At 46.2% G+C, this 57,671-nt stretch carries 43 protein-coding genes and 1 pseudogene (1 of these 44 only partly in view); 17 read left to right on the forward strand and 27 right to left on the reverse strand.

The genetic code is table 11. The features are described 5' to 3' along the window. A protein-coding gene (locus EC604_RS03060) for a discoidin domain-containing protein (protein ID WP_123062676.1) crosses the window boundary here: on the forward strand, positions 1 to 2,099 show its end. 2,881 nt of this gene lie to the left of the window's left edge; the window shows 2,099 of its 4,980 coding nt (coding positions 2,882–4,980); the start codon falls outside the window, past its left edge; its stop codon occupies positions 2,097 to 2,099. A gap of 153 nt (positions 2,100 to 2,252) precedes the next feature. On the opposite strand, the gene EC604_RS03065 is transcribed toward EC604_RS03060, so the two are convergent. From EC604_RS03065 to EC604_RS03075, 3 genes are all read right to left on the reverse strand, one after another. Further along, positions 2,253 to 3,197: a DUF5050 domain-containing protein gene (locus tag EC604_RS03065; protein WP_123062677.1), complete on the reverse strand. Its 945-nt coding sequence runs from the start codon at positions 3,195 to 3,197 to the stop codon at positions 2,253 to 2,255. Between the two features lie 163 nt (positions 3,198 to 3,360). Then, positions 3,361 to 4,494 (reverse strand): exosporium glycoprotein BclB-related protein, encoded by a 1,134-nt coding sequence (locus EC604_RS03070; RefSeq protein WP_123062678.1) that lies wholly within the window; start codon positions 4,492 to 4,494, stop codon positions 3,361 to 3,363. Positions 4,495 to 4,530: 36 nt separating this feature from the next. Next, positions 4,531 to 4,890, reverse strand: coding sequence for a hypothetical protein (locus tag EC604_RS03075; RefSeq protein ID WP_123062679.1), 360 nt, complete (start codon positions 4,888 to 4,890; stop codon positions 4,531 to 4,533). Between the two features lie 878 nt (positions 4,891 to 5,768). On the opposite strand from EC604_RS03075, the gene EC604_RS03080 reads away from it, so the two are divergent. Both EC604_RS03080 and EC604_RS03085 read left to right on the forward strand, forming a co-directional pair. Continuing rightward, the gene (locus EC604_RS03080; RefSeq protein ID WP_275670017.1) at positions 5,769 to 7,706 is read left to right on the forward strand and encodes a carbohydrate-binding protein; all 1,938 of its coding nucleotides are present in this window, start codon (positions 5,769 to 5,771) and stop codon (positions 7,704 to 7,706) included. Positions 7,707 to 7,738: 32 nt separating this feature from the next. Further along, entirely contained in the window at positions 7,739 to 9,304 is a 1,566-nt protein-coding gene (locus EC604_RS03085) for a glycoside hydrolase family 43 protein (RefSeq protein ID WP_123062680.1), read from the forward strand. Between the two features lie 127 nt (positions 9,305 to 9,431). On the opposite strand, the gene EC604_RS03090 is transcribed toward EC604_RS03085, so the two are convergent. Continuing rightward, positions 9,432 to 9,962 (reverse strand): NAD(P)H-dependent oxidoreductase, encoded by a 531-nt coding sequence (locus EC604_RS03090; RefSeq protein WP_123062681.1) that lies wholly within the window; start codon positions 9,960 to 9,962, stop codon positions 9,432 to 9,434. A gap of 198 nt (positions 9,963 to 10,160) precedes the next feature. On the opposite strand from EC604_RS03090, the gene EC604_RS03095 reads away from it, so the two are divergent. Next, a complete protein-coding gene (locus tag EC604_RS03095; protein WP_123062682.1) occupies positions 10,161 to 10,532 on the forward strand; it encodes a winged helix-turn-helix transcriptional regulator in 372 nt (123 codons plus the stop codon). A 232-nt stretch (positions 10,533 to 10,764) separates the two neighbouring features. After that, positions 10,765 to 11,462: pseudogene (locus tag EC604_RS03100) on the forward strand (SDR family NAD(P)-dependent oxidoreductase). Between the two features lie 49 nt (positions 11,463 to 11,511). On the opposite strand, the gene EC604_RS03105 reads toward EC604_RS03100, so the two are convergent. After that, positions 11,512 to 12,540, reverse strand: coding sequence for a hypothetical protein (locus tag EC604_RS03105; protein ID WP_123062683.1), 1,029 nt, complete (start codon positions 12,538 to 12,540; stop codon positions 11,512 to 11,514). A 208-nt stretch (positions 12,541 to 12,748) separates the two neighbouring features. Between EC604_RS03105 and EC604_RS03110 the strand changes: the two genes are divergently transcribed. Beyond that, positions 12,749 to 14,821, forward strand: a complete 2,073-nt coding sequence (locus EC604_RS03110) for a methyl-accepting chemotaxis protein (protein WP_123062684.1) — start codon at positions 12,749 to 12,751, stop codon at positions 14,819 to 14,821. 94 nt (positions 14,822 to 14,915) lie between these two features. Then, positions 14,916 to 16,091 carry an aminotransferase class I/II-fold pyridoxal phosphate-dependent enzyme gene (locus tag EC604_RS03115; protein ID WP_123062685.1) on the forward strand — a complete coding sequence of 392 codons (1,176 nt, stop codon included), beginning with the start codon at positions 14,916 to 14,918 and terminating at the stop codon, positions 16,089 to 16,091. Positions 16,092 to 16,206: 115 nt separating this feature from the next. Here the strand turns inward: EC604_RS03115 and EC604_RS03120 are convergent, their stop codons facing one another. From EC604_RS03120 to EC604_RS03140, 5 genes are all read right to left on the reverse strand, one after another. Next, on the reverse strand, positions 16,207 to 18,255 hold the full coding sequence (locus tag EC604_RS03120) for an iron ABC transporter permease (protein ID WP_429349978.1): 2,049 nt from the start codon (positions 18,253 to 18,255) through the stop codon (positions 16,207 to 16,209). Between the two features lie 2 nt (positions 18,256 to 18,257). Beyond that, positions 18,258 to 19,259 (reverse strand): ABC transporter substrate-binding protein, encoded by a 1,002-nt coding sequence (locus EC604_RS03125; protein WP_123062687.1) that lies wholly within the window; start codon positions 19,257 to 19,259, stop codon positions 18,258 to 18,260. A gap of 239 nt (positions 19,260 to 19,498) precedes the next feature. Next, on the reverse strand, positions 19,499 to 20,041 hold the full coding sequence (locus EC604_RS03130; protein WP_123062688.1) for a CueP family metal-binding protein: 543 nt from the start codon (positions 20,039 to 20,041) through the stop codon (positions 19,499 to 19,501). A 358-nt stretch (positions 20,042 to 20,399) separates the two neighbouring features. Then, positions 20,400 to 20,903, reverse strand: coding sequence for a hypothetical protein (locus tag EC604_RS03135; RefSeq protein ID WP_123062689.1), 504 nt, complete (start codon positions 20,901 to 20,903; stop codon positions 20,400 to 20,402). Between the two features lie 7 nt (positions 20,904 to 20,910). Further along, on the reverse strand, positions 20,911 to 21,462 hold the full coding sequence (locus EC604_RS03140; protein ID WP_123062690.1) for a hypothetical protein: 552 nt from the start codon (positions 21,460 to 21,462) through the stop codon (positions 20,911 to 20,913). Positions 21,463 to 21,639: 177 nt separating this feature from the next. Here EC604_RS03140 and EC604_RS03145 point away from each other — a divergent pair, with 177 nt between their 5' ends. Both EC604_RS03145 and EC604_RS03150 read left to right on the forward strand, forming a co-directional pair. Continuing rightward, positions 21,640 to 23,838 carry a sensor histidine kinase gene (locus EC604_RS03145; protein ID WP_240036622.1) on the forward strand — a complete coding sequence of 733 codons (2,199 nt, stop codon included), beginning with the start codon at positions 21,640 to 21,642 and terminating at the stop codon, positions 23,836 to 23,838. Beyond that, the gene (locus tag EC604_RS03150; RefSeq protein WP_123062691.1) at positions 23,825 to 24,550 is read left to right on the forward strand and encodes a response regulator transcription factor; all 726 of its coding nucleotides are present in this window, start codon (positions 23,825 to 23,827) and stop codon (positions 24,548 to 24,550) included. The genes EC604_RS03145 and EC604_RS03150 overlap by 14 nt, the downstream gene beginning before the upstream one ends. A gap of 103 nt (positions 24,551 to 24,653) precedes the next feature. On the opposite strand, the gene hcp is transcribed toward EC604_RS03150, so the two are convergent. Beyond that, positions 24,654 to 25,946 (reverse strand): hydroxylamine reductase, encoded by a 1,293-nt coding sequence (gene hcp / locus EC604_RS03155; protein ID WP_123062692.1) that lies wholly within the window; start codon positions 25,944 to 25,946, stop codon positions 24,654 to 24,656. A 539-nt stretch (positions 25,947 to 26,485) separates the two neighbouring features. On the opposite strand from hcp, the gene EC604_RS03160 reads away from it, so the two are divergent. After that, positions 26,486 to 29,137 (forward strand): cation-translocating P-type ATPase, encoded by a 2,652-nt coding sequence (locus EC604_RS03160; protein ID WP_123062693.1) that lies wholly within the window; start codon positions 26,486 to 26,488, stop codon positions 29,135 to 29,137. Between the two features lie 177 nt (positions 29,138 to 29,314). Here EC604_RS03160 and EC604_RS03165 read toward each other — a convergent pair whose 3' ends face one another. Beyond that, positions 29,315 to 29,695 (reverse strand): VOC family protein, encoded by a 381-nt coding sequence (locus tag EC604_RS03165; protein ID WP_123062694.1) that lies wholly within the window; start codon positions 29,693 to 29,695, stop codon positions 29,315 to 29,317. A 218-nt stretch (positions 29,696 to 29,913) separates the two neighbouring features. Here EC604_RS03165 and EC604_RS03170 point away from each other — a divergent pair, with 218 nt between their 5' ends. Next, positions 29,914 to 31,245 carry an MFS transporter gene (locus tag EC604_RS03170; RefSeq protein ID WP_275670022.1) on the forward strand — a complete coding sequence of 444 codons (1,332 nt, stop codon included), beginning with the start codon at positions 29,914 to 29,916 and terminating at the stop codon, positions 31,243 to 31,245. 119 nt (positions 31,246 to 31,364) lie between these two features. Here the strand turns inward: EC604_RS03170 and EC604_RS03175 are convergent, their stop codons facing one another. The 4 genes from EC604_RS03175 to EC604_RS03190 all read right to left on the reverse strand — a co-directional run bounded on the left by EC604_RS03175 (position 31,365) and on the right by EC604_RS03190 (position 34,699). Next, positions 31,365 to 31,835, reverse strand: coding sequence for an SMI1/KNR4 family protein (locus EC604_RS03175; protein WP_123062696.1), 471 nt, complete (start codon positions 31,833 to 31,835; stop codon positions 31,365 to 31,367). An 82-nt stretch (positions 31,836 to 31,917) separates the two neighbouring features. After that, positions 31,918 to 32,574, reverse strand: coding sequence for a DUF2625 family protein (locus EC604_RS03180; protein ID WP_123062880.1), 657 nt, complete (start codon positions 32,572 to 32,574; stop codon positions 31,918 to 31,920). A 310-nt stretch (positions 32,575 to 32,884) separates the two neighbouring features. Then, positions 32,885 to 33,868 carry a sensor domain-containing diguanylate cyclase gene (locus EC604_RS03185; protein ID WP_123062697.1) on the reverse strand — a complete coding sequence of 328 codons (984 nt, stop codon included), beginning with the start codon at positions 33,866 to 33,868 and terminating at the stop codon, positions 32,885 to 32,887. Positions 33,869 to 33,892: 24 nt separating this feature from the next. Beyond that, entirely contained in the window at positions 33,893 to 34,699 is an 807-nt protein-coding gene (locus EC604_RS03190) for an alpha/beta fold hydrolase (RefSeq protein ID WP_123062698.1), read from the reverse strand. Positions 34,700 to 34,910: 211 nt separating this feature from the next. On the opposite strand from EC604_RS03190, the gene EC604_RS03195 reads away from it, so the two are divergent. The 4 genes from EC604_RS03195 to EC604_RS03210 all read left to right on the forward strand — a co-directional run bounded on the left by EC604_RS03195 (position 34,911) and on the right by EC604_RS03210 (position 38,071). Next, positions 34,911 to 36,125 carry an MFS transporter gene (locus tag EC604_RS03195; protein WP_123062699.1) on the forward strand — a complete coding sequence of 405 codons (1,215 nt, stop codon included), beginning with the start codon at positions 34,911 to 34,913 and terminating at the stop codon, positions 36,123 to 36,125. After that, positions 36,118 to 36,684: a TetR/AcrR family transcriptional regulator gene (locus tag EC604_RS03200; RefSeq protein ID WP_123062700.1), complete on the forward strand. Its 567-nt coding sequence runs from the start codon at positions 36,118 to 36,120 to the stop codon at positions 36,682 to 36,684. The genes EC604_RS03195 and EC604_RS03200 overlap by 8 nt, the downstream gene beginning before the upstream one ends. 60 nt (positions 36,685 to 36,744) lie before the next feature. Further along, positions 36,745 to 37,392, forward strand: a complete 648-nt coding sequence (locus tag EC604_RS03205) for a hypothetical protein (protein WP_123062701.1) — start codon at positions 36,745 to 36,747, stop codon at positions 37,390 to 37,392. A 121-nt stretch (positions 37,393 to 37,513) separates the two neighbouring features. Further along, positions 37,514 to 38,071, forward strand: a complete 558-nt coding sequence (locus EC604_RS03210; RefSeq protein ID WP_123062702.1) for a DUF1697 domain-containing protein — start codon at positions 37,514 to 37,516, stop codon at positions 38,069 to 38,071. A gap of 209 nt (positions 38,072 to 38,280) precedes the next feature. Here EC604_RS03210 and EC604_RS03215 read toward each other — a convergent pair whose 3' ends face one another. The 5 genes from EC604_RS03215 to EC604_RS03235 form a co-directional block, all read right to left on the reverse strand. Next, positions 38,281 to 38,724, reverse strand: coding sequence for an Hsp20/alpha crystallin family protein (locus EC604_RS03215; protein ID WP_123062703.1), 444 nt, complete (start codon positions 38,722 to 38,724; stop codon positions 38,281 to 38,283). A gap of 214 nt (positions 38,725 to 38,938) precedes the next feature. Continuing rightward, entirely contained in the window at positions 38,939 to 40,129 is a 1,191-nt protein-coding gene (locus EC604_RS03220) for an MFS transporter (protein ID WP_123062704.1), read from the reverse strand. Positions 40,130 to 40,202: 73 nt separating this feature from the next. Continuing rightward, positions 40,203 to 41,021 carry a MerR family transcriptional regulator gene (locus EC604_RS03225; protein ID WP_123062705.1) on the reverse strand — a complete coding sequence of 273 codons (819 nt, stop codon included), beginning with the start codon at positions 41,019 to 41,021 and terminating at the stop codon, positions 40,203 to 40,205. A gap of 205 nt (positions 41,022 to 41,226) precedes the next feature. Next, a complete protein-coding gene (locus EC604_RS03230) occupies positions 41,227 to 43,470 on the reverse strand; it encodes a carboxylesterase/lipase family protein (RefSeq protein ID WP_123062706.1) in 2,244 nt (747 codons plus the stop codon). A 792-nt stretch (positions 43,471 to 44,262) separates the two neighbouring features. Then, a complete protein-coding gene (locus tag EC604_RS03235; RefSeq protein WP_123062707.1) occupies positions 44,263 to 46,179 on the reverse strand; it encodes an AraC family transcriptional regulator in 1,917 nt (638 codons plus the stop codon). Between the two features lie 254 nt (positions 46,180 to 46,433). Here EC604_RS03235 and EC604_RS03240 point away from each other — a divergent pair, with 254 nt between their 5' ends. After that, complete coding sequence (locus EC604_RS03240; RefSeq protein WP_192895053.1) at positions 46,434 to 48,053, forward strand: alkaline phosphatase; 1,620 nt, start codon at positions 46,434 to 46,436, stop codon at positions 48,051 to 48,053. 155 nt (positions 48,054 to 48,208) lie between these two features. Here the strand turns inward: EC604_RS03240 and EC604_RS03245 are convergent, their stop codons facing one another. After that, positions 48,209 to 50,902: an endo-1,4-beta-xylanase gene (locus EC604_RS03245; RefSeq protein WP_123062709.1), complete on the reverse strand. Its 2,694-nt coding sequence runs from the start codon at positions 50,900 to 50,902 to the stop codon at positions 48,209 to 48,211. A gap of 157 nt (positions 50,903 to 51,059) precedes the next feature. Here EC604_RS03245 and EC604_RS03250 point away from each other — a divergent pair, with 157 nt between their 5' ends. After that, the gene (locus tag EC604_RS03250; protein WP_123062710.1) at positions 51,060 to 51,434 is read left to right on the forward strand and encodes a VOC family protein; all 375 of its coding nucleotides are present in this window, start codon (positions 51,060 to 51,062) and stop codon (positions 51,432 to 51,434) included. A gap of 123 nt (positions 51,435 to 51,557) precedes the next feature. On the opposite strand, the gene EC604_RS03255 is transcribed toward EC604_RS03250, so the two are convergent. The 5 genes from EC604_RS03255 to EC604_RS03275 all read right to left on the reverse strand — a co-directional run bounded on the left by EC604_RS03255 (position 51,558) and on the right by EC604_RS03275 (position 57,547). Beyond that, positions 51,558 to 52,727, reverse strand: coding sequence for a GNAT family N-acetyltransferase (locus EC604_RS03255; RefSeq protein WP_123062711.1), 1,170 nt, complete (start codon positions 52,725 to 52,727; stop codon positions 51,558 to 51,560). Beyond that, entirely contained in the window at positions 52,720 to 53,181 is a 462-nt protein-coding gene (locus EC604_RS03260; RefSeq protein ID WP_123062712.1) for a hypothetical protein, read from the reverse strand. Before EC604_RS03260 ends, EC604_RS03255 begins: the two co-directional genes overlap by 8 nt. A 7-nt stretch (positions 53,182 to 53,188) precedes the next feature. After that, positions 53,189 to 53,887 (reverse strand): DUF4274 domain-containing protein, encoded by a 699-nt coding sequence (locus EC604_RS03265; RefSeq protein ID WP_240036624.1) that lies wholly within the window; start codon positions 53,885 to 53,887, stop codon positions 53,189 to 53,191. A gap of 215 nt (positions 53,888 to 54,102) precedes the next feature. Next, positions 54,103 to 55,635, reverse strand: a complete 1,533-nt coding sequence (locus tag EC604_RS03270; protein ID WP_123062714.1) for a methyl-accepting chemotaxis protein — start codon at positions 55,633 to 55,635, stop codon at positions 54,103 to 54,105. Positions 55,636 to 56,029: 394 nt separating this feature from the next. Then, entirely contained in the window at positions 56,030 to 57,547 is a 1,518-nt protein-coding gene (locus EC604_RS03275; RefSeq protein WP_123062715.1) for a methyl-accepting chemotaxis protein, read from the reverse strand. Between the last annotated feature and the right edge of the window lie 124 nt (positions 57,548 to 57,671).

The raw sequence follows: 57,671 nt of genomic DNA on the forward strand, positions 1-57,671 counted from the left end.
GTGATCCGAAGAATACCGCGGCACTCTACAACGGTCTGATCAAGGATCTTGGTGGTCAGCAGGAGCGCACATGGCAGCACATCATTTGGCCTTTCCAATCCATCGGGGACCCACAGGCTGCTCTTGCGAAGTGGGATACCAAAGAGATGCAGCAAAACGAAGTCTTTAACGCCTACTGGTTCATGCATAGTATGGCATCCACAGGAACACGTACAATGGATATTTGGGCTGATTCTCCGGCAGTAACTGTCTACGAAAAGGACGGCGTCTACACAGCACAAATCTGGAATCCGTCCGATACCGCCAAAACGGTTCACTTTTATAATGCGAGCGGGGCTTTAGGGTCAGCTACTGTATATGCGAAGGCTCAAGTGAAGGTCAATCCATTGGAGCATACGGTAGTCAAGCAGCCAGATGCTTCACAAGGCGTTACTTATCTGGATCGCAGCACATGGACGATTACCGCCTCCTCCAGTTCGGAAGCAGTGGAACGCATGATTGATGGAGATTTGGCTACCCGCTGGTCATCCGGACAAACGCAACAGCCTGGAGACTGGCTCCATATTGATCTGGGCAGCGAGCAGATGATGGATACACTCTTTATGAACTCCGGCAATAACTGGGGTGATTATGCCCACGGGTATGAAGTTTACGTTTCGGAAGACGATGAGAACTGGAGCAAGCCGATTGCACAGGGAACAGGCTCATCTCCAAGCCTGTCCGTCGATTTGGGGATGCAGACTGTGCGTTATATCAAAATTGTATTGACTGCTCCCGCAGACAGTTGGTGGTCCATCTCGGAACTCAAGCTTGCCCGATTTGGGAAATCGGCTCAAGCACCTGAGCATCCAAATCCAGCTCCAGTCCCGTTGCCTGATCGGTCAACCTGGAACGTGACCGCTTCCTCCACACAAGGAACGGATGTCGCAGCTCACATGCTGGATGGAAAAAAAGAGACGTTATGGACGAACGGACGAAAGCAAACGGGCGGACAGTGGATTACGATTGATCTAGGGCAAACGAGTCTTTTTGACGCGGTAGAGCTGGACCCGGGGAATGCCAAGGATGACTATCCACGGCAATATCGCGTTTTTGTGTCCGATGACGGGCAAAACTGGGGAACATCTATTGCAGGAGGTGAAGGCGTGTCAGGACGTCTCTCCATCTCCTTCTCTGAGCAGCAGGCACGTTATGTGAAGATCGTGCAGACGGGTGAATCCGACCAATGGTGGTCGGTCTCTGAGTTGTTCGTTCAGCACTATGGAACAGGAAAACAAAAACGTCTGCTTCCGGATGCATGGTCCGTCACAGCGTCTTCAGGTAACGAAGCTTCATCGTCGATACTGGATGGCTCGGACCAAACACGCTGGACTTCCGGCCAGACACAAACAGGCGGCGAATGGCTTCAACTGGATCTGGGCCACTCACAGACGGTGAACCGGATTGTACTGGATAGTGCTCACAGCGGTGATGATTATGCTCGTGGTTATGAAGTATTCACCTCTCTGGATGGCATGGATTGGGGTAAAACTGTAGCTACAGGTGAAGGGAAAAATGCCATGCTATCCATTGCATTCCCTCCTCATGAGGCCCGCTATATCAAAATAGTTCAGACTGGAACGGACTCTCACTGGTGGTCTGTAGCTGAAATCGCAGTTTATACCGCTGATCAGACGCCTTGGACACCCGGAGAACAGGATGAGCTGTTGCCTACCGAACTGGATCGGACGTCTTGGACAGTGACAGCTTCCACGTCTGAAGACGTTAGCGCACTGCTGGACGATAATCTGAACTCACGCTGGACCTCTGCATCTGGACAACAAACAGACCAGTGGATTCAGATCGATCTGGGAAGCATCCAGAATTTCAGCCGGTTAACTATGGATTCAGGCAGCAGTACCAATGACTACGCCCGCAGTTTTAAAATCGTCACTTCGACGGATGGCGAGCAATGGAATATGGTTTCAAATGCTGTGGGCACAGATCCTGTCATCTCCGTGATGTTCACGAACCAGAAGGCACGATATGTCAAAATCGCTTTGACTGCTGACACTGCCGAATGGTGGTGGTCTATTGCTGAATTGAAGCTGTACCGTTGATACGCTGAAGCTATGCTAAACCTTGAAAGACTCATATTTAGCACATCTCATAACTAAAGATGTAAAAAAGCACAGGGACCTCAAGCCACGATCGGCAAGAGATCCCTGTTTCCTTGTGATATATGGTAAACTGCCACATCGTTAGGCTAATCATTACTTTTTGATTTTACCATCATATCCAAGCTTATAAATCGTACCTTTCTCAAACGATAGGAGTGCAAGACCATCCCCTACTGTACCTATAAATCGATCATTTGCGTCTAAAGAACGCAGCTTGTTCTTCTTGCCTGTATAACGATTATAAATATACAAGTCACTCTTATTATTGCCATTCTTGTCTACCGAAAAACTTCGATAATAAAACTTATTATTTATATATGCTACGGGATCAATATACTCTTTAGAGGCAAATGTTTTGTTTATGCTTGCATTTAAATCGGAAAAATGACCTTTGTAACTATAGCCTCCGTCTACGATCTCCAAAAAGAACATAACATTCCCATAAAATTCGTATAACTCCACACCTTTAGAAGATAAGTTCTTCAACCCTGTACCATCTAAATTCATACGATAAAACTTGTCATTATCCCTGTTTGTATAATAGATATATCCGTTGTTTATTTTAAAATTATAAAAAGGAGATTTAGACAATATCGTTTGTTCGTTTGAACCATCTGTTCTCATTGAGCCAAAAGACAACGCATCAAGCGTTTCCGCAGTCCTTTCATCTTTAACAAAATAAATCGTATCCCCTACAACAGTAAACCTTGCAAAATTATCCTCTTTGTTCAGTAAGGTTAATGTCGAACCATCTTTCTTAATTTTAGCCATCTGTCGATTCCAAGGGTCTTGCTCATTTTCAATCAGAAAATATATCCACTCTCCAACCCATTTCACATCTGAAACTTGCTTAGGGAATATAGACTCTGTTTTGCTTTTATTACCTGTGAATGTTGTAACGTTGATGCCCATCAAATCTCCGTCATCTTCATAACCTTCCCATACTAAAGTTTTACCGGAATCCTCAGCCCCGTATGCAGGTACAACACCAAACAACATGATCACGCTTAATAACGCCACTAACCACTTTCTTCTCATTTTCTTCTCCCTAAAATATGTATTTTCCTACATCGCTATTGTAAATTGGATTCGTAAATAGAACAATCATTTCACTCCAAATTCTCGCTGTAATTAGAAAATGCCTCCCACCATAATGGCAAGAGGCTCTGATTTTTGCACATCATATATTATAGAAATTTCGTTAAGTGATGGTTAGACCACCGCTTGCATATCCGGCAATCGTTGAAGCCACATCAAGTCCGGCGGTTACTGATGCAGAGAAGACCATAAGCAAACGGTCACCGGCGGCTACCGGGATACTCAAACCTGTAGTCAACCCGCTGGAGATCGTGCCTAATGACAATACGCCTGTCAGTGCTGGTGACAAAGTTACAACTGCTCCTGGTACAGCCGTAAAGGTATTATTCGGTGTAGTGGAACGGAATAATTGTGCCGTCAGCGTTATTGTAGAGCCGACCAAGCTAAGTCCCGCTGTCGTGCTAAAATAAGCAGCCAGTGAAGTAATCGTCCCCGCACGGGATGCCGAGAAAGCAAAGTTAAGCAAGGTTCCTGCAGCACCTGTGAGATCAATAACTCCGCCGTTAATCGATACTCCAGATGCATTATTACCAAAACCAACCAGGCTGGAGGTATTTAAAAGTCCGCCCAGTACTGTAGTTAACGAAGCTGGCAGTCCTGATGCATAAGGGATAATAGCTCCGGAACCTGTTGCTCCGGTTGCACCTGTCACTCCCGCCAGACCCGTTGCTCCGGTCGCACCTGTCACTCCTGCCAGACCTGTAGCTCCGGTCGCACCTGTCACTCCAGCCAGACCTGTTGCTCCGGTCGCACCCGTCACTCCCGCCAGACCTGTTGCTCCGGTTGCACCCGTCACTCCTGCCAGACCTGTTGCTCCGGTCGCACCCGTCACTCCCGCCAGACCTGTTGCTCCGGTGGCTCCTGTCGCGCCTGTGACTCCAGGGGTACCAAGCAATTCGGAAGAAACCAAACGATGTGCTGTTACCAAAGAGCCTGTGCTGCTCTTTCCCCATACGGAAACTTGAACAGGATCATTAACCGTCGCTGTTGTAGTAAACGTGAATTCAAAGGCATCCAGATTAGCAAAGTAGTTGTTCGTTATTACTTGATTTGGCGCGATCTCCAAAGATTCACTGACATACAAAACTCTCAACCCGCCACTCATATAATACCCTTGTATTTGTACAGACGAGGCTGTAACTTCACTGCGGTTATCAATTCTAACCGTAACGGATTGAGTGGGTCTTACCCCACTAACAGCATTATTTTCGATCGGCCCTGTCGATAAAAAGCTCATCGCTACATTCCCTTCTTTCGAAAAAAGTCTTATTTTCTAAAGATCTTTAACTGTTTTTTCGTGTTCCACTACCCGGTGTGCATCCACCAATTGACCTGACGCATCTTTGCCCCACACTGAAATTCCGACTTCTCCCACACGTTCATTACTTACTCCAAACTCAAATTCAAAGGCGTCTACATCTGCAAAATAATTTCGGGTCACTGCTTCATTAGGTGCAATACTGATCAATTCACTTACATACAGCGTTCTTGTTGTACTCAGCACATACCCCTGAACAGATACACTTACCGCATCTGCAACAGCCCGACTCACCAATCTGATCGTTACCTGTTTCGTCGGCCTACCCCCGGAAACAGCATTATTTTCGATCGGTCCAGTTGATAATATAGCCATTTTCCCATCCCACCTTTTGTGAACCTCTTACTCTAGCATTACTTGGCATCATGGATCACATATTAGTCATATTCATTCACTAGATCAGCGGTGTGGACTATAGACAGAGGACAGTTCACCATTATCTAACGATAAGTACCATTAACATCTAAAATTTCATCCATACAAAGCTTGTAAATATGTATAATCTGAATGTATTTCAACCCAAAAATGACCGTTCCTCACGAAATGAAGGAGCTACGGCCAGCATTGGATAGATCGTATTGATGTCACTCTTAACATTAAATAAACCTACTGCTTCAACTTGGCCAAATGAATGATAAAAACATGTGAATTGTGAAAACTACCCACTTGATATGTTGCACGATAGGTTGCGATTGAAGCAATCAAACTCCTATCTCACTTTTTCTTACAAATTGTGATAGAAAATGATTGTATTGTGGCAGAAATGTGATATGATATCGTCAATCACAAAAAAACATTTTAAAACAAAAATGAAAAATAATTACATAAAATCAAGTCGCAACTCTTCTTTCTCCCTTTTAAAACCATTTTATTGAAAGCGATTACAATAAACAACAGGACAAATTATACACTTTTTTTCACACTCACAAGTTCCTCCCCCTATTCCCGGGTGACAGCTATCAACTTGCTACAGTAAATCAATCTCTTCTGTACATGTTGATTAGCTTAAGCCATAGATCACCATCATGAACGATACCATCCATCTCATCTTTGAAAGGAGGTGTAATAAAGAACATTAACTCATCATTCTTCTTTTTCTTCTCACTGTAACTCTCTCATCCAACAACTCTGTTCAACCATTTAGCGTAACACCCAATCACACTATTCCACACTAATTCAATGGAGGCGAACGCATGATCATCCGTAAACCATTAGCTTTGCTGATGTCACTAATTCTGGTGTTTTCCATTCTACCCGCCGAGTCCAGCCATGCAGCTAATAATGCCGTTGCCAAAACGCCTGTGAATGCCAATCCGCTCGTCGATCACAAATTGGGAGCTGACCCTTACGTGCTCGTACACAACAACCGGGTCTACGTGTATATGACAGGGGATACCTTCCTCTACAACAACGACGGCTCTGTCCGCGAAAATAACTACGGCAGCATCGGCAGAATCAGCGTAATCTCCTCAGCTGACATGGTGAACTGGACCGACCACGGCTACATTCCGGTAGCCGGTGCAAACAATGCCAACAATGGACAAGGCATTGCCAGATGGGCAAGCCAATCCTGGGCGCCAGCGATGGCCAAGAAAACGATCGCAGGCAAAGATAAATTTTTCCTGTATTTCGCCAATTCAGGGGCAGGTATCGGTGTTCTGACTGCTGATTCTCCAATCGGTCCTTGGTCTGATCCTATCGGACGTGCACTTGTCACACATGGGACGCCTGGCATGTCGGGCGTAACTTGGCTCTTTGACCCAGCTGTACTTGTTGATGACGATGGCTCCGCTTATCTTTATGCAGGCGGCGGTATTCCGAACGAAAATAATGCAGCTTCCATTGCAAATCCAAAAACAGCGCGTGTTATTCGTCTTGGCGCCGACATGACCAGTGTAGTTGGCAGTGCCACGACCATTGATGCACCTTATATGTTCGAAGATTCAGGTATTCATAAGTACAACGGCAAATATTACTATTCGTACTGCATTAACTTTGCTGGAAACCATCCGGCAGCCTACCCAAAAGGTGAAATCGGATATATGGTAAGTGACAGCCCCATGGGGCCTTTCACATACAAAGGACACTTCCTCAAAAATCCGGGTACGTTCTTCGGTGTAGGTGGCAACAACCACCATGCCGTGTTCCAGTTCAATAACCAGTGGTATGTTGCGTATCATGCACAAACAGTGAGCAAAGCCTTCCTCGGTGATGGCAAAGGATACCGTTCTACTCACATCAACAGGCTGACGCATAACGCGGACGGATCAATTCAGGAAGTACAGGGTAACATGACCGGTGTTCCTCAAACAGCTAACCTTAATCCGTATAACAGAGTAGAAGCCGAGACGATTGCTTGGCAAGCTGGCATCAATACGCAGCCGACTCAAGCAAGCGGTGGACCAACAGCCAACCAAAATGTGACGAATATCAATAACGGGGACTGGGTCGCTGTAAGCAATGTGGATTTTGGTTCAACAGGTGCATCGAAATTCAAGGCAAATGTCGCTTCTACCGGAAATGGTAACATTGAACTCCGGCTTGGCAGCCCGACAGGCACACTGATCGGCACGCTTAACGTCACTTCAACGGGTGGCGTACAGAACTGGCGTGAACTCGAAACCAATATTACCAATACGACAGGACGACATCATCTGTATTTGGTGTTTACAGGCTCAGGTAACGGAAACCTGTTCAATCTGGATTATTGGCAGTTCACCTCCGGTTCTGGAGGTAACCCTAATCCAAATCCGAACCCCAATCCCGATGTTACTCGGGTTGAAGCAGAGAGCATGACCCTTGCCGGTCAATATACCGGGCTGATTAGTTCTCCTTTTAACGGCGTGGCGCTCTATGCGAACAATGATTCTGCGTCTTACAATCAATACTTTGCTTTCCCAACCCATCAGTTCTCTCTAAGAGGCGCTTCCAACAATAACAGTACAGCCCGTGTCGATCTGGTGATCGGCGGTGTAACGGCAGGTTCATTTTATTTTACCGGAACACAACCAACGGTGCAGACGCTTTCAAACATCACACATGCTACGGGGAATCAGGAAGTAAAGCTCGTTGTAACAACAGATAATGGAACCTGGGATGCTTACATTGATTATCTGGAATACTCTCTATAATTTGTGATCATGACATTCAGGGAGGCATCGTTATGTGGAAAAAAATCGGAGCGCTTCTGCTCACCATTCCCTTGCTGTTGACAGCATTGCCTCTAACTCATCAGCCCGCCTCTGCGGCGACCTTTAACAATCCGGTGCTTTATGCAGACGTACCCGACAGTGACGTCATTCGTGTAGGCAATACCTTTTATATGACCAGTACCACCATGCATATGAACCCGGGCGGTCCTGTCATGAAGTCAACCGATCTGGTCAACTGGAGCATTGTGAACTATGTATATGACACACTCGGCAACAGTGATGTACAGAACCTGAATAACGGTCAGAACGAATACGGGCGCGGTTCTTGGGCCAGCAGCCTTCGCTACAACAATGGCACCTATTACGTCGCCTTCGGTTCGCTTTCCACAGGAAGGACTTACATCTATCAGACCAGCAACATCGAAACCGGACCTTGGACGCCTTACACTTTGAACAGTTATTACCACGATCCATCCCTGCTCTTCGACGGGAACCGTACGTTTCTTGTCCATGGCAGTGATAACATCAGCATTGTCGAGTTGACGCCTGATGCCAAAGCTGTGAAATCCGGCGGTCTGAACCAGGTGCTGATCCCGAATGCCAGTCATATCGCTGGCTCTAATATGATTGTAAAAGCAGAAGGCGCGCACATCCAGAAGATTAATGGCATGTATTACGTCTTCCTGATTGCTTGGCCTTCCGGTGATGGACGTATCCAGCTCGCCTATCGCGCAAATACGTTAACAGGGCCGTATACTGGTAAAGTGGTGCTCAGAGATTCGGGCATCGCGCAAGGTGGTATCGTGGATACCGCATCTGGTGCATGGTACGGTTTCCTGTTTCGCGACCGAGGAGCCGTTGGGCGTATTCCATATCTTGTACCGGTAACCTGGTCGGATAACTGGCCTGTGTTCGGGGTGAATGGCAAAGTTCCATTGACAATGAACATGCCTGTGGAAGGACAGCCAGCCGCTAAAATCTTCGGTTCAGATGAGTTTAATGCACCTTCGGGCACATCTACTCTCTCGAAGTTCTGGCAGTGGAATCATAATCCTGACCCGTCGAAATGGTCCTTGAGCCAGCGTCCCGGCTTCATGCGGCTGACCACAGGCAAGCTCGGCAAAAATATATTGGAAGCTCGCAATACGCTGACACAACGCACGTTTGGGCCAAAAAGTACAGGCATTACCGCCTTGGAAACGGCAGGTATGAAGGATGGCGATTATGCCGGCCTAGCCGCTTTTCAGGCCAGATATGGTTTTGTGGGCGTCAAGATGACAGGCAATACCAAATCGATCGTCATGACAAACGCCAGTTCCGGCACGATGACTGAAGTGGCAAGTGTGCCCCTGAACCAGAACAAAATTTATTTGCGGGTCATTTGTGACTTCACCAATCAGGCAGATAAAGCCTATTTCGCCTATAGTCTGAATGGAACGAACTGGACAACCATTGGCAATACGCTACAGATGTCGTATACGTTGCCACACTTTATGGGTTATCGCTTTGCATTGTTTAACTACGCTACCAAATCTACCGGAGGCTATGCTGATTTTGACTTCTTCCGTGTGGAGTAAGCGTGATGAAAGTACTGCTGATCTTTAGGATCAGTACTGCGAATTGAAGTACACTTGAAGTACAACTGTGGCCTGGAACTCCGCTATGTGCGGAACCAGGCCATTTTCACTATTTTATAAAAATATCTCACTTGAACGCTTTAATATATTGAATATACGCTACAGCACTTTGGTCAATCTCTTCATCACTTGCCTGAAATGAGGCACCAAAGACAGCATAGTGCGGCAGTGCCGTAACGCCCACATGATTCATACTTGCCTTGAATGGTGCAGTCAGTTCTTCGACACTACAACCTACCGGTTGTCCTTTTCCGTAATTCTCCCGCTGATCCCCGATTGTTATTGCCAGTCCCATCCGCTTTCCATGCAATCGGTTGCCCTCTGATCCATAAGCCCATCCATGCGTGAACACATCATCCAGCCATTTTTTGAGCAGCGGCGGGTAACTGTACCAATAGAACGGAAACTGCAAAATAATATGATCATGTGCCTCCAGCAACTCCTGCTCACGAGCAGTATTGATGTTCCAGTCAGGATAAGTTTCGTACAATTCATGAATACGTATCTGCTCTGCGTGCTGCTCCAGCTCCTTTTTCCAGCGGCGATTCACTCTTGAAGTGGTCATATTCGGATGTGCCAAAATAACCAGTGTTTCCATTTAATCCCTTCCTCTCTCCAAAACAGATTGATTTCTTTTCTTGATTACGGATCATTATCCACCCCGTCACCCCAAAAGAAAATACACACAATGAAGTAAGATACTTACCTCAAGGTGTGTATGGACTTCTGCTTTGTAACTGTGAGAAAATAAATAGTTATCCCTGTAAACACGTATAAATACAGCGAGGTGATATGAATGAAGGAATATCGTTTGGGCATTGAAGCCACACTCGAAATTATTGGCGGCAAGTGGAAAGCTATCATCATCTGTTTATTAATGTCCGGTGTCAAAAGAACAGGAGAACTAGAGCGCAGCATGCCCGGCATTTCCCAAAAAGTACTGATTCAACAATTACGTGAATTAGAACGTGATGGTCTTGTCACAAGACATGTCTATCAGCAAATGCCTCCCAAGGTCGAGTATAGTCTTACGGAATATGGTGTCACAGCAAATACGATTGTGGATGTCATGTGTACCTGGGGAAGAGAAAATATTGCGCTCAGGCAGCAACGCGGGGAAGACATTGTTTTGTTATCCGATGATAATAACGATGAAGTTATTTTATAGCCCCGTAGTCCTGCCCTTCTATATATGAACAAACGGAGTTCTAAGAATGAAGCATCTCTCATGTAACCTTCACCTTCCATATCCCACCTATGTAGTAAACTATCATTATGATTATTAATTTTGATGTAGGTTGGATTCCTCTTATACCACACTCATTGAGTAACTCCTTTGCCTTAGCAAACAGGACGCTTGAGTAATGGGTCCAAACTGTGTCATCAGGAGGTTTTAACGTATGAAAAAATATATTGTATTTGGTGCCAGTAAAGGATTGGGGGACGCATTTGTCCGCGGAGTGCCGCAGGCAGGAGATAAAGTGTGGGTTGTATCCCGCAGCAAACCCGAGAGTCTGCAACTGGAGGACGGTATACAGCGCGTATGGATTCAGGCCGATCTCTCGGAGCTTCAGGCTGCCAAACAGATTGCAGAGCAGCTACGCAACGAAACGTTGGATGTGCTTATATATAACGTAGGTATTTGGGAAAAGGAAGGATTTGAAGAACATTACACCTTTGATCAGGATGAGCCTTCCGATATTCAAGAGCTGATCCATGTGAACATAACGTCCACCATTGTATGCATTCAAGCTCTACTGCCTCAGCTTCGCAAGTCTGCCGCTCCACAGCAGGTTTAAGCAATGCGGGCAACACTCAGGTTTCTTTTGTTGCCTCCAAATTTGCCATCCGTGGAATTACAGAAGCGCTCAGAGAACATACCCGGCGGGATCACATCGCCGTAACGTGCATTAATCCGGGAGAACTGGCAGCAGGGATTCCCTATGAAGAAGGAATGGAACGCGCACTATCCGAGTATGGCGGGACACGCATTCCGCTTCAAGACATGGTTTCAATTGTCCGGTGTATCGTCAGCCTGTCCAATGCAGCCTGTGTGAAAGAGATTAACGTCCCTGCCCTTACGGATATGAATACGTAGTAAGAAGGATAGATTGGATTTGATTGGATTTGATTGAATTCACGTTTCTTCACATTAAATATTGGGATAAATGTTCGATCGCCATCGATTGTACTCGTTGTTGTTCAGGAATATGTTCATAGATGATATGTGACTTCCCCTGTTGGATCAGCTGTTCCCGTATGGCTGCAATGCGCCCTTTATTAAAGTCAATAAAACGGAAATCCACCTGCCGAAGCTGCTCAAGCTCTGCCATTCTAGCAAAAGATACTGCTTTGAGGGCTGTATTAATCTCTTTCAACTCCAAGACCTCCAGTGCACGGGCTGTCCATAAGCACTCGATATCTTGAAGCGACTTCATGTAAACCAGTTCAATCTGTCTGAGCCGGGGCATCTGCGAGAAATCACAGCATTGCTCCAGCTTCGGCAAGGATACATGCAAATACTCAAGTCCGTGCATCTGCTCTAGTCCCTGGATACTCATCAGTTTCCGCACCGAGCTAAGCTTAAGCATAGAAATGGTGGACTGTGCCAGTACCTCCAGCTCGCTCTTTAACTCACAATGATCAAGGGACAAAAACTGTAGCTTCGGCAATTCTGTTAATATCTCAAGGCAGTCCACCGGACAATTCAGAATGACGGTCTCTAGACTTTGACATTTTCTTATCGCGGTCATGCCTTTACATTTACCGTGTAGTTCAAGATACCTTAATTGTTTGTAGTGCTCAATAAAACTCAGATCGATCGCTTTGGCGGGTGAATTCACTCTTAGGAAAACCAGTTGTTCCAACGCTCCCAGAATCGTCAGATCCTGCACCTGTGGACAGTCAAGCTGTAAAGCGGATACATGTTTCAACTGCGCTAATCGCCCAAGAAAGCTCGGTGGATACTCCGCTTTAGGATCCGCATTCGAAATATGGAGAATCAGATCAGACCTGGCTGCGAAAACGTTCATGTCCAATTCGGCCAAATTCTCATACGTATCCACCCCAACACGAAAATGAACCGTCGCCCTGCGGCGCAAATGCTGCACGGCCTGGTTCATTTTCTCTTCATTCCATGGCATTCCCTGTATCGAAGCATGCCAAATCGAGGTCATTTTCCATCCTCCCATTCTGTTTGGTTTACATCCTATCCTAACTCCATTCCATTATAAACAACCTTCCCTAAACGAACCACCCAACGATGTTCTGGCTCTTCATTAAATTTTTTTTCATTCGACAAAAATATACATAAATCTATATTATATGCCGACATATAACTCAGGAGTTGGGAACTTCTTATTAAGAATCTGGGGAGATGGAACCATGTTAAACATTCTAAAAAAACGGGGGAAAACAGGCGCGCGGACTTCCAGTATGGCCAATACTCTCGCTGCTGTACTGCTCGTCATCATTGTTGTCGTATTCGCTGTACTCGGAACATTCATGTTTACAAGCACAAGAAACATACTGGTGCAACAGCAAGAAGCCATGCTCAAGACTAAAACACAAGCCATTGTCAGTGAGTTCGACGCACTATTTAAAGAAAAAGGCTCACTGGTTAAACAAATGTCCACTAACCAATTATTCAGGCAATACATAGAAACAACGAAATCAGCGGCAGAAGCAGCCACTTCTACTTATGCTGCAGAAACAAGGGATACACTGGCTAAGATTGTAGAGGCAGAGCCTTCCTTCAACGATGCTTGGATTGCTGGCATGGATGGTAAAGGCTTCTGGCTGCAAAATGACGGTGTCGTTTCCGCACCGGATTTCGATATCCAGGCACGTCCTTACTACCAACCGGTCAAAGACGCCGATGGACTCTACTTTTCCGATCCGTACATTGACATTTCGGCAGGCAAAGTGCTCATGGGTATTTTCTATCCAATCAAGGATGATAACAACAACATGATCGGTTTCGCCGCAGCAGATATTCTGTTTAGTAATATCCCGAGTATTATGGAGAGTTACTCTCTGGGCAGCACAGGTTATTCCATATTGTTATCCAAGAATGGGGATATTCTGTATCATCCGGACGAGAGTAAAGTACTGAAGGAAAATATCAAGAACATTACAGGTGATATGGGAGAAGTCGGTAAAAAAATGATTGCTGGTGAATCCGGCATACAGCTGATAAACGACAATGGGGAACGTCGTTACATCGGGTATGCAACCAGTAAAGACACCGGATGGTCTGTAGGTCTGACGATTACGGAGAAGGAAGTCTTAGCAGAGCTCAGAACATTCACCTGGATTACCCTTGGCGGGTTCACGGCAGCTGCAATTCTTCTGGTCATTATCAGTTATATTACGCTTCGTCGTCTATTGCGCACCATCCCGCAGCTACTGAGTAAGATCAAACAGATTGAGCAAGGTGATTTAACCGTTGAACTGGATATCAAATCCAATAACGAGATTGGACAAATTGCGACTGGCCTGAATTCCATGGTGCAGAAGATTCAAGGCATGTTGAAGATTGTTGGCAATTCAGCTCAAGTGCTGAATCATTCATCCAATGACTTGCAGTCAATATCCTCCAGAACCGCTGTAACCATGAACGATACATCTACGGCGATCAATGAGATTGCGAATGCAACCAATTATCAGTCGATTGAGACGGAGAACATTTTACGTAAAACAGGCTCATTATCAAGCCAAATTGATGAAATTGCTGCTGATGCACAAGCGATGGGGTCCATGGTGCAAACCTCTGTTGATCAAAGCGGTCAAGGACTCGCGGTAGTGGAGCAACTGTCCAAATGGTCAGCGGAGAACCACAGTTCTACTCAATCCATCTCCTCCATTATTCAAGAGATTGATCAGAGCCGGAATGAGATTTCCAGTTTTGTAGATACGGTAAAACAAATTGCTTCTCAGACCAATCTGCTTGCCCTTAATGCTTCTATTGAAGCTGCACGCGCCGGGGAACATGGCCGAGGATTCGCTGTCGTTGCAGAAGAAGTTCGTAAACTCGCAGAACAAACAGCTCTGGCTACAGAGGAGATTAACAAAAAAGTAAGTGTCATCGAAGAAAAAACATCCTTGTCTGTAGAACACACGATGCGAGGAATGAAAATTGCCGAAGAGAACACCAAGTCTGTAGAAGATACCAAGCAGGTATTCTACAACATCAATAAAGATTTGGAAGAACTGAAGCTTCGTATGGCACAGATCACGAACAGCACCTCTAGTGTGCATCAGCACAAAGATGAGATTTTCCAGGCCCTGGAGATTATCTCCTCCACTACGGAAGAGAACTCTGCCTCAACGGAAGAAGTCAGCGCAAGCACACAGGAACAACTGGAAAGTATTCAACAAGTGGCCGATCTGTCCAATGAGTTGAATCAACTGTCTGCTAGACTGCAGGAAGAACTGAGTCATTTTAAAGTGGAATAAGCTGTGCTGCCCTCCTGCTCTTCTCTTTTGTACGCGATCCATTTATTATTAAAATAGTTGTGTACGAAGAGCACTGGAGGCTGATGGACTTATCATGAGATTTGCAAAACGAATGGATCACTTTAGTGAAGGCATCTTCACCAAGTTGCTGGACATTAAGCGCCGCCGGTTGGAGAACGGGCAACCCGTCATCGATCTTAGCGTCGGAACACCAAATATCCCGCCAGCTCCGCACATTATGAAAGCACTCGGTGAAGCCGCCGCTGATCCGGCTAATTACATCTATGCTGTGAACGATCAGAAGGAACTGCTTCAGGCGGCAAGTGACTGGTACAGGCAGCGATATCAAGTCGAGTTGAACCCGGCGACAGAAATCTGCTCGTTGCTCGGCTCGCAGGAAGGACTTGCGCACATCTCTCTCTCGATTGTCGATGAAGGTGATCTTGTTCTGGTACCTGATCCCTGTTATCCGGTGTTTGCAGATGGCCCCCTTCTGGCTGGGGCTGAACTATATTATATGCCGCAAAAAGAGGAACATCATTATGTTATCCAATTGCAAGACATCCCTGAGGCAATAGCCGAACGGGCTAAGTTCATGCTTGTATCGTATCCGAACAATCCAACAACAGCGATGGCTCCGGACTCCTTTTACGAGGATTTAATCGCTTTTGCCAAAAAATACGATATTATCGTATTGCATGATAACGCGTATAGCGAGCTTGTGTTTGACCAACAAACATGCGGTAGTTTTCTGGCCTTTCCCGGTGCCATGGATGTAGGGATTGAATTCAACTCCTTGTCCAAAACGTACGGACTAGCTGGGGCAAGAATCGGTTTTTGTATGGGAAATTCGGCTGTTGTTTCCATGCTGAAAAAGCTGAAATCCAATATGGATTACGGCATGTTTATCCCGATTCAGAAGGCAGCAATAGCAGCCATCTCGGGTGATCAAAGCGATGTGGAGCGGGTAAGATCCGTCTATGAAGAACGACGGGATATGCTGTGTGAAGGTTTCGCCAAGCTGGGATGGCCGATTAGCAAACCCGAAGCTACGATGTTCATCTGGACACGCATTCCCGCACATTACGACACTTCCGAGCAATTTACTACTGATCTCGTCACACGGGCAGGTGTCATTGTTACCCCAGGCAGTGCCTTTGGGCCTTCAGGTGAAGGTTACATCAGACTTGCACTCGTTCAGGATATGGAACAACTGCAACAAGCCCTTCACTACGTAGAAGCGAGCTGTATGCTAATTCCTGAAAAGTAGGATTGATGAGCTATGATGAGCTGTTATGTCACATGTGATACAGATTGGTTTTGAAACAAAAATAAAAGCACCAAACCCTTCTGAAACCGGGTTTGGTGCTTTTTCACATCCACTTTCACTTCACTGCTTTGCGCCAGTTCGATCGGTACATCAGATACAAGAAGTATGGTGTTCCGATGATCGCAATGAGAATGCCTGACGGTATTTCCGTTGGCGCCATCACCGTTCTGCCAATCGTATCTGCGAGCACCAGCATCACGGCTCCAGCGAGCGCGGACAGAAACATCGACTGTCTCAGTTTGTGTCCTGTCAGCAGCCGAACCATATGTGGTGCAATCAGACCAATAAATCCAACCGTTCCAACACAAGCGACCGCGCCAGCCGCGAGCAGTACTCCTACAGTCATGGCCAGCAAGCGAGTGCGACGTACATTCACCCCAAGCCCGGAAGCGCTGTTGTCGTCAAAGACAAGCAGTTCAAATTTGCGAGCAAGCCACCAAGCCACTGGCACCAAAATGAGCAGGAATACACCGATTACTTTGACTTGGTCCCATGTACGGGCATACGTGCTGCCTGTCAGCCAGATATAACCGCTGCTGCCATACACGGCACCTCGTACGATCAGAATCTGAATACCTGCGCCAGCAATGGCCGACATGGCAATCCCCAGCAATACAACAGCGGAAGGATTCAAGCCTTTTTTCCAAGAAAGCGAGAATACGACCGCAGCCGCAATGGCGGCACCTGCAATAGCGGCAACAGGCAACACATACATAGGCAGCCCAGGCCATAGAATGAATACCATCATGGCACCAAGTCCTGCGCCGGAAGATACACCTACAATCGATGCATCCGCCAGTGGATTACGAACGGCCATCTGGATCAGCACCCCGCTGATTGCGAGAGCCGCCCCTGCCCCTGCAGCCACCAAAGTACGCGGGATACGAAGCTGCACAATTCCGGAGAATAACCCATCCGACTGAAACAAACTCGGCAGCAGGTCGGCTAGTGGAATACGCATTCCACCGAACATCGTACTGAGCAACAGCAATAGGATCGTAATGGCAGAAAACAGAGTAGCGATAGGCGTGAAGGCAAAACGGCGTACAAGCCCCCCCGTACTCATCGATGTCGTCATGCCAGCACCATTTCCTGCTTTCATTCGAGTCAGCACGAGCCAGATAAGCCATGGTGCACCAATAATCGCCATCACAGCACCAGTTGGCAATTCCATACTGGAGTTGTGTATCATCTTAGCAAGGACATCCGCACCTACGAGCAACGCTGCCCCCCAGATGAATACACCTGGAATCAAAAGCCGATTGGAGCGAACACCACTCAGACGAACCAGATGTGGAGCAACCAGACCTACAAAGCCGATCGGCCCAATTACGCTGACGATCACTGCAGCCAGAATAACGGCAATGATCAGCCCACCTGTTCGAGCAAGTCCAACTCTCTGGCCCAAAGAAGATGCGGTTGATTCATCCAGCTCCAGCATATCCCACTGTTTGGACAGAATCAGAGCCAGCAGCGTTACACCTGTGACCCAAGGCCAGACGTAGTTCACACCTGTCCAGTCATTCTGGACAAGGGTTCCCGACCCCCACAGGAATAAACCCTGAGTTTCCATCGAGAAAAAAATATGCAAGGCACTTGTAAATGAACCTAGCACCATGGACACGATCATACCCGATAATGCTAGTCGTACCGGCGTTGACGTACGCCCACCGCCCATAAAATAAGCTGCGAACGCCGCAACCAATCCGCCCATAGCGGCAAAAAGAAACGGTGACTGGCTGAGTAAAGATGGAAAAAGAATGGCACCGAGCACCACAACAAAATACGCGCCCGCATTAATTCCAAGCGTGTCTGAGGCTGCAAGCGGGTTGCGAGTAATGGTCTGCAACAACGCCCCCGCAACAGCCAGCGCACCCCCTGCCAGAATACCGATCACCGTACGCGGCATACGCAAATCCCATACCATATTATGTTCGAGCGTACCTTGTCTATTTGTAAGCGCGCCCCAAACATCATGCAACGAAATGGCCGCTTCCCCATAACACAGACTTACAAAAAAAAGCACGATAAGGGCGGTAAGACCGCCCCCATAGATGCTTATCATACGCCAGTTCGTGGCTGGCTTCGTTCCTTGTTGAGTCAGACTCATTTGGTAATCGCCTCAACTACACCGTCAACCAACACTTTGGAAGAAATCGGGCCGCCAAATGTCCATGTCGTACTTCCCAGTTGATACGTACGCTTATCCTTCACAAAGTTCAGACCGTTCCAAACGGAATTGTCTTTTATCGCTGTGCCAAATACATCATCGTCTGGCTGTGTAATATAGATAAAGTTGCTATCTTGCACTGTGGATAAAGATTCAATCCCAACTGTAGAGAAACCGTAGTTTTCAAGTTTATCCGGCTGCCAGTCATTGACCATGCCAATTTTGTTCAACGTACCCACTACAACCGAGTTGTCGCTGAACATGCGCAGGGAAGCTGCATTTTGATACGTGAATGCCTGTGTTAGTGCAAAGTGGAAGTTTTCTTTCCCTGCAGCTGCCAGTTTTTCTTTGGCTTCTGCATAATGCTGATCCAGATTGCTGAGCACTTCTTTTGCTTTATCTTCTTTGCCCAGAGCTGTTGCAATCGTATTAAAAATGGTCGTCATTTTGTCATAGTTATATCCATCACCGTCATATGGATCGAACTCCAGCGTTGGAGCAATGGCTTTCAACTGATCATATACGTTTGAATTGTTGTCTGCATTAGCGATGATCAGATCCGGCTTCAGAGCTGCTATAGCCTCCATATTCGGCTCACTGCGTGTTCCGATATCTGTAACACTATCATCCAGAGCAGCTTGATCCGTTACATAAACTTTATAGTTGGCATTATCTGCGTTACCGACAGGCTGAACCCCTAGAGCAACAACATCCTCTGTATATGTCCATTCCAGAGTCACGACACGTTTAGCTGGCTTGTCCAGTGTGAGTTCCCCACGTTTATGCTGTACAGTAACCGGCCCAGCTGACTCTTCAGCAGGAGCGCTGCCCAAATTAGTATTTTTACTTGGTTCTGTTGTTGTAGCATTTTTACCACATCCTGCCAGCACTAAAACAAATGCCATCATGATGAATAGTGCATGTAACCCTTTTTTCATATCTCTAATCTCCTCTATGTTTGTATGTATTTATATGATAACAATTATCATTATCACCTATGAACTTCTTTTTTGTCAACGTTGCCTCATAATTTTCACATTCTTGATTTACCAATAGAAAAAGGAAAGACATGACCCTTGGGGCTGCCTTTCCTCGTCTTTATTGTATCTTTACAGCATCAGTTTGTACGTTGTTCTGCCTATTCTTTGCTTGATGCTTGCCCGATTTGGACCTCAGCTTAGATTAACTGCATTGTCGTGATGCAGGTCTGATCCGTTTTGTATGTAGATAATTGTGTTTCAGCCACCTTTCCGCCGTGAACAATACGGATTAAATACGTTCTGTCACGTGGCACCCAAAAATCCATAAATCCGTTGGCACCGGACTTCAACACTTCATCTTTCATCAAGGTGTTGCCTTCGGAATCATGAATCGTCACACTGAATTGTTCATTCGCCATCTCTCCTTGGCAACCCGTTAAACTATGAATCTCACAGGGATGTGTCTGTTCTACATAAGGAGCGATCGACAGGAAAAATTTATCTTCTGGCAGGTCATAAGTTACTTTTTGACCGTCCGCCTCTTTTACTGTTAACGTTGCTGCATTGATTGAAGCAGACTGCGGTTTCGCACGGCCTGTACTGATATCCTCAACCAGCTTTGGAATATCAGATTCCTCGGCCTGTGCAGCCTGCTCTCTCCCTAATGTATTAGCGATGAGATATGTTCCAAGCAGGATTACAGCAGCAGCACTGGCAATGATCCATAGTGTCTTTTTCATCGGACAGCTCCCTTCTTCTTTCCTCTGATTATATATAAAAAAAAGCCAAAACGGGACCTGTCCCAGTACCGTTCACCAGATTTTCACAATTCTGGTTCATGGTGATACGTAAAAAGAAGCATGCCCATCACATTTGTGATCAGCTTGCTTCTTCTTTCGTGTTCCTCAGCAGGAATATGAAGGATTGCTTGGCGAAGATTACTTCGTAGGGGCTGTGCTCACGCGAAGTTGTTCATTCAGCTTCAACACATTTTCAAACTTAAAAATACGTCCACCTTTTTCAGGCTTGTTGTACGAACTCGGCATTGGAACCATTTGCTCTTCACCTCCTTTCAGTTTGAATTGTGTATGGATCAGGTTAACCCTTCGTTTGAATCTTCAGATAGATCAGCAAAGGATCTAAATCAGCCGTATACACATGCTCCGTTCTACCGTTCCGCACTTGAATATCAGTCCATACAGCGAATTTACTATATAATCGATTCGTATAGCGGTTATTTGCAACTGCGTAAAACTGTATGCTTTGCACCTCAGGGTTTTCCTGACATATCCATAACACGACATCTCTGAGGCCTGCAAAAAACGCTCGGCTGCTTCGATACTTTTTAGCCAATACAGCTGATTCAATAAATGCTGTACGCTGATCTTCGGTATAATGATACTGGATAAACGCGCTAACATGCCCCTGCTCATCGTCAAATAAGAGCAAATGCGTCTGCTGAATCGTATGAATCAAATGAAGTAAGGCATCATGAAGCATGTACTGCTCATCAAACTCATCACAGTTCGCCAGATAAAAACGGGCAAAACGAGCATAATCTTCGTCTTGTAATGAATCCTGGCCCTTAAGCTGCAAAATCAAGATGACTTCATCCTTTCCTTACCTTGTTCACACAATCTTCTCGTTCAAAAGATGCAAGATACGCACGAAGCTCAACAAGTTCCACAGCATACGCATTCAGCATACCCGCTTCAACCGTCGTACTGGACACTCTCGCTGCGAATTTGGAAAAAAGTCGGTGCATACTCACTTCATGAAGAGCCCAAAATCGGATTTCCTCTACAGGTACAACCTCATCGGCGTATTCATCCAGATGCTGTACCAGAAACCGTAGTCCCTCTATAAAAATTCGGCTTCCGCGATGTTGACTTACAACAAAAGCGACCTGCAACTGTATCACATGCTGATCCTCATAATTATGCTCTCCTGTACCATGAATAAATCCAAACGCCCCCGCCGTCTCATCTTCATCATCAAAGCACAAAATAGTGCTCCCGGTCATAAATAGCGGACTAGAGATATAACCTAGCGTTGTGGAAAAAGAATACGGCATATTCAACTCACTATAATGAGCCAGTAAAAAGTCCATATATCGATGCTGGTACATCAAAGTTTTACAGTCAGAGAAGTAATACTTCATCAACAGATTCCTTCCTATTACCGGGTCTTAATTCCTATGTATCATGTGGACTATTGTACTCAGAGTAGTTTAAGTTTTGTTTAAGTTTATCGAAATTTAGCAAAATTCCCTTTCGACAAGTCGAACATCCATCTATAATAAAATATACAAATTCACCTTGGCCGGAGGTCAATCTTGATGAAACAAAACAAGTCAGCATATAGTCCTATCCGCAAACATCCTGTCATGCTGATCAGCTTGTTTATGTTACTTTTTGCTGCGATAGTCCTATTCCATAAGTGGGGCAATAATGATGCCATTTCAACCACAATAAACACCGCTCCTCCTATCGCCAAACAAGGCACGCTGGATGGGTCCGGTCTAATCACAAGTCAAGCGGAGAGTATCGCGCTGGATGGGGAATGGGAATTTTACTGGCGGCAACTGCTCGAGCCGATACACTTTCAATCTGCTTATCCACCAGTCTCCGAACTCGTACAACTGCCAGCACCATGGACAACCTATTCGGATAGCCATGGTTCGTTTTTGCCAAGCGAGGGCTATGCAACGTATCGACTGCGCGTCCTGCTGCCGAAGGATGTCAGCGAAGCAGCACGTACACTGGCACTGTATCCCAAAAGTATCGCATCCGCTTACCGCATCTGGATCAATGGACAGCTTGTTGGCGGGAATGGCAGCGTAGGTTCCGATCGAATCTCCGAAACACCAAAGAGCTATCCTGAAATTGTTTATTTTCAACCGCGGACGGGATGGAACGAGATTATTATTCAAGTGTCGAACTTTTCTCAGCGCAACGCAGGAATATGGCAGCGTATGGAGCTGGGTACAGCCGACACCATCTCATGGGAACGTATCCTGCATGTCTCTGCACAATCTGGTATTGTTGGTATTTTCGGCGTAATGTCCCTCTATTACGCATTCGTCTTCTGGAATCGCAAACAAGAAACCTCTGCCCTGCTGTACAGTCTGCTCTGTATGTCGGTTGGTGTGCGTACTGTAGTGCTTGGGGAATCAACCGCGCTTTATTTGTTGCCTGGGTTGCCTTGGGAATGGGCAGTCAAAGCAGAATACATATCAGTAGCCATGACGGCTTTATTACTAATTTTGTTTATCAATCGAGAATACCCTGCGGAAGCTGTCCGGCATAGTTCAGTGCTGGCAGGGATCATTCTCCCGGGTTGCATGTCTCTCTTTCTGTTCACGCCGGCTCATGTGTACACGTATATGTTGACCCCTTTTACATGGGGAGTCCTGTTTCCGTCTCTGCTGTACACATTGTATATCTATCTCCGATCTGCGATAAACCGGAGTAAAGGGGCTCTTACGAGCATGATTGGCTTTCTGTTTTTTATGGCTTTTGCTCTCAATGATATGCTCTTCTACACAGTTCATCTGCCCACGGAGGATATGCTGTCCATAGGGTTACTCGTGTTCCTGCTGACTCAGGCATACAATCTCTCGTCTCGTTTTTCACGGGCATTATACGAATCAGAGCAACTATCGCTGCAGCTCAAGGAATCGAACCAACGGTTAGAGCAGATCGTTGAGGAACGAACACGGTCACTGCGAAAAACAAACGAGGAACTTCAGGAAGCCAATAAAAAAATGTCGGATTCCGAATTGTTTCGCACCCGGCTGCTGTCCAACATCTCTCACGAACTCAGTACACCGATTACTTCGATTAAAGGCTTTGCCAAAGCACTCAGGGATGGAATTATTACAACGGATGCTCCGAAATATGTGAATCGGATCTATACTCGTTCTCTCATGCTTGAACGAATGATCCATGATCTGATTGACCTGACCAAGCTCGAAACGCATCAAGTACAATTCAAGATGCAAGATGTCTACGTGATCCCATTTATGCTAGAACTGTTTCTTAAATATGAAACGGATGTTCACGCACAAGGCATTCAGTATGTTATTGATATGCCTGAAAAATCAGGCTTGCTGGAACCCAAGGATGAAGATTGGATAGTGCAGTTGGACCCGATTCGACTGGAACAGGTCGTATCCAACCTGATTTCCAATGCACTGCGCTTCACTTCCCCTGCGGGCATCATTCATGTGCAACTACGGTTGGCAGAAACTCCTGATACCGAGCAGGGCTGGTTAGCGTACATTTGTGTCAAAGATACAGGTGTGGGTATCCCGCCTAAGTGGCAGGAACGAATTTTTGACCGTTTCGAACAGGCGAGACCACCATCCGTTCAGGATGAACACAAAGGGTCAGGACTTGGCCTGTCCATCTGTAAGGAAATTATGCATTATCACCATGGAGACATTGGAGTAACCAGCGAACCGGGTCTAGGCAGCGAATTTTGCTTTCGGTTACCTGCGTGGAAAGGAAGGGTGTCACCGAATGACAAGCCGTGAAGAGACACGTCATATTCTCATCGTAGAGGATGATACGGATATTGCGGAACTGGTACAGATTTATTTACATCATCAAAATTACAGTACGTCTGTAGCACATACGTTAAAGGATGCCGCCAAGCTGTTCGAAGAGCGTACCCCCGATCTTGTCCTGTGTGATATCGTACTGCCCGATGGCCTGGGAACGGTATGGATAAAACATCTCAGGGAAAGGACAGACCTGCCTGTTGTTTTCCTGAGTAGTCGGCAGGAGACTGAAGATATTATTCAAGGATTGGAAATCGCGGATGACTATATTACCAAACCGTTTGATCCCGACATCATGGCAGCACGAGTGAAAAAGAGACTTAAGTCTGTACGGAGGTATTCTTCCAATAATCTGATTGATCCCAACGAAAAAGTATGGCGAGACGGCTGGCTGGAATTACATTTTGAGCGTTATGAAGTTTACGTTGGAGGGAAAGAGGTATCACTGCCTACCAAAGAGCTTCAGCTTTTGTTCCTGATGGCAAATCGCCCAGGATATGTTTTTAGCACCGATTACCTGTTTGAGCATATATGGGGGCTCGACAACTGGAGTGATGTTCGCACGGTCATGGTGCATATCCACCACCTGAGACGCAAAATCGAGAATCCGCTTGACTCTCATCGATATATCGTGACTGTACGCGGACTTGGCTATAAATTTCAGATACGTCAGGATCGCAGATAAGAGTGTCTTGTCAGTTGCGCTTATACGTTGCGAAGGCATTATGACCTAAAAAATAAAAGAACCTGCATCTGGTGCAGGCTCTCGTTCCTTGGTTTTATTAGAATTATGACAACGCCAGCATCGCGTTCATATCTTCTTCTGCTGTCGTGATCAGTTTCAGGCCAAACATGTCCACGAGTACATCCAGTACACCTTCCGAAATAAATTCAGGCGGTTTAGGCCCAATCCGGATATCCTGGATGCCGAGGCTGAACAATCCAAGAAGAATGGCTACCGCCTTTTGCTCAAACCATGACAGCACGATGCTTACAGGAAGCTCGTTCACCGTACAGCCAAAAGCATCGGCCAAAGCCATCGCAATTTTCACCGTTGAACCCGAGTTATTGCATTGTCCGAGGTCAATATACCGCGGAATGCCTGTGTCTCCTACGGTACCATAATCCACATCATTGAAACGGAACTTGCCGCAAGACGTGGTGAGTATAACTGTATCATTCGGCAGGGACGTAGCGAGTTCACGGTAATAGTTGCCACCCTTACCTGGTGCGTCACAGCCTGCAATGACGAAGAAGCGACGGATATGTCCGTCTTTGACGGCCTGGATAATCTCAGGTGCAAGCCCAATCACGGTCTCATGGTGATAACCTGTCGTTAATACTTGCTCGGATCTGATGTTCGCTACAGGCAGTGACAACGCTCGCTCAATAAGAGGTGAGAAATTCTCTCCTTCAATCTTCGTTACTCCTTCGAGACCAGCGACTTCATAGGAGAAGAAACGATCCGCATACGTGCCTTTGATCGGCATAACACAGTTGGTTGTTGCCAGAATCGCACCCGGGAATTCCTCAAACAGTCTGCGTTGATCGTACCAGGCTTTACCGATATTGCCTTTAAGGTGAGCATATTTCTTTAAAGCCGGATAACCGTGCGCCGGTAACATTTCGGAATGCGTGTAGATGTTAATGCCTTTGCCTTCTGTCTGACGCAGCAATTCTTCGAGAGCATACAGATTGTGACCGGTCACAACGATACAATGACCTTCAATCTGGTTTTGACTCACCGTGATCGGCTGTGGTATACCAAATCGATCGGTATGCGCACGATCTAGTACATCCATGATTCGAATGGCAGCATTTCCGACTTTCATCGCCATCTCTAAATGTTCCTGCTGATTAAAGTTTGAGTTCGTAAGCGTCATATATAAAGCTTCGTGTGTAATCCGATCCACCTCAGGATCGGTATAACCAAGCTGCCGTGCGTGTGTTGCGTAAGCCGCAATCCCTTTCAGTGCAAAGATCATCGTATCCTGCAAGCTGGCAATCGTTTCATTTTTACCACATACCCCAATTACTTTACATCCACCACTCGGCGTCTGTTCACATTGATAACAAAACATATGAATTCCCTCCAAACCAAATGAACTCTTTGTTATGAACTAGCGTAACAGAGCTGGAGGCACACAATTGTGATATTACACACAGTTTTACAAATCAACACCCATATTATCCCTTTTCGAACTTATATCAGACTATCATCCGGGGTAACTTTGTGATCCTTCGGGGAAATCGTAGTATCCGTGATCTGGATAACTTTCTAAGGAGAGGCGATGTTGAATCCTTGATTTCCTCCAACCAGCGCTTGACAGCGGTACAGATTCGAAGAATCCAGCGGACGGGGCAATTGCCTCCTGGATATCGCCTGATTTAAAGAGTAACGGATGCTCCTGCTGTAAAATGAAAACTTTCATTCCAGTGATGCTATAATCTACGCATAAGTATCACTGGAATTATGAATAATGACATAGGTAACGGACGCTGCCGAGTCCTATCGTCAAACTACATATCAAATGTTGAAAAAACAACATCCATAGGCGATTCTAGTTTTCGTCTGATCGGGTAATACACATATAAAATCACATGCCGAGGAGCTGGTCGATTGCAACATTACAGGCGCAGTGCAGAAGAAGTATTGCAGGAGGTACAAAGTTCCGAAAGAGGTCTTTCCACATCCGAAGCAACGAAGAGATTAGAATCCGTAGGATATAACGAGTTAAAAGGAAAAGATGCAACACCGATCTGGAGACTGTTCCTTGAAAATTTTAAAGATCCGATGGTCATCGTGCTGCTCATCGCAGCCGCTGTGCAAGTTGTGCTTGGACATCTGATCGAATCCCTGATCATCTTTCTCGTCATTTTGCTTAACGCTGTCATTAGCGTGGTGCAGACCAAGAAGGCGGAAAGCTCGCTGGATGCCCTGCGGCAGATGTCTGCGCCCGAAGCCAAAGTAATCCGAGATGGTCAGAAACAAACGCTTCCTGCGCGGGAACTCGTTCCCGGCGACATCGTATTGCTTGATGCCGGGGATTACGTGCCAGCAGACGGGCGCATTCTGGAATCCGGCAGCCTCAAAATCAACGAAGGCATGCTGACTGGGGAATCCGAGGCTGCAGAGAAACATGCGGATGTGGTATCAGAAGAGGCTGGAATTGGGGATCGGCGCAACATGACGTTCAGCGGCTCGCTGGTCGTATATGGTCGTGGCACGATTGTCATTACAGGTACGGCACTGAAAACCGAAATCGGGAAAATTGCCGAATTGATTGACAATGCAGAAGCCAAGGAAACACCGTTGCAGCGCAAGCTGGAATCGTTCAGCAAAAAGCTGGGCTTTTTCATCCTCGGCCTATCGATTCTAATTTTCGCCATTGAAGCGGGTCGGGTGTGGCTGACGGAGGGTACCGAAAATATCGGCCCATCGCTTATCAATGCGTTGATGTTTGCTGTAGCCGTTGCTGTAGCTGCCATCCCTGAAGCGCTCTCCTCTATCGTTACCATCGTACTGTCTCTCGGTACCAGCAAGATGGCCAAGCAACATGCGATTATTCGCAGATTGCCCGCGGTGGAAGCGTTGGGGTCGGCAAGCATTATTTGCACGGATAAAACCGGCACACTCACTCAGAATAAAATGACCGTTGTGGATTATTACATTCCTCATGGTACAAAAGACGAGTTTCCCGATGACCCTGCCGAATGGTCGGAAGAAGAACGTCGTTTGTTACATATTGCCGTACTCTGCAATGATTCGAACATCAATCAGGAGGGCAAGGAACTTGGTGATCCCACCGAAGTTGCACTCATTGCGTTCAGCAATAGCGTAAACAAGGATTACAACGAAATCCGTGATCAGTTCCCACGGGAAGCCGAACTTCCGTTTGACTCGGATCGCAAGCTGATGAGCACGGTGCATACCTTTGAGGGGCAGACTGCTTTGTTAACCAAAGGCGGCCCGGATGTATTATTCAGCCGATGCAGTCATGTATTTATTCACGGTGAGGCACAACCGCTGACCCCTGAAATTCGTGCTCAATTCGAAGAAAAAAATGAAGCCTTCTCCAAACGCGCTTTCCGGGTGCTAGCCTACGCTTACAAACGTTTTGATGACAAACAAGAGGTCACGCCTGATGACGAATCCGATCTTACATTAGTCGGTCTGACCGCGATGATTGATCCACCGCGTGAAGCGGTTTATGGCTCCATTGAAGAGTCGAAAAAAGCAGGCATTCGCACCATCATGATTACGGGTGACCACAAAACAACAGCTCAGGCCATAGGCATCGACATTGGGCTGGCAAATAAAGATGATCTCGCGATCACCGGTGCCGAGCTGGATAAGATGTCAGATGAAGAGCTGGATGGGCAGCTGGAGCACATCTCTGTGTATGCACGGGTATCCCCAGAAAACAAAATTCGGATCGTGCGTGCGTGGCAGCGTAAAGGTAAAATTGCAGCCATGACCGGAGATGGCGTCAACGACGCACCTGCACTGAAACAAGCCGATATTGGCGTAGCGATGGGCAGCGGAACGGACGTCGCCAAAGATGCGGCGGCGATGATTCTGACTGATGATAATTTTGTATCCATCGTAAATGCGGTCAGTGTTGGACGGATGGTGTTTGATAATATTAAAAAGGCCATCGCCTATCTATTCGCCGGTAATCTCGGCGCCATTATCGCCATCCTCTTCGCACTGGTTGTCGGCTGGGTCAATCCATTCACAGCGCTCCAGTTGCTGTTTATCAACCTGGTTAACGACTCCTTGCCAGCCATTGCGCTCGGCACGGAAAAAGCCGAACCGGATGTGATGCGGCGCAAGCCGCGTGACATTAACGAAGGTATTTTTGCAGGCGGAACGCTGCAGGCTGTCATTACCCGCGGGTTGCTCATCGGCGTTGCCGTGATTTTGTCGCAGTATATCGGACTTGGTATCTCGGAAGAGATGAGTGTCGCGATGGCGTTTACTACACTTATTCTGGCGCGCAGTCTCCAAACCTTTGCTGCACGTTCCAACACCCAGACCATCTTCCAGGTGGGCTTCCTGACCAACAAGTTGGTGCTTGGTTCGATTGTGGTCTGCCTCTGCCTCTACGGCATAACACTGATTCCGGGTGTTCGCAGCATCTTTGCCATTCCTGACACTTTCGGCTGGGATGAGCTCCTGATCGCAGGTGGGCTTGCGCTCGGCGCGGTTATCCTGATGGATGTCATCAAATGGATTCGCAATCGCGGCAAACAAACCGCGACGGCTTAGTTGATACAAGATGTACCGATGGACATCTCCATGTGCACTATAGATTGAATAAACAAACAGCGCCCCTTTTTGGAAGGGCGCCTGTTTGTTTATCGGGTTTATTTTTCACACCATAGATAGATAGATTGATTTGCGATTCTTGCTTATTGCTTCTATTCCTGCACCTTGCTCCTCATTTTACTGCTTGATGCCAAAGGCAATCCATCGTCCATCGATATCTTCGATCACAAATTCTTTGTTATTATAATCAGAGTGATGGAAAGAACGAACAATCGTTACACCCGCATCGATCAACTCTTGTTCAAGCTCTTCCTGCTGTTTCGTAATGAAATAGGCATCATATCCGTAGCCGTATAACTCTCTGTTGGGGATCACTTTCTGTCCATTGCTTTGGGTTAAAATAATCTCGGTAGAATCACGGTACAGACACACATGCGGCTCTGCGACGTCCAAGTATTCAACGACACGAAATTTTAACTTTTCTTCATAAAATGCAGCCGTTCTCCTCATATCAAGGGTTGGGAACACACTGTGGGACTCTAATAATTTTGGCTTCATAATAACTAATCTCCTTCATCCTCATCGTTCTTAAACCTGTTCACGCCTGAATATGTAATCACTCGAATAACTATGACACTATTGCCATATTAACATTAGGGGAGTAAAATAGAATATTGTTTTGTCTCCATCCTACGTAATGCTAATGCCAAGGTCTGTTCATATCATACGATAACTCTATACAAGACAGGAATGGTTATGTGAAAGAAAAAATTGTAATGCCACTCTGGACGTGTTGCCTCTTCATCGTGGTAATGAACACGACCATGTTTAATGTTTCGTTGCCTGTCATTATCCGTGATCTTCAGATTACTTCTGACCTGGGCTCCTGGGTTATCTCCAGTTATTCCATCGGATATGCCCTGTCAACCGTAATCTACAGCCGCTTGTCTGACCGGATTCCGGTACGCAAGCTGGTCACGGTTGGGTTGCTGATTCTCGGTTGCTCGTCCGTGCTTGGTCTGTTCGCACACAACTTTGCTTTGTTGCTCACAACGCGCATTCTACAATCCGCTGGGGCTGGGGTTATGGCTGGCCTCGGTCTAGTCATAGCAAGCCGTTACATTCCGGTTGAACGACGCGGAGCAGCCCTGGCACTCATCTCATCAGGCAGCGCAATGGCTTTCGGTCTTGGCCCCATTGTTGGCGGACTGATCAGTGAGTACATGGGCTGGAACGGATTGTTTGCGATTACGGTGCTTGTGCTGCTGGCCTTGCCGGTATTGCTCTATTTTTTACCACGGGAGACCGTGAACAAAGAACAGCCTTTTGACCTTACAGGCGCACTGCTCACCATCATTAATGCAACCACCCTGCTGGTAGCCATTACACAGCGGTCATGGATATGGCTTGGCATCGGCATAGCCTCTCTGTTTGCTCATATTCTGTATATTCGCAGAGCAAGGTTGCCTTTTGTGAACCCACAGGTATTTCGAACACCAGACTTCACCAGGCTTATTATCATTGGTTTCTGCGTACTCGTGGTTAATCTCGGAAATCTGTTCCTTATGCCGTTAGTGCTTGCGGATCTGTATCATCGTTCTGCCCTTGCCATCGGCTTGCTCATTGCCCCAGGAGCGATCATCTCGGCATTTTGTACCCGTTATGTCGGGCGCTGGATAGATCGGTATGGCAATATGCGGTTTATGCTGATTGGGCAGTGTATGCTGGCGGCAGTTCTGGTATTATTTATGCTTGGACTTGACCAGTCCGCCCTGATCATTACAGGCGGTTATGTGTTCTTCTCGCCAGCACTGTCAGCCTCCATGGCCTCCCTGAATAACGAAGCCTCACGTGTACTGCCGAGAAACCAGATTGGTTCTGGCATGGGCTTACTGCAACTGATCCAGTTCTTTGGCGGTTCGGTGTCTGTAGCCGTGTGCGGTTTGCTTCTGCACGCCATACCCGGCGTAACGGTACAAGAAGCTTATCACGTGGTCTATGGCTGCCTGCTGGTCGTATGTCTCATTTCGCTTGGACTGACGCTATGGCATAGTAAAGCTTCTTCACTTTCTAATCGTGATTTAACCTCTGTACCATCGGGTCGCTAATGAAGCGTGCTCCTATCGTCGAAGTGTCTGGCTAAAACTTATAAATTGAACTCATGTAAAAAAAGGCTCGCATCGTTTGCGAGCCTTTTTGCTGAATTTTTGTTATCTCTAACAAAAAACTATGCTTGCGATGGCCGCACTCGGAGAAGGGCCGCAAAGGACTGGAAATGGGCAGCAAGCGGCTCCACATTTTCCTCCATCAACTGCTGTGCCTCTTCCATCGTCTCAGCTTCACTCTCCGCATCTTCGCGCACCATCGCCAGTTCATGTTCCATCACCAGTACAGAAGGCGTCTCTTCGCTCCCACGATAATCGAGCAAATAGTTGTTACCACTACTGATACTCCACGCAATCGGAATAATCCGCTGCGGATCAGGATTGACTTCATCCACCAATGTCGTATTATTCGCAATAAACTGATCATCCAATGCATGAAAACGTATCTCCCAATCTTCCGTCTCTGTACCCTGGATCAGATCAAAAGAAGCATCGCCGTGCAACTGAATAAAGTCCAGATAGTCCTGTGGAAAAACAATACCATAATGAGACTGAATACGCGTCACACTTGCACGATCATTCTGGTCACTCATTCCTGTTCGTCCTCTCTAAGCTTGATCAATTTTAAATGAACTCACCCAGCCAACTTCAACTCACCTGCGCTGCCAGTACCTTTCACTTCGCTTCGAGTGCTGCTTTCCAGGCTTCAGCAATATGAACTGGCGCTCTACTGCTTTTCTTTCCGCTACCTTCCTTCGTCCAGAGCGGAGGAAAATAAGCAAACACTTGGCCTTTTCCCAGTTGCACCATATCTTCCTGCCAGCCTTTCCAGCGAAACGTTTCGTAAAATAATTGCAGATCACCCTCAGCCAGCCAGGTCATAAACTCGGAGAACGAGAGCTCTGTCGATTCCCACTCCAAGGCATCCGGTGCAAAATAATAAATCTGTCCTGTCCCGCCATACTTGCCGGTATCCAGTGCAAAAAAACCACCAGCCACATCATAGGCCACGACCATCATGCCCGGCAATGCCTCTACAGCAAGTTCAGCACTCAAGCCATTCCAGCTGGTCAAACTGCCATATACACTCTCACCGCCTGCGCCCAGCAGCGTAATCCATCCACGATCCACCACCATGCCCTCTGTCTCATAGGCGACAGCCCCCAGGTAAGAACGAGTGCTCACTTGGAGCTGGTGCAGCGTATTCTTGCCCATCTCCGGCTTTGCCGGAACATAGGTATATGTATTTCCACCCTGATCCATAAGCGCTTTAAGCTCCGGCCAGGCATGATTTTCCTGATCGATTAATTCATCAGCAGACCGATTATTCATCATTCGACGACTCCTCTCCAATTCATGACTTTTCCAAGCATATCATGGCTTATTCTACCATTCAAATCTGATATAATTAGCTTTTACATTGTAATTAAAGGAGATTATCGCCTGCGAACAGGCTCTCCGGCCACTCCTACGGCTATCTGGCTCCGAGATAGACATTGTCTCCCTTTTTTAACCACCGTCTATACGCCGTGAACTTTCCTCTCCCCTTCCAGAACAAAGATGAATAGCAATAATAAATAAACGGATCGACTAAGCAAAGATTCTCTGCCTGCTGATCCGTTTTTATGATGCTTAACCCTTTTTAACTCTGGATCAAACCAGCGGCATGGGTTACCCGATTTCGCCCGCCCGTCTTGGATGCATAGAGCGCATCGTCTGCTTTTTGAAACACAGACAGCTCCGTATCCGCTACCGAGATCGTCGCCGCGCCAATGCTCACCGTAACGTGATATTCCTCCCAATCCGCCGAAGCGACTTGTGACCGGTATCGTTCTGCGATACGGATGGCTTGTTCCTCTCCGCAATTCGCCAGAATGATCACAAACTCCTCACCACCGTAACGTGCCACCACATCAACCTCACGGGAGATGGATAACAACAGCGTAGCCAAATTACCCAGTACCAGATCACCGATGGGATGTCCGTAGGTATCGTTAATGCTTTTGAAGTGGTCAATGTCCATCACAAGCAGGGAAAATTCACGCTGTTCCTCATGATAGAGCGATAGAAAATGAGCCATTTTTTCTTGGAAAAACCTTCGGTTCTTGAGACCTGTCAACAGGTCCGTAGACGCCATCAACTCCAATTGTTCATTGACTTTAATCAGCGCCTGCTCTTTGATTTTGTATTCTTCATGCAGACGCTCCAGCTCTTTGTTCGCCTCTTGTGTTGCCTGATATAACTCCTGCAGCTTGGTCTTGGTATTTAAAATGTCCTTTTCATGTTCAATCCTTTTCCGCATAATGACGACTACGCAGTCCACTACACGTTGCCCGTCCCGCATCTGACGCACCCCGTTGAGCAACACCGGGACGTCCTCCTGGTCACGATTGCGAAACGAAAAATACATCTCGTCCACATGACCATACAGCTGAATATACGGATAGAAATACGTATGAAAAAACACTTTATTGGTGACCGACATCACGGATTCAATATGTTTGCCCATCAATTCATCCCGTTCACGCCCAATCATGTCCAGTAACGTTTGATTTACCGACATAATGACGCCCGAATCCGATATTGAAAAATATCCACAAGGTGCCGTATCTAATTGAATGTCCATAAAAAACAGCCTTTCCTCTGTACGTTATGCACTAGCCAGATAATCTTTAATTAATCGAATCGTCTCGCCAGGTTCACTTAGATGAGGGTAATGCCCTTTGGCGTTCATCTGAGTGAGCCTGCTGTTTTTCAGATGGGAATGTAAATAATCCCCCACTTCCACAGGAGCGATACTATCATCTGAACACTGCAGAATCAAGGTAGGCACAGACACCAAATCCAGTTCGATCCGGCAATCGGACAGGAAAGTCACTTCGGCAAATTGCCGAGCGATGTGCGGATCACGGGAGCAAAAGCTCTTTTCCAGCTCCTCCGTTAGTTCCTTTCGTTCCGGGTTCTGCATCACGATAGGAGCCAGATAACTTGCCCAGCCGATAAAGTTCAATTGCATCATTTCCAGCAGTTCATCAATATCCCGTCGCTCAAATCCACCATAATAATGGGGCAGATCGTTCAAATAACGCGGAGAAGGCCCAAGCATGACGATATTTTTGAATAGATGCGGTGCCTTAATGGAGGCTAGCATGCCAATCATACTGCTGACCGAATGACCAACAAAGATCACATCCCGAAGTTCAAGTACTTCCATAATTTCCAGCACGTCCTGAGCATATCCATGGAGATCATTATATTTAAGCGCATCATAATAGTTAATTTGGGACTGTCCGGAACCTACATAATCAAAGATAACAATACGGTACTGTTCAAAAAAAGCAGGCACGATATGTCGCCACATATCCTGATCACACCCAAAGCCATGCGCAAACATGATCGTCTGGTTGCCCGTTCCCATAACATTTACATTGTTGCGTACAAGAATATCAACACTCATCTGACTCACCTCTCAGAGAGATTATAATTTTAATTTATCAGAATATTATATCGGAAAATGTTGGGATTAGGGTAAAAAATATTAATATTTTTACTCTATGTGACATGAAATAGTTGTCTCCAATTGAAAAAACACCTTTACAATCTGACCGTCGTCAGATAAAATCAATCATCATATCGCGAGATATTAGAACATATTTTGGAGGAATATCATGAACACCCTGACATCAGACATATCACCACAGAAACTGTGGGGAAAATCATTTATCTTTATCATGCTGGCCAATGCACTTTTGTTTATGGCCTTTGAAATGTTGCTTCCCACCTTACCTTTATTCGTTTCCAGCTTGGGAGGAAATGCTTCACAGATCGGGCTTGTAACCGGCATTTTTATGTTTTCAGCCATATTAATTCGACCTTTCACTTCCGTTTTGGCAACAAAGATGAACAAAAAGTTCCTCTTGATTATTGGCATCGCCATCTGTGCATTAGCTACTGGCGCATACTACCTCTCGTCAGGTATAGGGATAATTCTTGTACTACGTGTAATCCACGGATTCGGTTTTGGTCTGGCAACGACTTATTTTGCAACGATTGCTACGGAAAACATTCCGAAAAGCCGGCGTGGAGAAGGCATGGGGTATTTCGGAGTTGGAGAAACCGTCGCTATATCCGTTGGTCCATTAATTGGAACAAGCCTGCTCCTTCAATACAACTACCAGAGCCTGTTCTTGGGCGGAATGTGCATCTTATTATTGGCACTTCTGATGACCGTTTTTGTATCCAGAAACTCTCAGACAGAGTCTGAGGACAATCCTTCCGGTCATCTTGCAGCTTCCGTAAAACTTATTGAGAAAAAGGTATTATTTCCTTCATTGCTCATCCTGATGGTTGGCGTTGCAGCCGGTTCGATCATGTCTTTTGTCGCTTTGTTTGCTGCGGAGAAGGGTTTCAGCAATATTGCCTGGTTTTTCTTTATTGTGGCGATTGCCAGCTTTGTCGTCAGACTATTCTCAGGAACTATGTTTGATCGCCTGGGTCCAGGGTCTGTACTGCTTCCTTCGGCGGTTTTCGCGATCGCAGGGCTCCTCGTTCTGATCCTCTCACATAACCAGATCCATTTTCTGATTGCTGGCGCACTGTACGGTTTTGGGTTTGGTGCCATTTTCCCCGCCATCCAAACATGGTGTGTCAATCTCGTGGAAGAACATGAGCATGAGAATGCGATGGCTTCGTTCTTTAATTTTTTTGATCTCGGAATCGGCGGCGGCTCTTTGGTTCTGGGTCTGGTGGCATCTGCATTCTCCTACACGGTAGTGTATACTATCTCTATCGCTGTTTTAGTGATATACATCTTGTTATATTCGGTATACGCTCTGAAGCAGAAGCAGTACGAAGATCGATCACTGGGGGTACACATTGAGTAAAAAACGAATTAAAGAGATTGCGATTCAGCATTTTAATCGTTTCGGTTACGAAGGGACAAAGATGGCACAGATTGCCGAAGAAGCCGGTATCCGTAAACAATCACTGGCTTATCATTATTCCTCCAAAAAGGACTTGCTGCTGGAAGTATACGAGGAAGTTGTACAAGAGGAGCAACAGTTTGTACAAGATTTCTTGGGGATTTCCACTGCAGGAGATACGCTGGAGCAGAGATTATATGCCTTTTTGCTGGAACATAAAAATCGCTTCCTTACGAAGCCCAATGTAGCCTTTATGTACATTCTGTCCTTTATGGCGCCGCTGGAAGTGAATGATTTTGTTTTGGCTCAATACCGGACATATCTCGGCACCTTAAAAAAAGAAGTAACCGCTTTGTTCGCAAGTCATGTGGGGATTCGTCTGAGCCCGGAAGAAGCAACACTAGCTTTTGTCACTCTGATGGACGGTCTTGATATACAGCTCGTGTACGAGACAAGGCAATCGTACGAGCAAGCGATGGCAATTACCTGGAATGTGTTCTGGTCTGGCATCCAAAGCTAAAGCAGCCCCTTCGTAACTATTACATGAGTCATAACAAACTGATTAGGAGGAAGGCATATCATGCAATCACTGAATGCAGCCTTAACCCGTTTTGTGGAACAACAAGACTTATATAATGAAGCCTACGGACTTTTTCAAAATCACGACCTTCGGCCTCGGGTGCTTCCGGTTCAGCCGGAAGTGGACAAACGTATTACCCTTTCGCCGGAACTTCAATACTTCTATAGTCACTACGAGATGGTAGACGCTCAGGCCGAAGGAACACTGAAAATGAAAAGTGCAGCTGTCGAAATCGGCGATGCCGCTCTGCTTTTTTTCGTTGCTCCCGAGCATCTGCATCGTCAGCAGCTGGGGTTTCGCTGGGTCGGTATGCAGGAACCTTACAAAGAATCCGATTCTTGGTCACCCAATCATGTTGTCATTGCCAATGTGAATGATGATCCCATTATCGTTGACGCAGAAGCTCCCGATTCTCCTGTCTATGCTGCATTTGAGGGTGGGGAACCGAAACGAGTTGCAGATTCCCTAGCAGACTTTTTCAATGCTCTTGCCATTTTGATTGAAAACGCACGTTCATTTTCAGGAGAAGTGAAGGATGAAGAAACCTATGAAACCAAACCCGAATACCTTGTCCAGGTGCAGCCAAAATTAAGGGAGTTGCTCGGAGAAGCACACACAAAACATCTTATCGAGTATCTATCTTTATGAAGTATATGAGAATAAGAAGGAGCGACACCCAGCCCGGGCTGAGTGTCTTCACCGAGTCCAATAGTATGTCAGTAGCGCTTTTCATTTTTAAAACCTTTCAAGTGGTTAGGAGGATATATCCATGATCTACGTCGCTTTGTTGCGGGGCATTAATGTGGGTGGCAATAACAAAATCGGCATGAAACAGCTTAAGGAAACCTTTGAGCAAGCAGGGATGCACAAGGTGGTGACGTACATCAATTCTGGCAATATCATCTTTGCCGACGATCAGGCACGAAGCGATGCCCATGCCGAAATATCTGCCATTTTGGAACAGGCCATTGCTGCGGATTTTGGCTTACAGATTAAAGTGCTCGTACGGGACATGGATGAGATAGCAGCTGTCATGCAGGCACTGCCTTCCCATTGGACAAATGATGATCAGGCCAAAAGTGATGTTTTCTTTTTGTGGGAGGAAATTAACGATGTCGATATTCTGGAGAAGCTGCCCCTGAAACCAGGTATAGGCGAGCTTATTTATGTACCTGGTGCACTTCTGTATTCGGTTAGTCGAGAGGAAGCAACGAAAAGCGGTATGAATAAACTCGCAAGCTCGAAGGTTTATTCGTACATGACTGTTAGAAACGTCAATACGACACGTAAAATTTATGCACTTATGCAAGCCGCTGCTGAAAAATAAAACCAGTGCTCCTATTCAGGAACAGAGTCCTTTCATGTACAGACTCCCCTTCTCCTCACAGGGAATTCGTTCCTGCCTGTGGAACTTGAAACATGAATTACATAAAATAAGGACTTAACATCAGTGAACGAATGTTAAGTCCTTCCTTTTCATTTCATTTTACGTCTTGAATCCTGTCTTGCAATCCTACGACTCTGATTATGTCTTCATCAGTCAATCTGAATACGTCTGCGTGTCTGTTCATCGCCCGGACGTTTCGGAATGTCCAGCTTCAGCACACCATTTTCCAGCCTTGCCTTGATCTGTTCCTCATCAATATGGTCTACATAGAAACGGCGGACAAATTCGCCGGCACGACGTTCTTGACGAATCATTCGATTATCGTCGTCCTTTTGCTCGACCAATTCGTTACGTTTGGCGCGAATGACGAGTTCATTGCCTTGCACCTGAATATCGATGTCTTCTTTGGCAAAGCCAGGCAACTCGGCTTCGACCAGATATTTGCCATTTTCCTCACGAATGTCGGTACGGAATGGTTGCATACTGCTTCCAAACGAAGAGAGGAATGAAGTGTCAACCATGTCATGGAAGGACTTCAGCATCTGTCCGAACGGGTCATCATTTCTTCTGCGAAATGGAATCAGATCAAACATGAACATCATCTCCTTAAATGTGGTTGGGTTTGTTGTTCCTTACATCTATTATTGTATTCATGTTGCTACGAAGGTTCAAAGCCGATATAAAGCGATATAAGGCAATGATCGGCGATTTTGGCTAAATAAATAAACATAGATCGTTTTACCGTTTATTTTGACTAAATCTGACCTTCTGACTTTGTCTGACCAATTTTCGATACTTCACCGCATCTCACTGCGTATTGATTTCCTGTGCAGAAGCCGCTACTCCTTGTCTTGTACTTGCTCCCCTAAACTGTAGTACTGCTAATAAAACTGCTAAACCTACAGCAACAAAACCGGCCCAATTCAATGCCAGAACCGATGAACGGCTAATCACAAGCCCGCCCAACCCGGAACCCAATGCAAAGCCAAATTGAATAAATGACGTATTCAAACTTAACGCAATGTCCGGACTACGAGGCGCGAGCGTCACCAGATATAATTGCTGGGCAGGAGAGATACTCCATGTGGCCAACATAAATATCATCAGAACCAGGATCAGCAAGATCAGATGTGCACCCGTTACAGCAAATAACAGAAGCGTCAGACCTTGCAACACTAATCCAAGAAAAATAGTGAACTTCGATCCTCTGGCATCCGCCAGTTGTCCGCCCAATTTGGAACCGATAAAACTACAGATCCCTGCCAAAAACAAGATCAGGCTAATTTCGGTCATGGTAAGGGACGAAGTCGTTTGCAAAAACGGCGTAATATACGTGAACAAGGTTGCGTAGCCGCCCACATATAACAGTGACATCATCAATGCGATAAGAATCGATTTATTTTTCAAAATCGAGAGTTGCATGCCCGCTGTAACCTTCTCTTGTTCTCGGATGGAAGGAACCTTTTTATAGATAATCAGAAATGGAGCAACACTGAGCAGACCTATGACAATAAATAATATTCTCCAACCAAACATTTCACTGAAAAATGTACCGATCGGCACACCAAGTACAAGCGAGCTGCTTAGCCCCATCAGAATAATTCCAATCGCGTTACCTCGCTTTTCATTCTCTACAAGCCTTGTCGCTACCGCCATCGCAACAACGGTTGTCATGCCACCGCTTGCTCCCTGAATGATGCGTATCCAGATCATCGCTTCATACGAGAGATCCAACATCATGATGCCATTGCTGGCAATAAATACCCCAAAGGTGAGCAGCAAAAGTTTCCTGCGATCGACATTGATTGTTGCAGCGATCAGAATAGGTGCAACGATAGCTGCTGCAAGGGCAAATACCGTGACAAGCATGCCAGCTTCCGCCGTCGATACGCCAAGATCGGTCGCCATCATCGCAATGATCCCGGTAATAATGTATTCAATGGTGCCGATCAGAAATACAGCCAGTGCCAGAATATAAATCGTGCCTTTATTTTTCAATCGTTCTCACTCCATCTTCTTTATGTTCGTTTTGTATTTAAGCCTTCGATATAAGTTAGTTCAACTTATATCGTTACCTGCATGTGATAGGAATCTGAATCTCGATGTACTGAGCATCCTGTTCAGGAGATAAGGGCAAATAGTATTCTCTGCCCGGCTCGTTCTCTTTGATCTGGTAGTTGTTTTTCTCGATCCACCGTGCTAAATGCACGCAGGCTGCCCCATCAAAGGTTGAATGCGAATGAAACGCCATAGAGGCGACCATCGGTTCCGGCGGCAAATTCCGAAGCTGAAATGGCTCAGCAACTGCAGGAGGCTCACCCGTCAAGAAGTAACCGACTTCGTACTCGAATTCATCCTCTTTTCCATCCACCTCTCGCCACAACACAACCTGTGGGCCCTGAATCCATTGGCGCAGGTCTTTGGTCAGCAGTGAATCCAGATGACGAAGAAGCTCTGGGATACGCTCTTCTCCCCCGTTTGCAGTAAAGAACATAAAGGTCTGAGCAACCTCGGCTTTAATTCGGATCTCCTGCCCTGTCTCCCATTGTCCTTCGCTCTCCATAAGCTGGATACGTTCCTCAATGCGGACAAGCCTGGCTTGTTCCATATCAATCATTTGTTGAATCTCACTTCGCTTCAGTCTCAACATGCCCTGAATCTGCTCATGCGAAATGTCTTCCTTTAGTAGCTGCGTGATCTGCGGCAACGTAAAGCCCAATTCCTTGTAGATCAGAATCCGGTTAAGTTCGAGCAACTGATCTGCGGAATAATATCGGTAGCCCGTGTCCTCGTCTACTTTACGCGGCTTGAGGATACCGATCTGGTCGTAATAGCGCAGCGTTTTTAAAGAAAGCTTGCTGAGTTTGGCAAACGTACTGATTTTGAACAATATATCATCTCCAATCCATTAGCTTAACGTGAGTATATAGTCTCCCGTGCAGGGGAAAGTCAAGGGTAGCATGTGAGATAAGTAGAGTTATGTCATCGATTCTAAAGACAACAGAAAAAGGACAGGAGCAACGTTCCCCTGTCCTTCCTTCTCATTTTAAATTAATTCCTATGATTTTTCTCAACTTAATTCTTGTCATTTTTCATTACTCCCAGAAGAAACGGCCTGCAAGCACTTTTTCGTTCAACAGTTTGTACGTCTCTTCAGGCAATTCTTGCTTCATCTTCGCATTTACAGCTTCTTTGCCCTGATTATATTGGGAGGACATGCCGATCTCAGCAGTTGTGTTATTCGCATCCAGGCGCATGATCGGTGCTTTGGCATTTTTCGTCCATGGCGTCCATGCAGCAAGTGCAGACGTTCCGCCCGTACCTGGCTTGCCCGTATACAGGAACTGCTTCAGGTAAGCTGCCATCGCAGCAGACAGTTGCTCACGTCCCGGCTTGTTGGCATCACTGAAATAACCTTCAGGGAAGTAAGCCGCAATACCTGCTGCTTTTCCTGTATAGAAGTCCATATCGGCACCGTGCGGAGCCCCTAACAGGGTGCGCAAACGTTCAGAGATGACACCAGGTTGGGTACCCCATGCAAAACGATATGCATATACTGGCGGCTGACCTGCCGCACTCGTTAATTTTTCAGCGACTCGCTCCGCATTAAAACCTGCGTACGCCTCGCTACCATATTTGATTGCAGCCGCATATTGAGCTGCTTTCGTCTGATCAGTAAACAATGTACCATCATTGATGGATGGAGCAAAATTAGGATCACCGAAAGCAAAAGCGGAGAATTCCGTTTCCAAGCTGCCGAGCAATACAGGCACTTTCGTATATTTACCACTGTTGATCGCATCAAAACCTTCTTTTGGAATGACTGTACCATCACGGAACAAATGCGGGAATGGCTGCATACGGATGGCCGTTGCACCAAATACAGTCACCAGTTTATCCGCAGGCAATGCACGCAGATACGTTTCCAGTTGTGCAGGTGTTTGTTTGCTGATCCAAGCTTTGGCTTCGTCAGCATTCGTAGCTTTGCCTTCTTGCACAAGCAGCTTCACGATCGCATCCTCGGATTTCTGCTGTCCTTCTTCAGGTGAAGCCGTCGTCAAACCACCGCTGAACGCGATCGCTTTTTGGTACAATCCCTTACTAAGCGGGGAGATAAGCGTTGCGAGAACATCCCGCGCACCAGCAGATTGACCCGCAAGTGTCACGTTTCCTGTATCGCCGCCAAAACCTGCAATGTTATCCTGCACCCACTCTAGTGCACGGAATGCATCCAGCAGGCCGTAGTTGCCGGAATCATCCAGCGGGTTGCCTGTTTTCAGCGCGGCATTCTGGAAGAAACCAAGCGCTCCCAGACGGTAGTTCACCGAGATGATGATGCTATTCGTATTTCGTGCTAGCTGTTCCCCCTGAAAGTCCTTCCCTGATCCGGTCATATTACCGCCGCCGTGCAGGAATACCATGACCGGCAGTTTTGTGCTGGTTGTATTCGGACGCCAGATGTTCAGATATAAGGAATCTTCACTGCCTGCTGTTGTTTTACCGGATATTTGCAGGCTGTTTGCCGCGAACTCTTTAGCTTCTCTTATTCCTGTCCAAGCCTTCGGTTCTTGCGGTGCTTTCCAGCGTAGTTCGCCTACCGGAGGTGCCGCATATGGAACACCAAGCCAGCCAAGCGTGCCATATTCTTCATAGGTTTTGCCATCGATGGCACCGTATTTTGTTTGTTGCAACGTTTGAGGTTTGAATGCTCCCGCATGCTTATGTTTGGACCAGAGTTGTTCCAACGTACCTGTACCATTTTTGAGCTGAGCCTGCAAAGCCTGTGCCGTGGCTTCAGCCATCAGACGGTTGGTCAACTGTGTCGTGCCTTTTCCTTGAAGGGCTTTGATACCGTGGCTTGCCGCAAACGCGGAAGCTTCTCCTGACTTGTAATCCGTGCCTGCTTCATAACCAAGAACTTTGAGCAACAGCGCCGCATATTCCTCTGCCGTCAGTGAAGCGTTAGGGGTAAAACGTTCCGTTTCCGTAACCACGCCAGCCAAATAAGGATGCTGCTTCAAGTATCCAACGACGGGCTGCAACACCTTGCCTGCCTGCGCGGCATCCGTATACGTTTCGGTTCCTTCATAGGCCAGTGCTTCTTTTTCCAGACCAGATAAACGCAAATATAGCACTGCGGCTTGAATACGTGTGGCATGTTTACTCAGGTAAGCCGCGTTCACGCCTTGCCCATTCCCCCGAATAAGCTCTGCTTTTACCAGTTTGTCCATAGCCGGGGACAAGGATGAAGCTGTATTACCTGCTGCATATGCGGGTAGACCCGATACACACATGCTTAGAATCGCCGCTACTGCAATAGAACGTTTCAATTTTTTCATGGGTTTAATCTCCTCGCTGTCTAGTCGTGTATGATGGCAAAATAGTTTCGAAATATCGCACCGCTCGATACAGTATTCCAAAGTTTGGATCATTCTATTTCTTGATCGTGGGTAAATGGAAGACGGCCCTCCTTTCTGCTGACATGAACTGTTGCAACCCTTCGGTTATGACATTCAGGCGGATTTTTATATAAAAAAACCTGAATCAAAGGCACACAGACGTTGGATCACTTCGTCTGTTGCCCTCAATTCAGGTTTTGCCTGCAATACGTAACAACCCTGAGAAAATGAGGTGTGATATGGAATTATTGTTACTCTATTTAAGTTAAACTAAAGATTTTACACAATCCACTCCGATGACAGAATAACCTTTCAATCGCTGTTATCCCCAGATTTTTTGGATTCCCTTTTCTAAAGGGGAAATCCGGTGATAAAGGCGAACGCTTCGCTTTTCCAGGTTTTTTCTGCCCTCTTCGTTAACGTGTAAAAGAAATAATTCATCTTATATAGTCAAAACGCAATCAATCGCCTGATCTTTCCGAACGAAGCGAATGAACTGGAACAGGTCTTGCCCTGAGATCGGTTACAATCCTGTTATTACCGTGATATTAGCACACAATGAAAGCGCTAGCAATATCTTTTTAGAAAAATACCACATCTTACTTACAGATTCCAGCTCACGCTATGAACAAAACCATGAACGCATCCGGATGGATACATTCATGGTTTTAAGTTCGGGTATTCGTTGAGATCAGGCTGTTATAGCCGACCGCTCAGTTATTGTTTTTACAGCTATTGCAGCTTTTTCACTTGCTCAATCAAACTGTCCAGACCTTTATCCGCCAGATACGGCCCATAGTTCCAGTAGTTCCTGGACACGTTGATAATTCGATTATGTTTGATCGCGGGAATGCTCTGATATACCGGTTCCTCAAACAGTTCCATCATCTGATCCATCTCTTCATCTTCCATCTGAGTGAAAAAGTAGTCGGCAGGCTTGTCCGCCAGTTTTTCCAAAGACAACACTGTGCCGCCATCCGAATAAATTTTATACTGCTCAGGCATGGAGAACCCAAAATCCTCATAGATCAACTTGCCTAAGGTACCGCCCTCACCGCCAAGCAATACCTCTTTATTGTAGATTACAAACGACATGGCTGTTGTGCCCGGTTTAATATTAATGTTCAGTTCACTGCGAATGCTCTTCAGTTTATCTTCAAACTTCGAAATCCATTGCTCAGCTTCATCCTTACGATCCATAATGTCACCCATCGTTCTCAGGGTATTTATGACATCTGGATCACCGCCCCATGCCACTGTAATGGTTGGTGCGATTTTGGCATATGTGTCTACAATTTCCTTGCTTGTATAGTCCGGTACAATGATCACGTCCGGTTCCAGACCTGAGATCATTTCAACGTTGCCATTGCCTGAGCCAATGTCCGGTACACCTGCCAGTTCTTCTGGATATTGTTCCAGCGTTTCGGTGTTTGCTCCGGCCGGTTTCATCCCGAGAGGTAACAGATATCCGCCATAGGTTATGATAACTGGTTTGGAAGGCTGTGCCGGAATCTCAACCTTTCTTCCTGTCGCATCGGTATACGTTCGAGTAGATTCCTGTACCGGTTCTGCACTCGTTGCAGGCTCTGGCTGTTCAGTTCCCGCCCCGCATGCCGCGAGCAGCAGCGATAAACTAAATAATAAACTAACCGCCAATGTAGGCTTAAAACGAAGGTTCAACTCGTCCACACTCCATATGTTGTATTGATAATGATTATCGTTATTACCAATATAACTACGGATGTCCCTGTCAGCAATGAACGATTCAGACCTCTTGTTCGTACGATTTGAACCTTTGATTCGATGACTGTGCATTTTATACTGTGCCGGTGTCTCACCTGTTGTGCGTTTGAAAATACGGCTAAAGTAGTACAAATCCTTGTACCCAACGCTTTCAGCCACCTCCCGGATCTGTGCTTCTGTCTCGGTAAGCAAATGTTTCGCTCGTTTGATTCGAGTCTGAATGACATAATCCATGGGACTGCATCCGTACTTGCGTTTGAATACCCTAGCCAGATAATGCGTGCTGTAATGAAAATGCGTAGCCATATTTTCCATGGAGATAGAATGAGCGTAGTGCTCCTGAATGTAGGCTTCAATCTGCTCCGCCAGCTCTAGCGATTCGACCTGCCGCTGGCGTGCCATGTTCCACTGGCGAAATTGCTCGTACACAAATTGATAGAACAATCCCGTCACCTGCAACCGATCCAGTTCATCACTAGACATCCAGAACTCCGCCATTTTTTCCACGATCGTAAGAAGCGTTAGTGGGTATGATGCTGCAAAATAATAGGGTTCTCCGCCCTGAAACGAATTTACGCCTCGTGTACTATCATCTTTCGATGAGTCGAAACGTAACGCAGCCGATTGCGGTTTATATAGAAGTAAATAATAATCTAGTGGTTGTTGCATACAACGAATCCGCAGTGACGTACCTTTTTCACCATGTAGAATGTGAGTCTGGTCCGATGTGAATCTGTTTATCCCGAATTGAATGTCCGCCTCGCCCTTACTTATGATCAAAAAAGCATGAGCTGGCAAAATGGTTCTCGATAACTCTTGTTCTGAATGCAATACGCTATGGCGGATATCGATAAGTTTTACTTGATTGTTATTCCACCACCGAATGGCTTCTGACCATTCTTTCATGTTGAACCACCTCAAAACCATCATTGGACTTGTTCATTCATGTCCGATTTCATCCTTACCATACAAGAGTGCTCTACGTTTTGTCCAGTTCGTCTATTATGTAACCTTTGACTTATAATCGTAATTTTTACAATTAATTAACCTAAAACTAACGCTCGTTTAGCAATTGCCCTATACACTGGGTTCTGGATAAACTATACATATTTATTAGGAGGATGTTCATGTTAAATCGCTTCAGTACCCGTGCAGCCAAAATGATGCTCGCGGTGACCACCATTGTTACGGCTACGCTGGGAGGCAGTAGTGCAGCTTGGGCTGTGGAAGACGGTACTTCAACAACTTCTGGTTCACCTATCAAAAATGTAATCATTCTCATTCCTGACGGTATGGCTAATGATGCTACCGCTCTGGCTCGTTGGTACAAAGGTTCTTCTCTGACCATTGATTCCATGGCAAGCGGTATGGTGCGTACACACTCTGCGGATGCGCCGATTGCGGACTCGGCTCCTGCAGGAACAGCCTTTGCGACAGGACATAAATCTCATACCGGTTTTGTCGGTGTATTGCCGGACAAAGCCACCATGCCTGGACAAAAACCGATTGCAAAAGGGGATGAAAGAAAACCTGTTGCTTCGGTATTGGAAGCTTCCAAGCTTGCGGGTAAAGCCACGGGTATTGTAGCCACATCCGAAATTATGCATGCAACACCAGCAGACTTCTCGGCGCATTACCCTGATCGTAAAAACTACGACGCACTCAGCAAACAACAAGTCTTCAATGGCATCGATGTTGTACTGGGCGGTGGCAGTAAGTATCTGGAACCTGCCGGGCGCAAAGACGGTAACAATCTCGTTGCCTCCATTAAAGCACTCGGCTACGATTATGTAACTACGCCTGCGGCGATGAAAGCATCTACTTCGGGCAAGCTGTGGGGCATGTTCTCTCCAGCCGGCATGTCATACAATATGGATCGTGATCCGGCCAAGCAGCCAAGTCTGGCGCAGATGACATCCAAAGCGATTGAAGTTCTCTCCAAAAATGAGAATGGCTTCTTCCTGATGGTCGAAGGCAGCAAGGTAGACTGGGCTGCTCATGCCAATGATCCGATTGGGATTATCAGTGACGTACTTGCTTTTGATGATGCGGTAAAAGCAGCGATGGATTTTGCCAAAGCAGATGGACAAACCGCGGTTATTGCCGTATCTGACCATCAGAATGGCGGACTTACGATTGGTAATGCAGCTACAACAGGTACGTATGACAAAGAGCCGTTGTCCACTTTTATCGGACCTTTGAAAAAGGCCAAGCTTACAGGTGAGGGTGTAGAATCGAAGCTGGATGCGAAACGCACCAACATCAAGGCTGTCATGAAACAATACTACGGTATTTCCGATCTGACTTCCGAAGAGGTTGCTGCGATTAAAGCCGCTGAGCAGGGCAGCCTGAACTATGTGGTAGGCCCAATGATCAGCAAACGTGCGGGTATCGGCTGGACAACAGGCGGACACACCGGTGGAGACGTAGTACTTTACACGTATGCCCCTAACAATGATCGTCCATTTGGTGTCATTGATAACACGGACGTAGCCAAATACATGGCTCGTGTGCTCAATCTGGATCTGGACAGTGTAAGCAAGCAACTGTTCGTACCTGCCAAACAGGCGTTTACTGCCAAAGGTGCCACATACAAACTGGATTTAACCGATGTTAAAAATCCGAAGATTCTCGTAACAAAAAACAACACCAAGCTTGAATTGCAAATCTACAAAAATGTTGCACTTGTAAATGGCAAAAAGACAGCACTTGAGGGTGTAATCGTGTATAACGGCGTAGATGCTTTTGTACCGCAAGGTGCTGTGGATCTGATTCAATAAAATCGACATACCGCATAAACAGAACACCCAAACCTAGCGAGACGACCTCGCCGTGTTTGGGTGTTTTTCTGATAATTAGATGATTGATTTAATGGATCATTGATGAACAAGCCCATCATCTTGCCTACTTATTCTTTCACAGTCACTCTATCGGTTTATTTTGAAAACGTCAGAATGCCATATTGGGAAGTGTTCTTCCAGCTATCATTGGTGAGATCATTCCATTTTGCCGTACTCTTGTTGTTGTTTCCTTGATTATCATTAATTTGAAGTTCAAATCCCATAACTTGACCTTCCTTCGGAACGAGGGATTGAAATCTGATTTTGGCTTCCACTTGATATCCCTTGGAGGTTTTCTTCACAGCACTTTGGAGCCGTCCTGGCGAGGCACTGCCCGCAAACGTAGCCACGTTATCTGCGCTGATCCGGAACTGGGCATCATCATATTGATAGAACGGCGTGCGCTGATGATTTTCATCCAGGAAAATCTCAACCGAATCCTGATCCCATGGATCGGTGGCGTTGGTTATAATTTGCGGATCAGTGACATCAATGAAAAGATATAAGTCCTGACCAGACCACATTGCACGGGCCTCAGCCGATGCTCCTCCGCTCTGATTCAGTGGTGTAACATGGAATGGAGTAATCTTATTCCATTTCGTATCCTTCTCACCATCAATCGTTACTGTTCCTTTCAAGGCTTTCGCAGACTTCGGCATACTTGCAAACTGAATAACGCCATATTTGCTGGTATCTTGATCCTGGGATAATGTGCGGTCATTCCAATACAGAACGCGCTGCTCTTCTGAACTGTTATTTACACTATCCTTCACCCTTACATCCAGGCCAACTTCACGTGAAACTGCTCCTTGTGCATTAGTTAATGGTATAGATACTTCAACCTGATAACCGCCCGCCGTTTCACGAACACGATACGTATTCGGCTTAGCTCCTGTCACTTTGCCTTCACGGCTTATGGTGATATGTCGATCATCTGCCTCATACACAGGGGTTTTGCCATTGTTCAGATCAACGAACAACTCCACTTTGTCTTTGGCATGTTTGGTCGTATCCTTTACATCAACCAGAACATACAAATTATTTTTGTCCCACAATGTACGGAACGCCGCTGAACCTGAATTGCCTTTCAAAGATGTTGAAACAGACTTGTTCCATAGAGGGTCTTGTTTCGCTGCCTTCGTATTCGGCGTACCGGACAATGTAACCGCACGCTGCGTCAGAACAGGCAGGCTTGTTTCATCTGCCAATCCCCAGTAGGCTGGTTTGGATTGCAGAGCACTATCGAACAAAAAGGCTTGATTGTTATACGATTTCTCATCCTGTAATCCCCATAAAGTCACCGATGAGATGACATCGCTATGTTTTTGATACAGGTCAAACAGCTCTTTGTATCGATAAGCCTGCTTCACCGCAACATCCTGAGGTAATGTCTCACCATAAGGAATACCGCTATCGACATCCAGCTCGGTAATCTGGATATCCAGACCTAGACCAGCAAACAGATTGATTGTTTTCTCTATCTCATCAATCGGCGGAGATTCAAGGTTATAGTGAGATTGCAGACCCACACCATCAATCAGCCCTTTTTCCTTCAACCTTTTGACCAGTTGGTACATATGCTCTCTTTTTTCAGGAACTTCGGTAAAATACTCGTTGTAATATAATTTCGCATCCGGGTCAGCAGCGCGTGCAAACTCAAACGTTTTCTCAACATAATCCGGGCCGATTAGCTCGTAGAACGGGCTTTTGCGCAAACCATTGGCATCCCCGTTGCTATCCGCAATAGCTTCGTTCACGACATCCCAAGCATAGATTTTACCTTTATATCGTTTTATGACTGTGTCCACGTAGTTCTGGACCCGACTGAGTAGCAGATCCCTGCTCGCAGGATTGCCCTGGTCATCCTTGAACATCCACTCAGCTGCATCAATATGCCAGAGCAAGGCATGTCCACGTAAACCCATTTGATTTTTCTGTGCAAAGTCCACAAATTCATCCGAGGCTTGGAAGTCATACACCCCTTTGGAAGGGGACACAAACTTCGGTTTCATCTCGTACGTTGCGGTCAAACTGTTAAAGTGTTTGGTTAACAATTGACCATAAGCTCCTTCAAGCTGCCAGCGATACACCGCGGCCCCAATCGGAAATTCGGTCTGGTACAGATCTTGCAAGGAAGGAATATCGGTCTCAATAGCGAGTGGTGCAGCTTCCTCAATCGTCACATCATCCACATAAAAGGATAAGGTATCTACCGTATCATCGGAGATATAAGGTGTTTCAATAAAAAAATTCAACTCCTCAGGGTTGTCGCTGTATTGGTACGTGGCCGAAACCTTATGCCATTGTTGCCAGTCGTCTTTGGGAATCGTGACCTTGTCCAGCATGTTCCAACTCTCTGCCCCATTCTTCTTGTAGGCTGTTAGCTGAATCGTCTGATCTGAAGCAGGTTTCTCCGTAAGCCTGACATAGAATGAAATGTTATACGTAGAGTTAGGCTTTAACAGACTTTTCATTTTCAGCATCGGCCCATGAAAGGAGCGCTGACGGTTCGAGACAAGCATGCTCCGAGTACCTTGATGCGCTGCCTGCTGCGAAACCGTCAAACTTTCGCTACCAACACGCGGAAGCCAGCCTTGTAACGTCCCATCCTCAAAATCGGTATGAAGCACCTTGAGGTTCTGCTCAGAAACCGCCGCAGCCCCAGAACTTGCTCCCTGTTCAATCTGTTGTTCTTGTGCAAAAGCAACCTGCTGAAAAGGAACCGTCGTCATCACCAGCATCGTTGCCAGCAGGGTTGAACTCATTTTTTCAAACGCCTTCGTCTTCATTTCATTCCTCCTCTCAATTTAACTTGTATTATACACTTTGAAATAACGCTTACATATATATTTTTGTAAAATTTTTCAATAAAATCAGAAGAATCAGCTTTCTTCTTGTATAATAAACAAGAACTGACACTACGCAACTCCGAAGGAGAGAACCAACATGTTAATCAAACTCAACTGGATTACACTACGTGTGCGTAATCTGGAAGCATCCATTCACTTCTATCACAATTTACTAGGACTTACCGTTCAGCGCAGATTTGAAAGCCGCGGGCGGCAGATTGCCATGCTTGGTCTGGGTGAGACGAGTGAGACCTCACTAGAGTTAATTGAAGGTAGTGAGCAGGTACTGAAGCCCGAGGCTGGCATCTCCATTGGTTACGAAGTCTCATCACTGGAAGCAGCTATGGAGCGTCTAACGGAAATGCAAATCCCCATCCTGCGTGAACCTGTGCAGCCGAACCCACGTCTGCGTTTTATGTACATTGCTGACCCGGATGGGTTCGAGGTACAGCTCGCCGAACATCTGGAATAAGACTACATATCAAGAGGTCAGCTGAAAGCACCCGGTGCTAGTCACTCAAGTAGTAAAAGACAGTAAAGCGTACCAAGGAGTAGAGCACTTTGCTTCCTTGTTTGGCTTGTTGGTTTCTTGGATTTACAGCTTCATACGGCGCATCAAAGGCACGCCTATGCTGTTCAACAATCGGTCTAGTAATGCCCAGCACCACCGTCTGCGGAATGAGAGATGCCGGTCGTATACAGCGGAATATTCAAAATCCGCTATCGCGCCGCGATTACGTTTAAACTGCGCTGCACCAGCGCTCTCATGCAGCAACTTCCCGTTCGCCCTGGCTTGTCCAATGAGACATGCCGACAGCATGCGGTACAGACCGACAGACTGGGGAATATCTGTGTCATAACCGAACAGCGGTGTGGTCATCACCCCATTACGGCAGAAGTAACCCATTACCGCATCCAAGCGCCCTTCCTTGCGCAATCCGTGTAAGCTTAACGTGCCGTTCACTATAGCACCAGCAATAAAACGCTCGCTGAACTGTGGGTTGTCATAGGAGTACTTTTCCAAATAAAGCATCCGGTACAGCTCCACAATTCGCGGGATATCCGCTTCTCTAAGGTCTGCACCAGAAACCAGCTCATAGCCATGCTTGTCCATCATTGCCTGATCCCGTTTCAGCAACCAACGAGACTTGGCATTGCCGAAATTCGGATCATGCGCCTGATACAAATAAATCTGCCTGCTCGGTATAGAGCGGCATCCCGCTTCCTGAAGCCCTGTTATCAGGTTCGAGTGCAGTTCGGAACTCAAAGAACGAAAGATAACCGTATGCCCCGGATAGTTCTCCCTTACTGTTTCAAGCAAATGCGTGGCTTGCTCGGCACTCATAGCAGGATACAGGTTAGTTGATAACAGCCAGTTGTTCACATGTACAACCTTGTTGATCTGAGACTTTTTCATGCCCCAGCCAATGAAACTAAGCAGCACGGAGAGTCCTTTTTCCAGCATCGGCTTCTGTAACATGGTTAGTTCCTGCTTGGCGTACCGCACATAGTGAGTATACGGGGAACAGACATAAGCATTATCGTATTCCTCAGCATTCACGGTCACCGGCAGCACAAGATTGTCTATCCGAGCAAGGAGCAACGTGGTGTTTACGTTAGCCATGTATTCATTAGTCCCATGCATCATCATCGGTTCCAAATACGCCCGTGCGTACCTCGCATCCTCCGTATCGGGCCAATCCATGGTATGAAGCGAATGTCGATCGTATAATCGAACGCGAGTCTCCTGATTAGCTTTACTCATGAACGTTCTCCGATTTGGTTACAAACTCAGCAATTCGCTCTCCCGGCTGCAGATTCGGCCGATCATAGTAATAAACCATGCCAAACTGATAGGTCATCTGCTTCGCCACGATATAAAATCGTTGCTCTTCAAATTCATTTTCCAGGCAAAAGACTGTACCATTCCTTTCAAAACCATACATCATGGAATTTAACTGAACGATCTCTTCTTCCGTGGCCAGCCGAAACCTTTCCACGATAAATATCGTCGCCGGACACAGAATGAACTCTACCTCACTAAAGGTAATCTCCACATTGTGATAATACGAAAAGTCAAAACTGCCTGCCAGCACCAACTGCTGGCTCTGATGCTGTATAGGCTCCGTAATGTAAAAATGCTCGATGTTGCCTTCCTTCAGTTCCTGCTGCAACTGCTCTAGCTTTTGGTTCTGCTCATGGAAAGAGTCATGCACCATTTTTGAATCAACCCTTTCTAGTCAAAAATACTGCGAGATGCCGATATGTAGGCCCATCTACTCTTCTGTTCACTTCTTCCAGATCCATCTCCAGCCAGTAATCCGCCTCCATCAATTCAGCCATATCAAGCTTTGTAATCTCGGCACATTTTGAATGCTCAGCTGCTACAACCATCGGTCCGGGACTATCATCCCAATTAAAGCCATTCACCACTGCATGTATCAGCACTTCTGAATCCAGCATCCGAATTTTCTCACAGGCTGCATCGGAAGACTCCTCGTAAATGATGTCATCCACAATCTGCTGCTCTTCAGCCGTCAATTTCAAACGTATGGCTCCAGGTGTATCTAACAGCATCTCTGCCAGGTTTGGATTACGATCTCTTGCCAAGTTCCAAGCTGTAGCCAGAATGCCGTTAGGCGAATCCAGTCTAGCCCCATGTTCCAGCAATAGACTGATTGCTTCAGGCTGGTTGAACCTTACGGCTTTTTTCAAAGCAGTATCCCCGAGTTTGTCCTCCACTTCCAGTTCGGGATTGGCTTGCAGCAGATAGCGAATACCCTCGAGAGGCGCACGCTGAGTCAAAAAGAGCATAAGAGGTGTTCGTCCGCGTTCATCCCGTTCATTGACATCCAATGAGGATGAAGCTATAACTTCACAAAGGTGCTCCATATCTTTGATTTTACTAATATCTGTCCAATTCAAAATGATCTCTCCTTTACTATTTTCTATTCCGTCCCCCATATCCCTCATACGCTCCCGACATCTTCTACACCTACTCTATCTAAAAATATAGGTCGCTACAAGAGACCTTTGAACGCCAAAAAAGCCCGCAAAGCGAGTAATTACGCACCGGACGGGCCTAGTTGGATAAATTTAATATGAACGGTTAGTGATCTCTTGCAAGACGGAATTCCGACTTAAGCTGGGATCGCTTCAGTTGGAACAGCTTTTGACACAGGGACAGAGGCTGCCTGAGATGTCTTATCGGCTTGACGAACATGCTGATCCGATACGAGATCACCGAGATTGACAATAAGTTTCTCCAGTTCGGTAAAACTTGCCACCATATTTTGTGTCAGATTACGTTGCTCTTCCATACTCGCCAGAATCTCTTCCGTTGCAGCACTGGATTGTTGCGTTACACTGGAAATTTCGGACACCTCATTAACCACCCGAGTCGAGGATTCCTTCATCGTTGCTGAACTTGTCTCAATTTCTGTAGCCTGAGTCAACACATTCTGTGAATTGTTATTAATGGACTGGAATACCCGCTCTGTTGTAAGAACACTTTCTGCTCCAACTTGCAACAACTGACGAACCCCTTCAAATCGGCTTGTCAATGCTTGCGTCTGTGTTCTCAGACCGGTGAGGATCGAGGTAATCTCACTCGCCGATTGCCCTGAGCTTTCAGCCAGCTTGCGAACTTCCTCCGAAACGACAGCAAACCCGCGTCCATGCTCACCTGCACGAGCAGCTTCAATGGCTGCATTCAGCGCAAGCAGATTGGTTTGAGTGGCGATATCCGAGATACTATTCAGCATCAACGTCATCGATTCACTCTGATCATTAAATTTCTTCATATCATCAGCTGTCGTGCTAATGGTCTGGTACAATTCATGCATCTGCTCGTTCAGATGACCCATCTGTGCACTACCGGTCTGTGTACTTGAAGCCATACTTACGGACAGCTCTTTCATCTGTTGGGAATAGGACGCTACGTCCTTAATGTGGCGGTCAGACTGGGATAACGATTCGGAGATTTCAGCAATACTGGTCGCCTGAAACTCGACACCTCTCGCAACTTCGCTGAATCCGACCGTCACTTCGTTGGTGATGGCACCGGTCTCATCTACTTTTTGTTTCAATTGTTCTGTATAGCGGGACAGCCCTACAACAGCTTCTTTGACCCGCTCCAACATGATTTCCACACGGTTGCGTGACTCTTCCACTTGCGCTCCTCGTGCTTCACTATCCATGAACAATCGTTTGTTCACCCTAGACACGGTGATCATTATAATTCCAGTTACGATATACATACTGAAATTAATCAAGTCAGCAAAGAGTAACTCTATACTTGCCGATGATACAAGAACAAGTTGAACGGTGAAAAAAGCAAGCATCACCGAAAAAGCAATGTTATAGTGCTTACTATTCGGATACAACAGCAGCGGTGAAACAATAAGTATGCCTTGCACAACATTCATCGCGTCACGACTTACGTAAATTCCACTGGCGATCACCGCTACGGTCACAAACCATGGAATGATATGTATACCTTTTTTCATGAAATTGCATACGGTAACTGCTAAAGTAACTACAACGGAGAGTAGCGTGGATAGCCATAGATCGGGAACAATAATCGTGATCCCCGCACTGATAGCCGTTATGGCCCACATCATGTAACTTACTAGTTTGTTTCTCTGCCAAGTGATCTCATCGATACGATTCATGCTTACCCCGTCCTTTATGTAAGTTAAAAAATTCAACACATGTAGGCCACTGTAAGTTTAATCTCAGTCCATAGTCCTGCTTATACGTAGTTCCGTAACTCCTGCGCCTTTAGCATAGTACATATTAACTTCATAAACGTGCAGTCAGCGCCACTTTATGTATATCGGTAATTTATGTCTAAAATTAATATATGTTAAGAAAATATATATTTTCACGACATGCCCACCTTAATGAAGCGGTTCAATGCGTTCTTTAGACGTAAAAAAGTCCGGAAACACGTCTATTTACGCGTTTCCGGACTCCTAAGTAAACTTATTTAGTTGATCTGAATTTCCCGCACATCTTCAATCCCTGCGATTGATCCACATTTAAGGAGCTTCCGATTTTATAACTTTAAGCTACTGCCGTAACTGCTTTCCTTTGCGCATTCGCTTCCTGACCTGTCCCCATACTAGCTACTTGATGATCGGACACCAATAAGCTCAAATCCACGATTAGCATCTCCAACTCCCCAAAGCTTTCCACCATATTCTGTGTCAGGCTGCGCTGTTCTTCCATGCTCGCTAGGATTTCTTCTGTTGCTGCACTGGACTGCTGTGTTACACTGGAAATTTCCGAAACCTCATTCACTACCCGTGTTGAGGAAGTCTTCATTGTGGTCGAGCTTGTCTCCATATCGGTTGCATGAGTAAGGACGTCCTGTGAGCTATGATGAATGGACTGAAACACTTCCCCTGCTGTCTGCACACTGTTCCTTCCACGCTGTAGAGATTGGCGAATCCCTTCAAATCTCATGGTTAATGCTTGGGTCTGCGTTCTCAGCCCCGTGAGGATTGTTGTAATTTCATTAGCGGATTGGCCAGAACTTTCAGCAAGTTTGCGGACCTCTTCCGATACTACAGCGAATCCACGTCCATGCTCGCCTGCACGAGCAGCTTCAATGGCCGCATTTAATGCCAGCAGATTGGTTTGTGTGGCAATATCGGAGATGCTGTTCAGCATCAACGTCATCGCTTCACTTTGTTCATTAAACTTCTGCATATCATCGGCGGTTGTATGAATGGCTGTATCCAATTCGCTCATCTGCATATTCAATTGATCCATCTGAGCACTGCCCGACTGGGTGCTTGAAGCCATGTCTGCAGATAGCTCTTTCATCTGCTGGGAATAGGACGCTACATCTTGAATCTGGCGGTCAGACAGAGCAAGAGACTCTGAAATTTCGGCAATACTTGTTGCCTGGAACTCAACTCCTTTGGCAACTTCTCCAAAACCAAGTGTTACTTCATTTGTTATGGACCCTGTAGCATCCACCTTTTGTTTGAGTTGTTCAGTATAGTGGGAAAGTCCAACAACGGACTTTTTCACTCGTTCCAGCATTTCTTCTACACGCTTCCGTGAATGTTCTACTTCATTCCATCTATGCTCACTCTCTTGAAATAACTTTTGATTCAATGTAGATACAAGGACTAAAATCACACCTGCTACTGCAAAAAGTACCACATTCGTAATATTTTCTATAAACTGCTCCTGGGTAGAAACCGGAACGATTACAAGCTGTAAAATGTTGTTTGCAAGTAAAACCGAGAAACCGGTAAGGAACACTCGCTTATCAGGATACATTAATAATAGACTCGTTATAACAATTGCTATAAACGGATCCACAGTCCCCCAACCGGCAAAAATGCCACAAGCACTAATCAGTGTAACATTGATCCATGGAATAAGATGAATATGCTTCTTTTTGGCATTGGCATACATAAGCCAAATACCATACACAATGACTAGAGCGTTAGAAACGAATAACTTGGGATCTGTAAAAGCGATAATCATTCCAAAAGTCACGACAATCCACAACATCACTGTAATCATTTTATTTCTTTTCCAAATAATTTCGTCCAACCGATTCATGAGTACCCCGCCTTTGATGTAGGTTTAACCAGATGTAAGCTGTGATGAATGGATATGAAGTGACTGGTAATGATCCCTGCTTCGAAAAATCACCCTGTCATACTATAGTGCATATAGGCTTCAT

Origin of the sequence: Paenibacillus amylolyticus (assembly GCF_003719335.1) — a bacterium.
GTDB classification, from domain to species: Bacteria; Bacillota; Bacilli; order Paenibacillales; family Paenibacillaceae; genus Paenibacillus; species Paenibacillus amylolyticus_D.

What these genes read in the sequence shown, in the direction of transcription:
- EC604_RS03130 (WP_123062688.1), bottom strand. Translation starts at nt 20,041, where the DNA reads ATGAAAAAGACACTATGGATCATTGCCAGTGCTGCTGCTGTAATCCTG.
- EC604_RS03250 (WP_123062710.1), top strand. Translation starts at nt 51,060, where the DNA reads ATGTTAATCAAACTCAACTGGATTACACTACGTGTGCGTAATCTGGAA.
- EC604_RS03275 (WP_123062715.1), bottom strand. Translation starts at nt 57,547, where the DNA reads ATGAATCGGTTGGACGAAATTATTTGGAAAAGAAATAAAATGATTACA.
- EC604_RS03125 (WP_123062687.1), bottom strand. Translation starts at nt 19,259, where the DNA reads ATGAAAAAAGGGTTACATGCACTATTCATCATGATGGCATTTGTTTTA.
- EC604_RS03195 (WP_123062699.1), top strand. Translation starts at nt 34,911, where the DNA reads ATGAACACCCTGACATCAGACATATCACCACAGAAACTGTGGGGAAAA.
- EC604_RS03070 (WP_123062678.1), bottom strand. Translation starts at nt 4,494, where the DNA reads ATGAGCTTTTTATCGACAGGGCCGATCGAAAATAATGCTGTTAGTGGG.
- EC604_RS03150 (WP_123062691.1), top strand. Translation starts at nt 23,825, where the DNA reads ATGACAAGCCGTGAAGAGACACGTCATATTCTCATCGTAGAGGATGAT.
- EC604_RS03245 (WP_123062709.1), bottom strand. Translation starts at nt 50,902, where the DNA reads ATGAAGACGAAGGCGTTTGAAAAAATGAGTTCAACCCTGCTGGCAACG.
- EC604_RS03185 (WP_123062697.1), bottom strand. Translation starts at nt 33,868, where the DNA reads ATGGACATTCAATTAGATACGGCACCTTGTGGATATTTTTCAATATCG.
- EC604_RS03165 (WP_123062694.1), bottom strand. Translation starts at nt 29,695, where the DNA reads ATGAAGCCAAAATTATTAGAGTCCCACAGTGTGTTCCCAACCCTTGAT.
- EC604_RS03085 (WP_123062680.1), top strand. Translation starts at nt 7,739, where the DNA reads ATGTGGAAAAAAATCGGAGCGCTTCTGCTCACCATTCCCTTGCTGTTG.
- EC604_RS03105 (WP_123062683.1), bottom strand. Translation starts at nt 12,540, where the DNA reads ATGACCTCGATTTGGCATGCTTCGATACAGGGAATGCCATGGAATGAA.
- EC604_RS03115 (WP_123062685.1), top strand. Translation starts at nt 14,916, where the DNA reads ATGAGATTTGCAAAACGAATGGATCACTTTAGTGAAGGCATCTTCACC.
- EC604_RS03235 (WP_123062707.1), bottom strand. Translation starts at nt 46,179, where the DNA reads ATGAAAGAATGGTCAGAAGCCATTCGGTGGTGGAATAACAATCAAGTA.
- EC604_RS03210 (WP_123062702.1), top strand. Translation starts at nt 37,514, where the DNA reads ATGATCTACGTCGCTTTGTTGCGGGGCATTAATGTGGGTGGCAATAAC.
- EC604_RS03140 (WP_123062690.1), bottom strand. Translation starts at nt 21,462, where the DNA reads ATGAAGTATTACTTCTCTGACTGTAAAACTTTGATGTACCAGCATCGA.
- EC604_RS03075 (WP_123062679.1), bottom strand. Translation starts at nt 4,890, where the DNA reads ATGGCTATATTATCAACTGGACCGATCGAAAATAATGCTGTTTCCGGG.
- hcp (WP_123062692.1), bottom strand. Translation starts at nt 25,946, where the DNA reads ATGTTTTGTTATCAATGTGAACAGACGCCGAGTGGTGGATGTAAAGTA.
- EC604_RS03205 (WP_123062701.1), top strand. Translation starts at nt 36,745, where the DNA reads ATGCAATCACTGAATGCAGCCTTAACCCGTTTTGTGGAACAACAAGAC.
- EC604_RS03190 (WP_123062698.1), bottom strand. Translation starts at nt 34,699, where the DNA reads ATGAGTGTTGATATTCTTGTACGCAACAATGTAAATGTTATGGGAACG.
- EC604_RS03230 (WP_123062706.1), bottom strand. Translation starts at nt 43,470, where the DNA reads ATGAAAAAATTGAAACGTTCTATTGCAGTAGCGGCGATTCTAAGCATG.
- EC604_RS03175 (WP_123062696.1), bottom strand. Translation starts at nt 31,835, where the DNA reads ATGAGTGACCAGAATGATCGTGCAAGTGTGACGCGTATTCAGTCTCAT.
- EC604_RS03170 (WP_275670022.1), top strand. Translation starts at nt 29,914, where the DNA reads ATGCCACTCTGGACGTGTTGCCTCTTCATCGTGGTAATGAACACGACC.
- EC604_RS03090 (WP_123062681.1), bottom strand. Translation starts at nt 9,962, where the DNA reads ATGGAAACACTGGTTATTTTGGCACATCCGAATATGACCACTTCAAGA.
- EC604_RS03260 (WP_123062712.1), bottom strand. Translation starts at nt 53,181, where the DNA reads ATGGTGCATGACTCTTTCCATGAGCAGAACCAAAAGCTAGAGCAGTTG.
- EC604_RS03255 (WP_123062711.1), bottom strand. Translation starts at nt 52,727, where the DNA reads ATGAGTAAAGCTAATCAGGAGACTCGCGTTCGATTATACGATCGACAT.
- EC604_RS03095 (WP_123062682.1), top strand. Translation starts at nt 10,161, where the DNA reads ATGAAGGAATATCGTTTGGGCATTGAAGCCACACTCGAAATTATTGGC.
- EC604_RS03110 (WP_123062684.1), top strand. Translation starts at nt 12,749, where the DNA reads ATGTTAAACATTCTAAAAAAACGGGGGAAAACAGGCGCGCGGACTTCC.
- EC604_RS03080 (WP_275670017.1), top strand. Translation starts at nt 5,769, where the DNA reads ATGATCATCCGTAAACCATTAGCTTTGCTGATGTCACTAATTCTGGTG.
- EC604_RS03180 (WP_123062880.1), bottom strand. Translation starts at nt 32,574, where the DNA reads ATGAATAATCGGTCTGCTGATGAATTAATCGATCAGGAAAATCATGCC.
- EC604_RS03240 (WP_192895053.1), top strand. Translation starts at nt 46,434, where the DNA reads ATGATGCTCGCGGTGACCACCATTGTTACGGCTACGCTGGGAGGCAGT.
- EC604_RS03145 (WP_240036622.1), top strand. Translation starts at nt 21,640, where the DNA reads ATGAAACAAAACAAGTCAGCATATAGTCCTATCCGCAAACATCCTGTC.
- EC604_RS03065 (WP_123062677.1), bottom strand. Translation starts at nt 3,197, where the DNA reads ATGAGAAGAAAGTGGTTAGTGGCGTTATTAAGCGTGATCATGTTGTTT.
- EC604_RS03270 (WP_123062714.1), bottom strand. Translation starts at nt 55,635, where the DNA reads ATGAATCGTATCGATGAGATCACTTGGCAGAGAAACAAACTAGTAAGT.
- EC604_RS03215 (WP_123062703.1), bottom strand. Translation starts at nt 38,724, where the DNA reads ATGTTTGATCTGATTCCATTTCGCAGAAGAAATGATGACCCGTTCGGA.